Raw genomic sequence first — 56,169 nt, 5'->3', positions numbered from 1 at the left:
CCGTCCGTCGCCGAGCTGGCCGAACACGCCCAGGTCTCGCGCGCCACCGCCTATCGCTACTTCCCCAGCCAGAGCGCGCTGATCGCCGCCGTGGTGGACGAAAGCCTGGGCCCGATCCTGGCCTGGGATTCCAGCGCGCCGGACGCCGCCGCGCGCGTCGACGAGCTGCTGCGCTTTGCCTACCCGCGGCTGGAAGCGCACGAGGCGCCGCTGCGCGCCGCCATCCTGGTGTCCCTGCAGCAGCACGCCGAGGCCAGCGCCGGCAAGGCGGCGGCGGAACCCCGGCTGGTGCGCGGCCACCGCGTCGACACCCTGAAGCGCGCCATTGCGCCGCTGGCGGCCGACCTGACGCCCACCCAGCAGGACCGTGTGGCGCAGGCGCTGTCGCTGGTCTACGGCACCGAGGTGTTCCTGGTGCTGAAAGACATCTGGAAACTGGAGTTGCCCGAGCTCACCGACGTGGTGCGCTGGACGGCCAACGCCATCATCAAACAGGCGCTGTCCGAGGCGGCGCCCAGGAAGCGGTAACGGGTCCGGCCCGCCGCACGGTGTCAGACACCCGCGGAGGAAGCGGTAACGGGTCCGCACGGTGTCAGACACCCGCGAAAGATGGACCTCAGCTTTTGTGGGAATTTCAGTAATATCGGACGCCTGCCGCACCGCTGCGGCAAAAAAAAGCCCGGCTTGCGCCGGGCTTTTGCTTACTGCAGCGTTCGGGTGAAGATGAACTCGCCGTCCTGCCAGTCCACCGGCACCACGTCGCGCGGGCCGAACCTGCCTTCGAGGATCAGGCGCGCCACCGGGTTCTCGATCTGCTGCTGGATCGCGCGCTTCAAGGGGCGCGCGCCAAACACCGGATCGAAGCCGGAGCGGGCCAGTTCCGCCAGCGCCGGTTCGGTGACTTCCAGGCGCATCTCCTGCTTTTCCAGGCGCTCGCCCAGGCGGCGAAGCTGGATGCGGGCAATGGACTCGATGTGCTGCGCTTCCAGGCCATGGAACACAACCACTTCATCGATGCGGTTCAGGAACTCGGGCCGCAGCGTCTGCTTGAGCTCGTCCCACACCACTTCCTTGATCACGTCGTAAGGCTGGCCCGCCAGGGTCTGGATATGGTGCGAACCCAGGTTGGAGGTCATGACGATCACGGTATTGCGGAAGTCCACGGTGCGGCCCTGGCCGTCGGTCAGGCGCCCGTCGTCCAGCACCTGCAGGAGCACGTTGAACACGTCCGGATGGGCCTTTTCCACTTCGTCCAGCAGCACGACGCTGTAGGGCTTGCGCCGCACGGCCTCGGTCAGGTAGCCGCCCTCTTCGTAGCCCACGTATCCGGGCGGCGCGCCGATCAGCCGCGCCACCGAGTGCTTCTCCATGAACTCGCTCATGTCGATGCGGATCATGTGCTCTTCGGAGTCGAACAGGAACTCGGCCAGGGCGCGCGTCAGCTCGGTCTTGCCCACGCCCGTCGGGCCCAGGAACAGGAACGAGCCATACGGCCGCGCCGGGTCCGCCAGGCCTGCGCGGGAACGCCGGATGGCGTCGGACACCAGGCGCACGGCCTCGTCCTGGCCCACCACGCGCTTGTGCAGGAACTCTTCCATGTGCAGGAGCTTCTCGCGTTCGCCCTGCATCATCTTGGACACGGGAATGCCGGTGGCGCGCGACACGACCTCGGCGATTTCCTCCGCGCCGACCCGCGTGCGCAGCAGGCGCGGACGGGACTCGTCGCCTTCGGCGTTCTCGGCCGCCTCGGCGGCGCCCACTTCAGCGGCCTTCAGGCGCGATTCCAGATCGGGCAGCTTGCCGTACTGCAGCTCGGCCAGCTTGTCGAACTGGCCCTTGCGCTGCAGTTCCGCCATCTCGGCGCGCACGCTGTCGATCTCTTCCTTGATGGCCTGGGTGCCCTGCACCGCGGCCTTCTCGGCCTTCCAGATTTCTTCGTAGTCGTTGTACTCGCGCTGCAGCTTTTCCAGTTCGTCTTCGATGACGCCCAGGCGGCGCTTGGACGCGTCGTCCGTTTCCTTCTTGACGGCCTCGCGCTCGATCTTTAGCTGGATGATGCGGCGGTCCAGCTTGTCCATCACCTCCGGCTTGGAGTCGATTTCCATGCGGATGCGGGCGCCGGCCTCGTCGATGAGGTCGATGGCCTTGTCGGGCAGGAAGCGGTCGGTGATGTAGCGGTGCGACAGTTCCGCCGCCGCCACGATGGCCGGGTCGGTGATCTCAACGCCGTGGTGGATTTCATAGCGTTCCTGCAAGCCGCGCAGGATGGCGATGGTGGATTCCACATCGGGCTCGTCGACCAGCACCTTCTGGAAGCGGCGCTCCAGCGCGGCGTCCTTTTCGATGTACTTGCGGTATTCGTCCAGCGTGGTCGCGCCGATGCAATGCAGCTCGCCGCGCGCCAGCGCCGGCTTGAGCATGTTGCCGGCGTCCATCGCGCCTTCGGCCTTGCCCGCGCCGACCATGGTGTGCAGCTCGTCGATGAAGACGATGTTGCGGCCGTCGTCCTGGCCCAGCTCTTTGAGCACGGCCTTCAGGCGTTCTTCGAATTCGCCGCGGAACTTGGCGCCGGCGAGCAGGGCCGCCAGGTCCAGGGACAGCACGCGCTTGCCGCGCAGGCTCTCGGGCACTTCGTCGTTGACGATGCGCTGCGCCAGGCCCTCGACGATGGCGGTCTTGCCCACGCCGGGCTCGCCGATCAGCACGGGGTTGTTCTTGGTGCGGCGCTGCAGGATCTGGATCGTGCGGCGGATTTCGTCGTCGCGGCCGATCACCGGATCCAGCTTGCCCTGGCGGGCGCGCTCGGTCAGGTCCATCGTGTACTTGGACAGGGCTTCGCGGTTGGCCTCGCCTTCCGCGCCGGAGACGTTCTCGCCGCCGCGAACGGCGTCGATGGCGGCTTCCAGGGCCTTCTTCTGCAGGCCCGCGTCGCGCAGGATGCGGCCGGCATCGCCCTTGTCGTCGGCCAGCGCCAGCAGGAACAGTTCGCTGGCGATGTAGGTGTCGCCGCGGCGCGCGGCTTCCTTGTCGGTGCGCGTCAGCACGCCTTGCAGGTCGCGGCCCACCTGGACGTTGTCCTCGCCCTGCACCTGCGGCAGGGACTTCAGGGCGTTTTCCAGGGCCGGCGCCAGCCGGTTGACCGCCACGCCGGCGCGCGCCAGCAGGCTGCCGGCGCCGCTGTCGGAATCCGACAGCAGGGCGGACAGCACGTGGACGGGCTCGATGTAGGGGTGGTCGTTGCGGGCGGCCAGACTTTGAGCGTCGGCCAGGGCTTGCTGGAACTTGGTAGTAAGTTTGTCGAATCGCATAATGGTCGTTGTGGCTTGTTGGGGAGCCTGACCGATACGTGCCGGCGGGCTCGATAACCTGAATATGCGGCCGGATGAGAAAATTTCAACACCCGGCCAGCCTCATGGTCTCTTCGACGTGCAGCAGCAACTGAACAATGAGCATATACGTTTTTGTCTACGGCACCCTACGAGCAGGCGAAATCAACGATCTGGCGCAAGCCGCCGCCAGCCGGGGGCTGCCCGCTCCCTGCCACGTCGGCCCGGCCAGCGTGCCGGGCATGCTGGTGGACTTTGGCGACTGGCCCGGACTGATCCCGGCGGACAACGGCAGGCGCGTGCGGGGCGACGTTTTCCGGGTGGACCCGGCGCTGATCGCGCTGATGGACGAGATCGAGGAGTACGTGCCCGGCCAGCCCTGCCTTTTCGTGCGCAGGGAGATCGAGGCCCGCCTGGAAGCCCCGGACCGGGGCGGCCTGGTGACCTGCCAGTACTACCCCGTCGACCCGGCGCTGTGCGCCGCGGCCGTCGCCATCGCCGGCGAGGACTGGATTGCCTACCGGCTTGCCCGGCGCCCGGTAAGACACCCGTAGTAACAACGGACTACAATAGACGCCTGTCTCACGCTTTGCACCCGTTCCGGCCTTCCGCCGCGCAATGGGCACTCTAAAGGTCATCGTATGCAAAAACGGGTCCCCATTGCCCCTGATGCCGCTCACTGTTCCACATGTATGCTGGGGCACGTCTGCGTTCCCGTGGGCATGGCAGCCGCCGAAGTCGAAAAGCTGGACGAGCTGGTGAAGGAGCGTGTCCGCCTTGAAAAAGGCAAGACGCTGTATTCGCTGGACCACCCGCTGGACGCCGTGTACGGCGTGCGCTTCGGCAGCCTCAAGACGCAACTGGAAGACGCGACCGGCCAGATCCAGATCACCGGCTTTCACCTGCCGGGCGAGATCGTCGGCATGGACGGCATGCTGGATGGCAAGCACGTGTCGGCCGCCGTGGCGCTGGAAGATTCCGAGGTCTGCGTCATCCGGCTGAACGAAGTCGATCGCGTGGCCGCGCACCTGCCGTCGCTGCAGCAGCAGTTCCGCCGCCTGATGAGCCGCGAGATCACCCGTTCGCACCAGATGCTGGCCTCGCTGGGCTCGATGCGGTCCGAGCAGCGCCTGGCGGCCTTCCTGCTGAACCTGTCGCAGCGCTATGCCTCGCTGGGCTATTCGTCCACCGAGTTCGTGCTGCGCATGAGCCGCGAAGAGATCGGCAACTACCTGGGCCTGACGCTGGAAACGGTCAGCCGCCTGTTCTCGCGCTTTGCGCGCGACGGCCTGATCAAGATCAACCAGCGCGAGGTCCGCATCCTGGACCTGGCCGCGCTCAAGCAACTGCTCGGCCACGACGGCTGCTGAGCGTCTGCCGCGCCATGCGCCGCGCGCCCACAAGCTCTGTGTCCCAGGCATGGCAGGCTCGCGGGCCGCGCCTGGCGCGCTGCCTGGCCGCCTCGCTTGCCATGGCCGCCACGCTGGCGCCCCTGGCCGCGCGCGCCCAAACGCCGCTGCCCGACCCCTACGACTACGATGAAATCGTGCCTGCGCCCAAGCGCGCGGCGCCCCTGAGCTGGCAGACGGTGGAACTCGGCAAGCCGGGGCACCGGTACAAGATGCCGGTCTACGCCAACCGCAACCTGGCCAAGGACGACCTGCGCGGCATCAAGCAGGTGCTCGTCGTCATCCACGGCGTCAAGCGCGACGCCGACCACTACTACGAAACCGCCGCCGCCCTGCTGGCGGGCAACCCCGACCGGGAGCGCGAGACGCTGATCCTGGCGCCGCGCTTCTCCGGATCCATCGACTCGGGTTTCGGCGGCATGGCGGCCTGGCGCAAGGCCAGCTGGGAAGACGGCGAAGACAGCGTCCAGGCGGCGGGCCGGCCCGCGCCGGTCAGCTCGTTCCAGGTGCTTGACGACCTGCTGCGCAGCCTGGACGATCGCAAGCGCCTGGCATCCCTGGCGAACATCGTGCTGGCCGGACACTCCGGCGGCGCGCAGTTGGTGCATCGCTACGCGGTGCTGAACAACATCGACGGCCCGCTGCGCCGCGACGGACTGGCGCTGCGCTACGTCGTCGCCAACCCCTCTTCTTACCTGTACCTGACCAACGAACGGCCGCGCGCGGACGGCAAGGGCTATGCGCCCTACGAACGCGGCATCTGCCCCACCTATAACCAGTACAAGTACGGCACGGACAAGCTGCCCGCCTACGCGCGGGGAACCGAAGAATCCCGGCTCTTCGTGCGCTACGCGGCGCGCGACGTGATCTATCTGCTGGGCGGCGCGGACAACAACCCCGAGCACCGGCTGCTGGACAAGGCCTGCGGCGCGGAAGCCCAGGGCGCGACCCGGCTCGCGCGCGGCACGGGCTACGTGCAGTACGAGCACGTGCTGGCCGGCCGCGGCGCCAAACCCGTCGCGCTGCGCCACAGCAGCTTCGAGGTGGGCGGCGTGGGCCACGACAGCAAGCGCATGTTCGGATCGGTCTGCGGCGTGCGCGCGCTGCTGGGCGACGGCGCCCAGACCACCGGCAACGCCGCCGCCTGCGACATCATCAAGCCGCGCGGCAAATAGACGCTGCCCGCGGGTTTAGGGAAATTCCGGAGTTGCATGGCTTGACAGGCATGCCTTGCCGGCCCGACACTTAACCTTATGGTTAACTTTAACGACGACACCCTCGACGGCATTTTTTCGGCGCTGGCCGATGGCACGCGGCGCCGGGTGCTGGCGGACCTGGAACAGGGATCGGCATCGGTCAGCGCGCTGGCCCAGCCTCACGCCATGTCCCTGCCCGCCTTCATGAAGCACCTGCGGGTGCTGGAAGGCGCCGGCCTGATCGCCCGCGCCAAGGACGGCCGCGTGGTGAGCTGCACGCTGTCGCCAGAGCCCATGCAGGCCGCGTCCGCATGGCTGGCCCGCTATGAAAAGTTCTGGAACGGGCAACTGGATTCGCTGGCGCGGTATCTCTATCACGAAGAGGAAATACACCCATGGCAAACCGAACCTCCCCCCTCGAACTCCGGCTCCAGCGGCGTTTCGACGCCCCCGTCGAACGCGTCTGGCGCGCCTGGACGGACCCGCAAGCGCTGATGCGCTGGTTCGGCCCCGCCGAAACCCGGCAAGTCCTGATGGCCGAGACCGACGTGCGCGTAGGCGGCGCCTACCAGGTCGGGTTTGCCACCGAAGACGGACGCGAACACCACGCCAGCGGCCGCTACCAGGAAGTAGAGCCGCAGCGCCGGCTGGTCTTCACGTGGGCCTGGCGCGACACGCCGGAAGAAACATCGCTGATCACCCTTGAATTCACCCCTGCGGGCACGGGCACCGACCTTGCCTTCCTGCAGACCCCGTTTGTCGACCAGGCTACCCGCGACGGCCATGAACATGGCTGGTCGGGCGCGATGGACCGGCTTGCGGATCACCTGGCGAGCCTGGCCTGAGTTCCGCCGTTCGCCCCGTCCGGGCCTGCGGGCCCGCCTTTCCAGGAGCCGCACCATGCAAACCGATCACCCTGTCGTATCCCGCCACCAGTGGGACGCCGCGCGCGAGGCGCTGCTGCGCCGCGAAAAGGAATTGACCCATGCCCAGGACGCGCTGGCGCGCGACCGCATGGCCCTGCCGTGGGTCAAGGTGGACAAGGCCTACCAGTTCCAGGACGCCAGCGGATCGCACTCCTTGGCCGATCTGTTCCAGGGCAAGAGCCAGCTCATCGTCTATCACTTCATGTTCAGCCCCGATTGGGAGGAAGGCTGCGTGGGCTGCTCGTTCCTCGCCGACCACCTGGGCGGCGCCCTGATGCATCTGCGCCACCATGACATTTCGGTGGTGGCGGTCTCGCGCGCGCCCTATGCCAGGCTGGCCGCGTTCAAGCAGCGCATGGGCTGGAACTTCGATTGGTTCTCGTCCGAGGGCTGCGACTTCAACTTCGACTTTCGCGCCTCCGTGCCCAAGGCCGACGGCGACGTCGAGGAACGGCCGGGGGCCAGCGCTTTCTTCCGCGATCCGGACGGCGAGATCTTCCACACCTACTCCACCTTCGAGCGCGGGGTGGAGCGCCTGGCGGGCGCCTACAACTACCTGGATCTCGCGCCGCTGGGCCGCAACGAAAACGGGCCCCATTTCGACCTGGGAGACTGGGTGCGCCACCATGACCGCTACGACGACTCCCCGCAGAAAGCCTGCCACGCCCACGGCTAGGCGCTGGCTGCCGTCCGCGGCCGGCATGGCGGGCCTGTGGCTGGCCTGCACGGCGGCCATGGCCGCCGGCCTGCTGATCGATACCTGGCGCACGCCCGCCGCGCTGCTGGCCAGCGCATGCGGCGCGCCGGGCACCCTGGCCGAGCTGGCATGGCGGCACGCGACGCTGATGCCGGCCAGCAGCGCGGCAATGGCGCTGGCGGCGCTCTTGCCCTGGCCCCGGACGCAGGGCGTCGCGCCCCCGGTGGCGGCGCGCCTGCTCTGCGCCGCGCTCATGGCCCTCGGGATGATCCTGGGTGCGCGGCTGGGTATCGCAGCGGCGCTGTCGGCGGGCGCGGCGCCCTTCGCCGGCATGGCGCTGGGCATGGCGGCGGGCATGGCCGCCGCGCTCCTGCCTGCCCGCGCGCTTAGCGCCTGGCGCCGGTAAGGGGGCGCACGGCCGCTGGCGCGGCCTCGATCGGCGCGGCCTGCGGCGCCTGGATTTCCAGCGACGACGCGGCCTGCGCCACGCACGGCAGGATCCAGCCTTCTTCTTTTTCGTCGCGCGACAGCCCCGGCCATTCAATGCCGTAGACCACGGAGCCTTCCAGCATCAGGCACATGCAGGCGCGGCAGGTGCCGTTGCGGCAGGAACTGGGCAACTTGATGCCTGCCGCCTGCGCCGCCAGCAGCACCGGCGTGCCGGCGTCCGCGTCAAAGCGCAGGCCGGCGGGCTGGACGAGGACCGGGTAGGCGGGCATGGCCTGCAGGCGCTGCGCGATCCGCCTCAGGCGGCGTCGTCCCGCCAGTCCAGCTTCCACGCGCCGGACAGCACGTTCTGCATCCACAGCACGCAGGTCAGCGTCTTGGCGTCGGTGACTTCGCCCTTGCTGCAGGCCTCGATCAGGTCGGCCGGCTGCGCGCTGATCACGTCCAGGAACTCGTCCTGGTCGAGCTGGCGGGGCCCGGCGCGCAAGCCGCGCGCAAAGAAGATGTGGATGATTTCCGTGGAATAGGCAATGGCCAGGTGCAGGCCCCCGGCATGCGCCCACTGGTCCGCGGTATAGCCCGTTTCTTCCAGCAGCTCGCGCTTGGCGCAGGCCAGCGGGTCTTCGCCCGGATCCAGCTTGCCCGCGGGGAACTCCGTCATGACGCGGCCGATGGGGTAGCGGAACTGGCGTTCCAGCAAGACCCGGCCGTCGTCCAGCAGCGGAATGACCACCACCGCGCCCGGATGCACGACATATTCGCGGATGCCGGTATTGCCGTTGGGCAGGCTGACGGTGTCGCGGCGTATCTTCAGGAAGCTGCCGTCATACGACGCTTCGCTGGCGAGCAGTTTTTCAACGAGGTGGGAGTCGGGTGTGGGCTTCATGGCATGCAGCTTACCATCGCCCCCCGAGGCCTGGCCGGTTCAGCCGAACTTGCGCACGGCGTCCAGCGCCAGGCCCGCGCCGATGCTGCCGAACAAGTCCCCTTCGACGCTGCGCGCGGTCGGCACCAGCGCCGACACCGTTTCGCGCAGGCGCGGCACGCGGCTGGAGCCGCCCGTGAAAAACACCGTGTCCACGTCGGCCGTCGATACGCCGGCGTCGCGCAGCAGCTGGCCCACCGTGGCCTCGACCTTTTCGATCAGGCGGCCCACGCAGGCGTCGAACGAGGGGCGCGTCACGTCCACGCCCAGCTCGGGCGCGACGCGCGACAGGTCGATGCGCGCGGCGGGCGCATCCGACAGCGCGATCTTGGCCTCTTCCACCTGCACCGCCACCCAGTGGCCCGCGCGTTCCTTGACCAGGTTGAGCAGCAGGTCGATCTTTTCGCGGTCGCCGGCTTCGGCGCGGATGTAGGCGAAGTGTTCAGCGGCCTTGCGCGTGTAGGCCTGGTTGATGGTGTGCCAGCAGGCCAGGTTGCCGTACTGCGTGGACGGCACGTCCTTGCCGCTGCGCAGCTGGCTGCCCAGGCCCAGCAGGGGCATGACATGCGCCAGGCTCAGTTGCTTGTCGAAATCCACGCCGCCGATGTGCACACCGCCATAGGCCAGGATATCTTCGCGGCGGTCGGGCTTGGCGGCCCGGCCCGGCCCCAGGCGGATCAGCGAGAAGTCCGAGGTGCCGCCGCCGATGTCGATAACCAGCACCAGCTCCTCGCGGTCGATCTGCGATTCGTAGTCGAATGCGGCGGCCAGCGGCTCGAACTGGAATTCGATATCGGTGAACCCCACGCTGCGCGCGATCTCGCCCAGCGTGTCCTGGGCGGTCTGGTCGGCGGCGGCGTTGTCGTCCACGAAGAAGACCGGCCGGCCCAGCACCGCCCGCGTAAAGCCGCGGCCGGCGGCCGTCTCGGCGCGCGCCTTCAGTTCGGCGATGAACCGCGTCAGCAGCACGCGAAACGGAATCGAACGGCCCTGGACCTCCGTCGAGCCATCGATCAGCGAGCTGCCCAGCAGGCTCTTCATCGAGCGCATCAGGCGCCCGTCGTAGCCAGCCAGGTAGTCGGAGATGGCGGCGCGGCCATAGCTGACCTCGGCGTCCTCGTCATGAAAGAAAATGGCCGACGGCAAGGTGGTCTTGCCGTCTTCCAAGGCGAGGAGCGCGCGCTGGTCGGGACGGCTCCAGCCTACGGTGGAGTTGGAGGTGCCGAAGTCGACGCCGCATGCGGTGGAAATCATGGAGAGTTCTGGGGCTGAAAGCAAAACGGCGGACAAGTGTACTCGCTTCGGCGCCGCCCCCGCGTAATCCGGCCCCTTCCCCCGGCAGCCCCTGCGCCTGCGCGGCCAGGGCCATGCCGGACGTTCGCGCCTACTGCTGGCGGCGCTGCTCCAGCTCTTTCAGGCACTGCGCCACGCCGGCCTGCATCTGCGCATTGGACACGGCGGCGCGGTCCGACACCTGGCGGCAGCGGACAAACTGGGCCTGGCTTTCCGGCGTATCCCGGACCACCGGATCGGCGCCCGGCTGAGGCGAGACCGTCATGCGCAGCGTCGAGGGCGGCGAGAGGCTGCCGTCCTTGGAGCGGACGCTGGGAAACTGCATTTCCTGCGTGACGGGGGCAGCGTTCTGGGCTTGCGCGGCGCCCGCCGCGCACAGGGCGGCAAGCAGGAAGGCGGAGACGTGGTGTTTATTCATGGCAACCTCTCTTCTATGAGCATGCGCCCAGGCGTGGGGCCGGTGGCCGTCCCCGGGGCGCCGCACTATCGTAGCGCCGGCCGCCGCCAGGCGGCGTGCCAAGACGCTACACAATCCGCGCGAGTTGTTTCCTGCGGTTTCGCGGGGCGCGGCTAGGGAGCCCGCCTGGATTTGCGCAAAGGATCCAGCAGCGAAGACAGGCCGTTGTGATCGAGCTCATGCATCAAGGCCAGCAGCCGCCCCAGTTCGCCGGGGGGAAAGCCCTTGCGCGCAAACCACGCCAGATAGGGCCCGGGCAGGTCGGCGATCAGCCGCCCCTTGTACTTGCCGAAAGGCATGTCGCGGGTCACCAAGAGGGAAAGCAGTTCAGGATCCATCGCGTTCAAGCCGGCGCGCCGCCGGCAAAGATATCCGCGGCCGGCACCGCCGCGATCTTCACGCCGAAGCTGGAGATGGCCGGCAGCGTGGCATTGTGGTGCGCCCGGATCCGATCGCCGCTCGCATGGGGCTTGTCGTGGGTGGTGTGGGCATCGGCCAGCGCATTGATGCGGGCCAGGACGTCGGCGGCGTCGAAGGGCGGCGGCGAGGATTCAAACAGCGCGCGTTGGACGTCGATCACGATCAGGGCGGATTTCATGGATTTCCCGTTAGGCTGATGGCGGGGAGTCTACCGCCAAACCCGGACGGCCGGCAGGCCAGGCCGGCCGCGGGCCGCCCGCCCTTCAGCCGCATTCCGCGCCCACGGCGGGAGGCGGCCAGATGCGTGCATACATCCAGAAGTGGCGCGGCTCGCCGCGCACCACGCGGTAGGCATGCAACAGGCCTTCGCGCTGATAGCGGCACCGCTCCAGCACCCCCACGCAAGCCAGATTGGAATCCAGCGCCGTGGCCTGGATGCGCGCATAGCCCAGCGTCTGCAGGGCCCAGTCGGTGACGACAGCGCAAGCCTTCGTGGCCAGGCCCTGCCGCCAGTATTCCGGAGCGATGTCGTAGGCGATTTCGGCGCGCCGGTGCGCCAGCGAGATCTCGTTCAGCCCGATCGTGCCCGCGAGGCGGTCGTCCGGGCCGGCGATAGCCAGGCGCACGCTGTGCGAGCGCTCGGGCCGCGCATAGCCGCGGATCAGATCGGCGAGTTCGCCGGGGCCGTCCAGCCGCCAGCTCGTGTGGCGAGTGACGAGCTCCTCGCGCAGATACGCATACCAGCCGGCTGCGTCGTCCTCGCGCATGGCGCGCAAACGCATGCCGGGCACGCCGAGGTCGGGAAGGTCTTGCAGCCGGTCAGGCAGAAGCAACGGCATGGCGGCGCCGCTCATGCGGCGGTAATGATGCTGGGCTCGCACCGCACCGGAAAATTCACGGAATTGGCGATGAAGCAGAAGTGGTGCGCGCGCTCGTGCAGCGCCGTGGCCAGCGCGGCGTCGCCGCCGGCCCGGATGGTGACCTGGGGCCGCAGCGTGACCTGCGCAAACGCGCCGCCGCGCTCCCGGTCCTCGACCATGACGCCCTGCGCCTCGTCCCGGTACGCCTCGACCGTCACGCCCTCGGCCGCGCACAAATGCAGATACCAGAGCTTGTGGCAGGCGGACAGCGACGCCACCAGCATGTCCTCGGGATTCCAGCGCGCCGGGTCGCCGCGAAACGCCGGATCGGAGGAGCCCGGCACGTCCGGCTTGCCCGCGGCCTGGATCAGGTGGTCGCGGGAATAGGCCGCATAGCTGGACGTGCCGGCGCCGGTGTTGCCGGTCCAGTCCACGGTGACGGTGTAATGGTGTTCGCCTTTCATCTGATCGCCCCGGTCAGCGCGCGGCGGCAGCGGCCCAATGCCGCGCCCGCGCGGAGAGAACGCCGAGCTTAGCGCACGCGCGGCCGGGCAAGATAGCCCCGCCCGTTGCCGGCGACCCCGCGCTTTACATCCCGTTTCAGCACGCAGCCGTTACTGTACGTATCGTGGTACGGGTTGACCAGTCCGCCACCCAGGAGCTCGCCATGATGAAAACCACCCTGACCTGCGCCCTGACGCTCGCCCTGCTTGCCGGCTGCGCGCCCTCCAAGCCCATCACCGCCCGTTCCGTGCCCGTGGACGGCCACACCTCGCGCAACTCGCTGGACTGGCCGGGCAGCTACGAAGGCACCCTGCCCTGCGCGGACTGCCCTGGCATCCGCACCCGCCTGACGCTGATGAAGGACGGCCGCTACGAAAAGCAGACCCAGTACCTGGACCGCCAGCCCCAGCCCGAGATCGTGACGGGATCCTTCAGCTGGGAATCCGACGGCAGCACCATCCGGCTGGACGCCGCGGGCGACAGCCAGCGCTATTTCGTCGGCGAGAACCAGGTGACCATGCTGTATCGCGACGGCACGCGCCCCACCGGCCCGCTGGCCTCGCATTACATCCTGCGCCGCGCGCAATAAGGCGTCGCGCAAGCCCCGCGCTTGCGGCTATCCTTCTGGAATCGTCCGCGCCCGGCCGCGCGGGCCCTCTTCACGAAAGGAAGCCATGAAGACCGATCACGAGCTGCTCTCCGCCTTCGCCCCGACGGGCGCGCTGCGCGCGTCCATCAACCTGGGCAACCCCATCCTGGCCAACACCGACCCGGCCACCGGCCAGCCCGGCGGCGTGTCGGTGGACCTGGCCACGGAGCTTGCGCGCCGCCTGGACGTGAAGCTGGAGCTGGTGGTGTTCAAGTCCGCCGGCGAATCCGTCAACGCGGTCGCGGCCGAACAGGCCGACGTGGGCTTCTTCGCCATCGACCCGCTGCGCGGCGAACAGATCGCCTTCACCGCGCCCTATGTGGTGATCGAAGGCGCCTACCTGGTGCGCCAGGACTCGCCCATCGCCAGCATGGACGAGGTGGACAGCGAAGGCCAGCGCGTGGTGGTCGGCAAAGGCAGTGCGTATGACCTCTACCTGACCCGCGAACTCAAGCAGGCCGAAATCTTCCGCGCGCCCACCTCGCCCGCCGTCGTCGACATCTTCCTGCAGGAAAACATGGAAGTCGCCGCCGGCGTGAAGCAACAGCTGCAGGCCGACGCCGAACGCCTGGGCGGGCTGCGCCTGCTGGACGGCCATTTCATGCTGATCCGCCAGGCCATGGGCGTGCCCAAGAGCCGCGGCGACAAGGCCAGCGCCTACCTGTCCGCCTTTGTCGAAGCCATGAAGAAATCGGGCTTTGTCGCCGAGGCGCTGGCCCGCCACAAGATCCAGGGCGCCGCCGTGGCGCCGCTGGAAGCCTGACAGGCTCAGTGGCTGATCATCCAGGGCCGAGCGCCCGCGAACGACTTCGCCCCATCGGACGCGGTACGCGTCTTGCCTGAGGCGCGTCCGCCCGAACAACACCCGCAGTTCATGCCGTGGCCGGACCGCGAACTGCGCGGCTCGTTCGCGCTGCGCTCGTTGGCCGCGCGCGCCCGGTTCACGGCCGAAGACAGCGCCGATACCGCCGGCGCCCCGCCCACGATGCGGCCGGACATCGCGCCGCATTGCGGGCAGGACGCCGGATCGCGCCACTGCGCCAGGGGCCGCAGCGCGGCGAATTCGCCGCAATCCGCGCAGGCATAGTCATACATCGGCATCGTCGTCTCCTAGCGGTCGCGCGACAGCGGCATGTCCACGCCGCCCTTGATGTGCTTGACGGGCCCCGCCGCCGAAGGCTGGATGTCGAAATCGAAGATCTCGGTGGGCAGCCAGAGCGTGGCGCAAGAGTTGGGAATATCGACCACCCCGCTGATATGCCCCTGCACCGGCGCGCAGCCCAGCAGCGAATACGCCTGCGCGCCCGAATAGCCGAATTTCTTCAGGTATTCGATGGCGTTCAGGCAGGCCTGCCGGTACGCGACGTTCACGTCCAGATAGTGCTGCTTGCCCTCTTCGTCCACCGAAATGCCTTCGAAGATCAGGTAGTCCTTGTACGCAGGCGTGATCGGGCTGGGCTTGAAGATCGGGTTCTTGATGGCGTACTTCTCCATGCCGCCCTTGATCAGCGACACGCGCATGTGCACCCAGCCCGCCATTTCGATGGCGCCGCAGAACGTGATTTCCCCGTCGCCCTGCGAAAAGTGCAGGTCGCCCACCGACAGCCCGCCGCCCTTGACGTACACCGGGAAGAACACGCGCGCGCCGCGCGACAGGTCCTTGATATCGCAGTTGCCGCCGTGCTCGCGCGGCGGCACCGTGCGCGCGCCTTCGCCTGCCGCCTTGTCGCGCTCCGCGCCTTGCAGCGCGCCCATGTGGGCCGTCTTGGGCGCGGGCGGATTGGCCAGCGGCGGCACGCGGTTCGGATTGGTGTCGATCAGCGCCTGCTCGCGCCGGTTCCAGGTGTCCAGCAGCTTCTTGTCCGGCAGGCAGCCGATGAGGCCCGGGTGGATCAGGCCCGCGAAATTCACGCCGGGAATATGGCGCGAGGACGTGAACATGCCGTGGAAATCCCAGATGGATTTCTGCGCATGCGGAAAATGTTCGGTCAGGAAGCCGCCGCCGTTGTTGCGGCTGAAGAAGCCATTGAAGCCCCACAGGCTGTCGGGCTTGGCGCCGATATCCAGCAGGTCGACCACCAGCAGGTCGCCCGGCTCGGCGCCTTCCACGCCCACGGGGCCGGACAGGAAATGCACCGTGGACAGGTCCACGTCGCGCACATCGTCGGCGCTGTCGTCGTTCTTGATCGCGCCTCCGGTCCAGTCATAGGTTTCCAGGATGAAATCGTCGCCCGGCTTCACCCACGCGGCCATCGGAATATCCGGATGCCAGCGGTTGTGGATCTGCTTGTTCTCGTAGGGGGACTGTTCCAGATCGACACTGATAAGCGTATTGGTCATTCTCTTTCATCTCCGTCGTAACGAGTTGATAAAACAGAACTTCAGCCGGATACACGTCCATTTCCCGTTGCGGGTTGGATCTTCGGAACGATTGAACTGTCAACGATGGTAGACGCGTTCAGGCGATTTGCCATACTGGTTTTCCATGCAGTGGCAGACCGCGCGCGGCAGCGCGCCGCCGGGGCATTTCGCAGCAGTTATGATGCAAGCCATTCATAACGCGACACCAAGGTTTCCCCGCATGGCAGCCCCGCACCGCCGGCCCCTCGCCGCCCTCGCGATCATCGCCGCGTGCGCGAGCGCGCCGGTCCATGCCGGCGACGATTGCGTCGCCCTGGTCAACGCCGAACTGGTCCGCATCAAGCAGGCCCAGGACGTCCAGCGCACCCGCGAGGCCGCGAACGACCTCCAGTTGAACCGCGAGCTGTGCCAGGGCCGCCTGGACCTCCTGGATGCGCGCTTTGCCCTGAGCGACGACTTCGAGGCCTGCCGCCGCAAGGGCGTGACATTCCCGGAGCAGGTCGTGCGCACGCTGAGCGACGCGTCCGACGACCTGAGCGGCATGAAGGCCGCCTGGATCCGGACCTGCGGCCTGCAGATGAAGGACTGATCAGGCCTTCTTGATGCGCCTCAAGCGGCTTTCATGTCCGCGAGGTGCGGATAGAAGATGGCGCGGCTGGGATCGAACCCGTAGAGGTGTTCGAAGTCGGCGGCGTCCGCCGCCAGCGCCAGGACGGATTCCAGGATGAAGTCGGCCTTGGCGTCCGACAGCAGGACACTGAAATTCAATCGGACAAAGCCGGGCTTTTCGATTTCGCGGCCGTCAAGAATGGCCTGGCGCATTTGCAGCGACTGGGCCTCGTCGATGTCCAGCAAACGATGGACATAGGGCCCGGCGCAGGCGCAGCCGCCACGGGCCTGGATGCCGAACCGGTCGCTCAGCATGCGGGTCACCAATTGCTGATGCACGAAGCCGCCCTTGCCGTTGCGCACACGGAACGAGAAGATCGGCAAACGGGTTGCGGTGAGCGAACCCAGCAGCTCCAGTTGTTCAGCGCCTTTCCATGCGGCAAGCGCCCGCTGCACGAAGTGGGCGTTGCGCTGCTGCATGAAGCCGGCGCCCAAGGCTTCCTTCACCAGCAGGACCAGCGCGGCGCGAATATCCCCGACGACGTTGGGCGTGCCCGCTTCTTCCCGGGATTCCAGGCTGCCGCTGTAATCATGGCCGGTGGGCGAAACGAACTTGACCGTGCCGCCGCCAGGCCAGGTGGGCGTCGTATCGAGCACCGCATCGCGCCGCACGATCAGCACGCCCGATGCGCCGGGGCCTCCAATGAACTTGTGCGGCGAGAACACGATGGCGTCGATCTGCGCATCGGCCGCGGGCGACATCTGGATGGGCAGGTAAGGCGCGCCGCCGGCATAGTCCCACAGCATCTTTGCGCCGGAACGTTTGACCTGCCGGGTGATGCCGGCCACATCCGCAACAATGCCGGTCACGTTGGAGGCCGCCGACAGCGCGCAGATGACGAGCGTATCGTCCGGGGCTTTCAGCGCCGCGGCAAGCTGGACCAGGTCCGGCCCGCCTTCCGCGCTTTCTTCCAATTCAATGATGTCGGCGCCGCACTCGCGCCAGGGCAAGATGTTCGAATGGTGCTCGTAGGGGCCAATGACCACGCGGACCTTCTTGCCCGCGGCAATGGCTGCGTGCACGCCGAAGAGATGCACCAGTCTGTTGATGCCCGCCGTGGCGCCCGAACCGGCGAAAATCACCGCATGCTCGTCGCTTGCGCCGCAGCAGCGGGCAACCACGGCGCGCGCCTCGCGGCGCAAGCGCGTAATGAAGCCGCCGCAGTAGGACGCCTCGGTATGCGAGTTGGCGTAATAGGGAAGCACTTGCTCAAGAACGAAGCGCTCCACTTGCATGAGCGCGCGGCCGGACGCGACGTAGTCGGCATAGACCAGCGGCTTCGCGCCAAACGGGCCGTCGATGAAGGCGTCCTTGCCGATGAGCCCTTCGGCCAAGGCTGCCGCGACACCCGCGACTTTCAGGCTGTCTTGAAATTGCTGCAAGGGTCCGGTCGTGGCCGGAGCCCGGGCCGAGGCCGCGGCGGTAAGCGTATTCATGTGATCCGTGTTCCGAAGTATTCGGAAATATCATACGATGGAAGCCGGTATGAAACATCACCGTTTTTTTGCCATAAACATGTAAAAACGGATCATATGATCGAGAATATGGAAAAAATAGACAAACTTGATCTAAGCATAATCTCCTGCCTGCAAAAAGACGGCGCCCTGTCCCAGCGCGAGCTGGCGGACCGTGTCGGCCTGTCGCAGAACGCCTGCTGGCGCAGGCTTCAGCGGCTGAACGCCTGCGGGATCATCCGCGGCACGCGCGCGGAGGTCAGCCTGGCCGCGCTGGGGCTGGATCTGACGGTATTCGTGATGATCCGGACCAGCCACCACGCCAAGGCCTGGGCCGACGGGTTTCGCCAGCACGTCGAGCGACTGCCCGAGGTGACGGAGTTCTACCGCATCGGCGGAGACTGGGATTACCTGATCAAGGTGGTCTGCCGCGGCATGGCAGGCTATGACCGCTTCTACCAGAAACTGATCACGGATTTTGAGCTCTCGACCGTGACCGGCTTCTTCAGCATGGAAGCCATCATCGAAAACCGGCCGCCGGATCTCCGGATGCTGGAGGACTGAGCCCAACGAGAGACTTCAAGAAAGTCCGGCCTCGTCAAGAATCGATCGGGCCAGCATCGCAACGGGCTTGTCCACCAGCTTGCCGTCCACGGCAATCGCGCCCAGCGGCTTGGACGCCAATGCGTTGACGACTCGACGCGCCCAATCGATTTCCGCGGATGTCGGCGCGAAGGCGGCATGCACGGCCGGCACCTGGCTGGGGTGGATGCAGAGCTTAGCGCCAAAGCCCCAGCGCCGCGAACGCCGCGCATCCAGCTCCAGCTGAGCGGCATCTCCAATAGCCAGCGAAACCCCGTCGATGGGAGGCAGCAGGCCCGCATGGCGCGAATGCAGCACGAACTGCGTGCGCACCGCGTCAAGCTCCGCGCCGTCTCCCTGAATGCCGGAATCCGACATGAAATCAAACGAGCCGAAGGCCAGGCGCGCGACGCGCGGCACGCGCGCCAGCGCAGGCATCTGGAACACGCCCGCCACGGTTTCTATCAGCGGAATCACCTGCTGATCGCCCGACAGCCCGGCGCGCAATGCCTCCAGCTCCTCCACCCGCTCGGCCTTGGGCAACATGACGCCGCTGAGCGCGCCGCAGCCAAGCAGCGCGCAGTCATCGGCAAACCACGGGGTGGATGCCGGGTTGATGCGGACGAAGACGCGCTTGCCGGTCGCGGCCATCCATTGGCGGACGGCTTCGCGCGCCTGCGGTTTTCGCTCCGGCAAGACGGCGTCTTCCAGGTCAAGGATGACGGCGTGGGCGCCACTGGCCAGGGCCTTGTCAAAACGTTCCGGGCGATCGCCGGGCACGAAGAGATAGCTGCGGTCGGTCATAAGAGGAAAAGTATCAAGGCGCCCGCGACACCGGGTCGACATGGCGGGCGCGCATCAGCAGCGCGCCGCACAGCAAGGTGGGCACGGCCAGCAGGGCAAAACTTGCGCGGTAGGTCCCAAACAGTTCCACCATGGCGCCAAACGCCGGCGGGCCAAGCACCACGCCGAAGAAAGTGATGGCGAGCGTGCCGCCGGTTGCAACGCTGGCAAGCCCCGGCGGAGCACGGCGCGCCACCTCGGCCAGGTAGACGCCGTTCCAGCCGATGGCCGACGCGCCAAAAACCGCCAGGACGGCCATGACAGCCAACGCGGGCATGTCGGCGCTGAGCGTTGCAGTCGCCAGCGCCGCAAGCGCCATCAGCAGCGCCAGCGCGGCAAGCATGTTGCGCGCGCCTGTGTAGCGATCCGCCACCCAACCCCAGAGCACACGCCCCGCCATGCCCGCCACTTGCGACACGGCGAGGGCCGCGCCCGCCGCGATCAGGGTGTATGACAGCGCCACGTGCAGGTAAGTGACCAGATAGGTGGTCAACGACAGCTGCGCCATCGAAAACACAAACGAGCAGGCCGCCAGCATTCGCAGGGCGGGATGCGCCAGCACCAGGCGTATCGGCTGCGCGAGGCTGCCAAGCACCAGCGGCTGCGATGCGTCGCGGTCAGCATCCAGGCTGGCGCACAACGGCTGGGCAATAGCTGCGCATAGGACGTTTGCGGCAGCGGAAACCAGCAATGCGCCTTGCCAACCCAGCAGCAATGCCGCCCCGGGCACAACCGCGCCCGCCAGCACGCCGCCGAGAGGCACGCCAGTCTGCTTGACCGAGAACACCAGCGACATGCGCTCCGGCGACGTGGTCCGGGCCAGCAGGTGGGAGCTCGCGGGCGTGATGGGACCGTAGCCCAGGCCGATCAGCACGGCGCCCAAGGCCATGGCCGCAACCGACTCCACGGCGCATAGCGCCAGTCCGCAGGCGCATAGCAGAAGGCCCGCCTGGCTGACGCGGATCGCTCCAAAGCGCTTGACGGCCGCCCCGGCCGCCAGGCTGGCGAACATGGCCCCGGCGTAGACGATTGCAACGTAGACGCCGGCCAACGCAGGTGAAACGCCAAGCGACCTCGCGATCTCGGGAGCCATGACGGGCAATGTCAGCAGCGCCATCGCCACCATGGCCTGAATCGCCAGCGTCACGCCAAGAGGAATCCAGCCGCGACGGCTCATTTGACACCCGGCTTGGCCCCGACGCCCCACTCGCGCCGAAGTATCGTCGAGTAGCTGAAGCGGTCCGCGGGGTGAATGCTGATGGCAAGCTCCACCAGTTGATTGAGCTTGTTGCGGTACTTGCGGCACACCCACAGGCCAGCGCCCTGGCGCGCCGCGCCCAATGCGTCGGCCTGCGCATCGGTGAGCAGCACGGCGCGGATTTCCTGCTCCACGGACGTGATCACTTCTCCGAATTGCTTTTCGATTGCCGCATGCACCGCGCCGCTCAGCGGCCCTTTAAGGCCCTGCACCGATCTGAACGCGGGATGGATCCAGAGCTCGGTCACGCAGATCGGCTCATTGCCCGTGGGAGCATGGCGCCGGCCCCGCAGACGCAGCCAGGTCTCGCCAACGGCGGCCTCTTCCAAATGCGCCTGCTGTTGCTCGATCTGAACCATCTCGCTGGATTCGATGACCAGCGTTGTCTCGGTCGCGTATTGGTACAGGTCGCTCACTTCGGCAATGCTCTGGCGGTAGCCGGCGGTTGCCGTGCGTGCGCAGACAGTGCTGCCCACCCTGGGCTGCCGCACGACCAAACCCAGGCTCACCAGGCGCTTCACCGCTTCGCGCGCGGTGGAGCGGCTTACGCCGAATTGCTCGCATAGCTCAAACTCCGTGGGAAGGTGGGAGCCCACGGGGTAACGGCCATTTTCAATCTCGTTCAATAACGTCTGCGCCAGCTGGATATAGCGGGGCTGGCCGCCGAGGATTGCCGGATTGGGAGCGTAGTTGGTGTTGTCGGGTTTGGCTGCTTTTGTCATATCACGGCGCGTTCGCGCAATCGAACGATGGCATCCGCATCGTAGCCGACTTGCCCAAGGATCTCACTGGTGTCCGCGCCCATGGCGGGCGCCGGGTTCAAGGGATGCGGGCCCGCGCGCACCGGCGACGCGACCATGCGGATGCCGCCGCCCGGATGGGCGAAATTCAACAGCCGCTCCTGCTCGGCAACGAACTCGCTGTCCAGGGCCTGCTGCACGTCGTACACGGGGGACGCGGGCACCTTGCCCGCGAAGCGGCGCATCCACTCCTCGGTCGTGCAGGTCTGGAGCACCGCATCCAGCTCAGCCGTGAGTCTTTCGCGATTATCCAGCCTGTCCTTGAATGTCCGGTAGTGCGGCGCATCCGCCCATTCCGGCTTGCCAATGCATTCGGCCAGCACGCCAAAGAACTTCTCCTTGTTGCACATGAGAAAAACCCAGCCGTCACGGGTCCTGTACAGCTGGCTTGGCGTGAGCGAGGGATGGCTTGACCTCGACTCGCGGCCGATGGCCTTGCCCGCATTGAGGTACCAGGTTGCCACGTAAGCCAGGTTATGGAGCGCGACATCGAACAGGCTCACGTCGATATCGCGTCCAACACCCGTGGCGCGCGCACCGACGACGCCGGCCAGCACGCCCATGGCGGCCGTCGTTCCGGTCATCAGATCGATGATCGAAAGCCCCATGCGCGCGGGCGGACCGTCCGGCTCGCCCGTGAGTGACAGATAGCCGGCCTCCGCCTGCATCAGATAGTCGTAACCCGGCCACGCCGCTCGCGACCCCGAGCGGCCGTACGCCGACAAGTGGCCGCATACCAGCCTGGGATTCACGTCCTTCAGCTTGTCGTAGGTAAGCCCGAGCTTGGCGGGCAGGTCGCCGCGCAAGTTGTTGAACACTACGTCCGCCGTCGCGGCAAGCGCGCGCAATACCTCTTGCCCTTCGGGCTTTTTCAGGTCGAGCGTGATGCTTTTCTTGTTGCGGTTGAAAGACTGGTAGAAATGGCTATCGCCCGGCCCGAAGTAGTGCGGTCCCACCGCGCGGCCCACGTCGCCGCCGTCGTTCGGGTTCTCGATCTTGATGACCTCGGCCCCCAGGTCCGCCAGATGCTGCGTCCCGAAAGGCCCCGCGCCATATTGCTCGACCGCGACGATGCGCACGCCCGCCAGCGGCAGGCCACCTTGCGCGCCGTCGCCATGCGCCGCCGGGCAATGCGCGAGAGTATCTGCCGCGTTCATACCGGATTCCTTTCAATGAGCTGCTTTGCGATGATGATCCGCTGCAATTCGTTCGTGCCTTCGCCGATCAGCAGCAGGGGCGCATCGCGGTAGAGGCGCTCTACGTTGTACTCCTTGGAATAGCCATAGCCGCCAAAGATGCGCATCGCCTCCAGCGCATTTTCCTGCCCCGCTTCGGTGGCAAAATACTTGGCCATGCCCGCCTCCATGTCGCAGCGCTCGCCGCGGTCGAACGCGACGGCCGCCGCGTACACCAGCAGGCGCGCCGCCTGTGTGCGGGTCGCCATTTCGCCAAGCTTGAGCTGAATGGCCTGATGCTCCGCGATGGGCTTTCCAAACGTCTTGCGTACCTGCGCGTAGGCCACCGCCTCATCGAGCGCCGCCTGCGCCACGCCCAGCCCCCGGGCAGCCACGTTGATGCGCCCCAGTTCCAGGCCGCCAAGCACCTGCTGCAGGCCCCTGCCCTCGACGCCGCCCACCAGCCTGTCGACAGGCACCCGGTAGTCGTCGAACGTCAGCGCGCAAGTATCGATGCCCTTGTAGCCCAGCTTTTCCAGCTTCTTGCTGACGATGAAGCCTTCGCCCTTTTCGGCGATCAGCAGGCTCATGCCCTTGTGCGCGGGCTGCGCCTTCGGATCGGTCTTCACCAGCAGCGCCAGGCAGTTTCCATACATGCTGTTGGTGATCCACATCTTGCTGCCATTCACCACGTAATGGTCGCCTTCAAGCCTGGCCACGGTGCGGATCGCCTGCAGATCCGTTCCTGCGTCCGGTTCGGTCAAGCCCACGCCTCCGCGAAGCTCTCCCGTCGCGAAGCGAGGCAGGAACTTGCGCTTTTGCTCCTCCGTTCCCGCGCGCTGCACCGCCATCGCCATGATCAGATGCGAATTGATGATGCCGGATATGGACATCCATACCGTCGACATGCGCTCGACGATCTTGGCGTATGTGGCCGTGGACAGGCCCAGCCCCCCATATTCCGGATCGATGACGCAGCCAAAAAGCCCCATCTCCTTCATCTTCTCCACGATCTCCGCCGGATAGATATCGTCATGCTCCAGCTTGTGCACATGGGGCTTGACTTCCACGGCAAGAAACCGGTCCAGCATGTCGAGGATCAGTCCCTCCTGTTCGTCATCCTGCTTGGGGTCGGGTTGGCGAGCATTCATTGTTGGTTCTCCATTCGGGCCTGCGCGCCCAGCAATCGGGATAGTTCGGCGGCGCTGCCGCCCTCAATGCCAAGAACGGCATTGAGCACAAGATCGGCATGCGCGCGATCAACCGCGCGCGCCGCGTTTTCATAGAACTTGGCAACGATGCCTTCGTTGCTGATCGGTCGTCCTGGCGCGCCTCGGTTGACCGGCTCCGCGTGGCTCAGCTTGCGGCCATCCGCAAGTTCAACAATCACCTCGCCGCCGAAATAGCGAGGGAAATCGGCTTCCGGATCGGGCACGCATTGCACCTTCGCGGCCAGCGTCAAGGTTTGCGGGTCCATCCATGCCGAGGGATCCAGCGCATCCAAGGTGAAGCGCCCGAATCGCAGGCCCGTGGCAATGGAGTATGGAACGCTGAATTGCGCTTCGTAGGCACTGGCCGGACGCAGCTTGTTTTCCACCGGCTCGCAAACGGCCTTCATGGCGCCAGGTGGGACTTTCGCAACGATGCGCTTGATTTCGGCGCCATCCCACTGCCGGGAGAGAATGCCCGCCGCATCCGCGAACGCATGTGTGAAGTGGCATGCGGGCACCGGCTTGATGGCGACGTTGAGCGTCTCCCATGTGCTCCCCAGGTCCGCAGTGATCATGGCCAGATCGCACTTCTCCCGCAGCAGGCCAAGGTGGCTTGCGTACAGTCCGAACCGGCCTTCGTAAGCAGCGCGCGGGCCGACGAATCCGTGCTTTGCCATCGTCGCTGCGGTGATCCCCGCAGCCGCGGCCCAGCCGGGATGCAGGCGCTTGGTCCATGCACCATCTTCCAGGCACTCCAGGCTTCCCGAGGCCACGGATAGCGCAATGCCTTGCGCATTCACCGTGGCATCCGCATTCAGCTGCAGCAGCCTGGACGCCGCCAGCGCGCAGCCAAACGCGCCAATCAGGCCTGTCGGGTGAAAACCCACCTGGTGAAAGCCGCCTCGGGCGGCCGAGCCCAGCCGCGTGGCGGTTTCCATGCCCAGGACATAGGCCGCGAGCAGATCGCGGCCCGACGCGTTCAGGCGCGTCCCCAGGCCCAGCGTCGCGGGAAGCACGGACGTGGTGGCGTGAATCACGCCGTTGGGATGGGTGTCGTCGTAATCCAGGCCATGCACCAGCAAGGCATTCATGATCACGGCGTCACGCATCGGCAGGTTCTGTCCATACCCGATGACGGGCACGTCGCCGCCCGGGCCCGCAAGTTCGCGCAGGCCCGAAAGCGTCGCGCGGGAAAAATCCCACTGCGTGGACGCCAGCGCAATGCCCAGCGCATCCAGCATCAGATGGGTGGCGCGCGTGCGGACCTCCCGTGGAACGGCGTCGAGGTGGAAGTGGACCGCATGGTCGGCAAGCTGTGCGGAGATGCTGCCCGGCTTGGCCATTCGAGAGTCGGGATGGGCCATGTCTCAGTCCACCCTTGCGCCCGAGAGTTTCACCGCGATGGCCCACTTGTCGATTTCGGACTGGATGTACTTGCTGAACTCGTCCGGCGTCATCACCGCGGCTTCCGCACCCAGCGCGTTGAGCTGATCCTTTACATCCGGCGCATCGCGCCAGCTGCCGGCCAGCGTCTTGTACAAGATGTCGATGGTTTCTTTGGGCGTGCCCTTGGGCGCGGCCAGGCCCACCCATGCCGGCGCCACGAAATGCCCAAGGCCTGCCTCCTCCATCGTGGGCACATCCGGTGCGGCAGCGTTGCGCTTTTCGCTGGCGATGGCCAGGATGCGCAGCTTGCCGCTGCGCATGTACGGAAGCAGCGCCGGTCCGGTATCGAACATGGTGCTGGTCTGCCCGCCGATAAGATCCGTCACCGCGGCGGGGCTGCCCTTGTAGGGCACGTGGGTCATGTCAACTTTCTGTTCGTTCTTCAGCAGCTCCATGGTCAGATGGCTGGTGACGCCGCTGCCGCCCGAGCCATAGTTGATTTTCCCCGGCGAGGCCTGCGCCAGCTTCATCAGGTCGGCCGCCGTTTTCGCGGGCACCGACGGGTTCACCGCCAGAAACAGCGGAACCACGGAGAGGATACTGACGGGCTCAAAATCCTTGAGCGGGTGATAGGACAACTTGGAATAGAGGCTTGGATTGATGGCCATGGTGCCGCTGGAACCCACCAGCAGCGTGTAGCCGTCGGGCGCGGCCTTCGCAACCAGCTCCGAGCCGATGATTCCCGCCGCGCCCGGCTTGTTTTCGACAATCACCGGCTGTCCCAGCGTTTCCTGCAACTTCTTTGCGGCGATGCGCGCGATGATGTCCGTTGCCTGCCCGGGCGGGAAGCCGACGACGATCCGGATAGGCTTGTCGGGATATGCAGCGTGCGCCGCGGCGCCCATTGCACATAGCCCGAATGCGGCAAGCGCCGCGCGCAGGACTTTTGACGGCAATATCATGGCAGTTGTCTCCTGTGTTTTTCTATCTGCTGCTGAAAGGCGGACGAGAAGCGCGGGGTTCAGAAATCATCCACGCCATGTCCGCGCCTGGCGATCAGCGACATGCGGATGAACTCCATCACCATGACGCCGTCCTGGTTGAAGCCCTTTGTTCTGGTGGTGACGATGCCCTGCGCCGGGCGGCTCTTGGACGGGCGCACCTCCAGGACTTCCGATTCGGCGTACAGCGTGTCTCCACCGAACACCGGCGCCGTAAGCTTGATTTCCTTCCAACCCAGATTGGCGACGGCCTTCGCGCTTACGTCGTTCACCGTCATGCCCAGCACCACCGCCAGCGACAGCCCGCTGTTGACAAGCAGCCGGCCGAATTCGCTCTTGCTGGCGAAATTGGCGTCGCAATGCATGGGATGCGCATTCATCGTGAGCAGCGAAAACTGGATGTTGTCGTTGTCCGTGATGGTCCGGCCAGGCCGATGTTCGTACACATCGCCCACCTTGAAATCTTCCAGATAACGGCCGTAGGACGCGCGATAGCGCTGGGGGCCGACTTCAACCGCTGACTGCATGGGATCTCCTTGGAGGTTATTTGTTCTAATTATTCATTTGTAATGACAATTAAATATAGATCAAATGCGCATGTCCGATTCCTAGGGATAACCCGCGACGGGCCTTTGGCACTTGGCGGGCCCGGCGCATCCAATGCCAAGGGTGCGCGGGAACTTTCCCGCGCCGCCTCGTTCAAACTGCCCATTCATCCCATCGCGGAGCCCATCCGGCCATGATTCTCTAAGCCCTCCCCCCTGATCCTCCTTGCCGCATTGCGCGCAAGGCGTCTCATCGACCCGGAGAGCTTTCCATGGCCCAGTCTTCCCGCGCGTCCGCACAGGCGCACCCTCAGCCCTTCCTCAGCCTGCATCACGTCAGCCATGTCCTGCCCGACGGCCGCGTCCTGCTGGACGGCGTCAGCCACGACTTCGCCAACGCGCGCCATGGCCTGATCGGCCGCAACGGCGCGGGCAAATCCCTGCTGCTGCGTCTTGCGCACGGCGAACTGCCCGCGCAATCGGGCCGCATCGCGCGGCACGGACGCATCGCCTACGTCCCCCAGACCCTGCCTCGCTCACCCGAGGCAACGCTGGCCGACGTCGCCCGCATCGCGCCTATCCTGCAGGCCCTGTCCCGCATCGAGGCCGGAAGCACCCGCCAGGCCGACTTCGACCTGGCCGACGGCCATTGGCGTCTCCTGGACGAATGGGGCCGCATGCTGGCCGACGCGGGCTTGCCAGCGTGGACGCCAGACCATCCCGCCAGCGCCGCCAGCGGCGGCGAATTGACCCGCGTCGCCCTCGCCGGCGCCCTGATGCAAGATGCCGACGGCCTGCTGCTGGACGAACCCAGCAACCACCTGGATGCCCGCGCCCGTGGCTGGCTCATGGAGAAAATCCGCGCCTGGCGCGGCGGCCTTATCGTCGTCAGCCACGACAGGACGCTGCTGGACGCCATGTCCCACATCGTCGAACTTGAACGCGGCGCGCTCACCGGCCACGCCGGCAACTACAGCGCCTACCGCGCCCAGCGCGATGCGCAGATCGCGGCGGCCGAAACCGCATTGGCGCATGCGCGCAACGAACGCGCCGCCGGACTGCGCGCCCTGCGCCAGCAGCACGACGCCCAGCAGCGGCGCAGCGCCCGCAACGCGCGGCAGGCACGCGACACAAACCAGGCTGCAATCCTGCTGGGCATGAAAAAAGCAAACGCCGAAGGCCACGCCGGCCGCGAACGCCTGCGCCGCGAACAGGCCAGCGCCGCACTGGAAGATGCCGTGAAACAGGCCGCCGAGCGCGTAGCTCCGGCGCGCGACATCGCGCTGGCTTTGCCGGAAACGGCCGTGCCGCAAGGACGCCGCGTCCTGCATCTGGAAGATGCGCTGCCGCCCTACCCGACGACTGCCCACGCCTTGACGCTGACGCTATCCGGCCCGTTCCGGCTGGCCGTCCGCGGGCCGAACGGCTGCGGCAAAAGCACCCTGCTGTCGATGCTGGCGGGAGAACTGAGCCCCATGCGAGGAACATGCGACGTGCGCGTGCCCACCGCGATGCTGGATCAGCGGGGGGCTGGCTTGGCGGAGGATAAGTCGTTGTTGCAGATGCTGGATGCGTTGGGAGCCACGTTGCCCCAAGGCGAATTGCGCAGCCGCCTGGCTCTGCTGGGTTTGGGCCCCGCCCTGGTCGACGCCCCCGCGGCAACGATGAGCGGCGGCGAGCGAATCAAGGCCGCCCTGGCGTGCGCGCTATGGCGCAAGGAACCGGCGCAATTGCTGCTGCTGGATGAGCCGACGAATCATCTGGATATCGCGTCGGCGCAGGCATTGGAGGATGCGCTGAAAGGTTATCCGGGCGCGATGGTGGTGGTGTCGCATGATGGGGCGTTTTTGGGGGCGATTGCGGTCACGCATGAGGTGACTTGGAGTGCGCAGGGGTGGGGGTTGATGGCTGCTGCTGCGGATCCCCCCCAGTTGTAGTCAGGCATATTAAAACGTCCCCAGGTCAGCGTCAGGTTGTCGTCGGCGCTGAAGTATCCGCGCAGCTATAAGACAGTCCGCTGCAGGCTCGTCGAAAAAACAGCCCAGCCAGAAATACTGATTAAAAATTCAATTATTTACATATCATATTTTTAGCCTGTTGAATGAAGACAACACCCTATCCTTATCGTCAGGACAACACCTTGAGTAAATATCAGCAGCCATTCCCATCAACAATACGTAGTCCCGCACAGAAATAGCGGAGGCCTCCACCTCCCCCAGAAAAAAAACAACCCCATTAAATTTTGGCGAACCGTCCCAATCCTGATCAAGGCAGTAGAAATAGCCCTCGCCCACGGAGAGACCATGACCGCCAGATGCCTCATACAAGAACGCAGGAAAATCAGTTTGTTTTCTAACTATGGCTGCTTTCAGAAGCTCATAAAGGTCCGCGCAGTCGCAACCTGTAGCACTAAAGGCTTCTTTTGTTCGCTCCAGCCAAGATATGGCGCTCATTGATTAGCCCTTGAAGGCGTGGCGATGAAGGAGTTCACCCGGGAATTGAAACTGTTGTTCCTTAACGACTTGCTCGGGAAACTCAGGCCAGCCCAGACGGCCGTCTTATTTCAAATATTAAAGCCCGCTGAATTCTCGGGAAAGTTGGGCTCAAAATAACAGCAAAACGCTGGCCGGAGGGGGTCAGGAATCTTGCGCCGGCGGGGATCAGGGATCCCCAGCCGCCCGGGCCGCCGTTGCCCAGCGGCGCGCCGGGCGGGCGCAGCAGGTCGAACAGGTAGTCGCTGGATACGGTGGGGCGCTGGCCGACGAAGCGCGGGTCTGTGGCCACGATGTAGGGCGCATCGGGCCTGCCGTTGACCGAGAAGGGCTGGCTGTCCGGGATGGCGGCGGGGTTGGACACGCTGCGGACCACGGTGCCGCCGGGCAGGCCGACGCTGGCGATCTGCACGGGTCCGGGCGCGCTGCATGCGGCGGTTCTCACCTACATCGGGGTTTTCTGAGGTCCTACGGATACGCCAAGGCTACGGGTATAGAACCCGCCACGGTTAAAGAGTTTGTTTCTTAAACAAACCGTACGGAAAACCCAGGTTGGATCACTATGACGTCCTAATTGGGTTCAAATTTCGCCCATCTACGCTAACCCTTCATTTTCCGTACGCATCTTTCGGCTCCGCAAGGCGAAATGCCCCAATCTTGACACATTGATAGGGATACGCTTCTGTGCAGCGTTTCAGCATCGTGCGCGCCAGCGTATTCGCGATATCGGCCCCTATTCGTTGTCCCGCGGCCGCCGGTCCGCGATTGGAGAAATCGCGCAGCGAAATCGGATACTCCGCTTCCGCCCATCCACGGTATTCGCCCGACTCTGCGTCATAGAGACGGATATGGAGGCCCACGGAAGGCCCGTACTGCTGATAGCCCCCAAATCCACCGGGCTCACCCAATGCAATCACGTACTGGGCGCCGATGGCCTGCGCGTCCTCTTTCAGGGTCAGCGGTCTGGCGGTCTTGGGATCTACTTTGCGCAGCTTGAATGTTGCCTTGACGCCCACCGCGTCCATGGCTCCCGGAAGTTCGGCATTCAGCGCTTTACATACCGCCTCTGCGGCATAAGCGGCCGGATAGGCAGTTCGGGCGCCGATCAGGCCAATGCCGTCGATCTCCTTTTTGAAATCGCAATCGGATGTGTAGACCAGGACTGGGTTGATCACTTCCTGTGATTCGGGATTTGTTGCCAACGCCTTGGACGGAGAGCCCATGATGAATGAGCAGCCTGAAGAGAGCAGCAGAGCTGCAAAGGCGGCCGCGAGTTTGTGCTGAAACATAGCCGTCCAAATGATTGAATAGAACCAAGGATCATCGATGATTCCGAAAAATCCCGAGTTAACTGCAAAATTTTTTCACCAGAAAAAACACCACCTAATGCCTTAAGTTCAGCACTATCGATCTAACAGCCAGAATAAATTTTTATCTTATTTACTATTCTTTATCTGAATTTTCTTGCTTGTCTTTTACAACTAAATCTCTATCATCCAACCATCCTTGAGGGTATGGAGGCTCTTCAAATGGACGAATATTTAATATAAAAGCTTGCGCAGCATACCCCCCAAAGGCAGCGATTACCAAGCCTATGATATGTACCCATCCCGTATACCATCGATGCAGATCCATCAACACCAACGCCCCCCCAACGACGACAAAAAGAAGCACATATCTATAACGCAAATGCCCATCGCGAACAGTGCGCCTCCTAACGCGGCGCAGCATCTTGGAAAATAATATTCTAATTCGCATACTTGAACTTTAAATATTCGCCAATTTCATTAAACAGCATCATTCCACCCGGGGCAGTTCGCCCCGTTGTCGAACTCCGATATCAATCAAGCTCGTTATGCTGTATGAAAAAAGGTGTCAGACTACATTTTCATCTTCCTCAATAAGAAATGTAGCCTGACACTTTAATTTTGGGGGAACCTCAGAGTCTGATTACATTTTCGGCAACGGCCGTAGCGAAAATGTAGTCGGCAACTTAAACTCTACCCACCGCCCAACCCTAACGCGTCGGCGAGATTTTCAACAAAAATCATCTGCTCACCCGCGTACCCTTTCGAAATACTTAGAAAATCTTCGCGCAAGCATAATTTCGTTTTTAGATCCGATTTTTGTAGTGTCGAAGCGAGTTGCTCGAACGCGTTCATAGCGGAATCCTGATTGATAACATCATCACCAGAGAACTCAAGAAAAACCGCAATTTCGACTATCGCTTGAGCAACATACTTATCTATCCCCTGGTTCATTATGATTGTTTTCCTCAAGAAAATATGTCAGACTAAATTTTTGGCAACCGCTGCAGTAAAAAAACAATCTAACGTCTTAGGTTATTTATCCACACTACTTTTTATTTCCATTATTTTCGCGGAACGGTTTTATTCCAACAGCGTTAGCCCTGGAAGCGTATCCACCAATGCCGCAAATAATCACCCCAACAAATCCTATCCAGTATGATGCAAGCCATGATCCCAGGTAGGCAATCCCAATTCCACCCACAACAAGAACGAACCGAACAAAAGGATGAAAATTTCCATTTTTAATTATCATATTTAAAAAGGTGTCAGATTAATTTTTTCCCGGCCTGCCACGTGACTTTGGTACGATCTGGCGATCCAACAACGTTTCCAATTCAGCACAGAATTGTCCGCTAGCAGTGGTGCGCCATCCATGGCCGATCGTCGTATAAGTGCCACCTCATGCGCGTCGTCTCCGCAATCAATATATTCTTGATATGCCATGCGTCGCTGAACCTCCGAGGCCCCCAGCGCTAGGTAGATTGGGGCGTAAGCACCCCTGTCAAGTAGACATCGGTTGATAGACGATCGGAGCAAGGGTTAACCGAGGCATGAATTGCACCGGCGGGAGGCCGCCCAGCGACTCATGCGGGCGGTATTCGTTGTAATCGTCGAGCCATCGATCAGTGATTGCTTGGACCTGCTCAAGGTTGGCGAACAGATGTGCATCGAGCACTTCGGTGCGATAAGTGCGATTGAAGCGCTCGATAAAGGCGTTTTGATTCGGCTTGCCAGGATAGCCAAAGCGCAGGCGCCGCACGCCTTCAGATCTTGTTGTTGATCCACGCGTTGGCAACGTTTCTGCTGTGGCTGGTCGGCACACTGGCCGAAAGCCGCAAACTGAGGCCTGCTTACGAATCCAACAATCGAAAGGACAGACCGACCATCTCACTGCTTACGCTAGGAGCGATGATCTATATCGAGAGGGCCTTGGATTTGACTGCGACTTCAGTGTTTGGAATTCTGCAATGCCCATTGAACTCAGCCGACTTCCTAAGGAGATGGCGGTGAATTCGTGGGGAAACCTCAGAGTCTGAAACCTTAATTTCGTAGCCTTACCACCCTAATTTAAATTTTTTCGCTCGCTACGGCCTAATCACTCAGAACGGTGAGAATCCAAATCTCTTATCGCTCGGTTCAAAACAGAAATAAATTCTTCAAGCTCAATCGTCCACGACTCACCTGCAACGGGAGGATATATTTCTATCCCGACCGATTTACCCGGTTCGTGAGATATTTCGGCCAGCTGATTGCTGCCCATCCAGATCTCCACAACCAAATTCTCTCGATCCAGAGGGCTAGATATCAAAGAATATAGATTACTCATTATTTTCCTGGCTCCAGCAAACCAATGAATTTTCCATTGATATCATAACGAAGACCTCGACCATCAGGAGCTATCACGTCCATTACTTTTCCAAATCTACCGGCCTCCCTATAGACCACAGTTGTCCCGGGATTGTTCAGAATATCATCTGTTATTTTCTGCCCTTGAGCATTGATCTCGGAGGGACTTCCTTTTACAGTTGGAAATATGCTTCCTTCCCGACCAGCATGTTTTTGGAGTGCCCGACCAGCTAGCGAAAGCTGTCCTGATTTGTCGGCGGGATCTAACAACTTTCCCGCATTGGATAGTTCATCAATGCTCTTCCCGGTAAGCGCGCCACCTTTTGTACCCCTTATTGAGCCAGCCAACGCACTCGCCACAGCCACAAGGCTTGCGGCTGTCTCGGAACTCATGCCATATCTCTTTTGCAGATCGGCGGCGATTTCCGTGTGGAGAACCATACTCACGGCGTCACTATTGTGCAAGAAGTACCCAGCCAAATCGCTTTTGAGAGGGCCGGGCAAATCCATGCCACTCAGCTTATCTAGTTCCTGCCGATACTCGGTAACCTGCTCAACAAAACTCCCATAGCGTGTCCTGCATACTTCGCTGTCGGCCGCACACACAGCAATCATGACTTCTTGAGTCTCGATGCTCAGCTTCCGAAATTTCTCTCCTACTTGATCGCAATTACCAAACGCTTCGCAAGTAGAGGCTTCCGCTGCGAACCTCTTCAAGTCAGACAAAGTGAGCGCGTTATTCGTTAACTCGGTGACTGCCGCCAGGGTGCTGGTTGTGGTATCCGCGGAAGTTGCTTCGGATATGCTGGCTACCATACTGGCGATCAAATTGCCTCGCGCCTCACGCTCCTCTGCGGATAGATCATCCCCGGCAGCCACAGCTAACAGCTTCGCTAACACGGAGCTCGCTGCAGCTCCCAACGCACCCGCGGAGCAATTGCCGCTGGTAGCCGCCGCACCCGCACACCCTACGATTCCATGCAGCAGGGCGCGCGTCGTCTCTGAATCTGCTCCTTCTCCCATATAGTCTGCGATCTTCTTAACTTGCGACGCGCCCAGGCCCTGGAGATAGTTCACTGCGGCTGCTTGCACGAAGCTGCCAGTACTGCCCGTCACGTTGCCAGCAGCCCCCGCTGAAATCGCAGCCACAACGCGGCGGTAGGAACCGGAAGGCCCCCATTCGCTCTCCAGTTTCTCCGCCGCGACGGCTGCTTGGTCGCGCTCAGCTTGAGACAGAGTCTGGTCTTTTGCCCGCTTTTTCAGGGCGTCAATTTCCTCCGCCTGATTCGTCAGAAACTGCCCCACCTGCCGGCTGGCTTCCCCCACGATCTCGAACCCTGCCCTGATCTCCTTTTCATCAAAGATCGGATCCAGGCTATTGAGCGTATCCTTGGTGTCGCGGTTCAGGGCCGCAATCACCTCCGCCGCCGTCTTCCCCGTCAGCGCTTGCTGGCCGGCCTCGTCGCGTATGACGATCTGGCCGCCACTGATGCCGCTGAGCGTGGTCGAACTGGATTCCCCGCTGGCGCCCATCACGACGGGAGGGGCCGCGCTTATGCCGTTGAAGCTGGGCAGGTTCGAGTTCGGCGTCGCCTTGGTGCCGCCCGCTACCTCGCCTTTGCCATCCGTGCCGATGTTGCTCTTGTCCTTGCCATCGTCTTTCCCGCCGCCAAAGCTCACGCCTCCGCCCAATTGAATGGACTGGCCTTCATAGCTGGCGCGGTTCTCGATGTCGCGACTCGTAAGCGTGCCGGTGATCAGGACGTTCTTGCCGTCGGCAATAGCCTTGTCGCTGCTGGCAATTACCCCGCCAATCAACCCGGTGTTCTTGGCGACATCCAACTGGAAGCCGCCGTCGCCTGCCCACAAACCCGTCTGCTCGGTAACGCTGGCGTACTGGCTGTTGATCTTGGTATGGCCATAGTTGCCGCTGACCGAGCTGGCGCCGTAGCAGATGGGCGGAATGCACAGGCTGACCTGCACTCCCACGCTGCGGTCACGCGCGGCGTAGCTGCTGATGTCTTGCAGGCTCTCCACGACAAGGTTCCCGCCAACGGTCGCCACGATGCGACCGGCGCTAGCTTGCGCGCCGCGCAGCACCGTGTCGCCGCCGGAATACATGGTCAGCACGTTGCCGGCCTGGACATGCGTGTTGTTCCACGTCAAGTCCTGGCCATCGCTCTTGCTCTTGCTGCCGCCCGCCCCAAGGTTGATGCTGAACCCGTTCTGCGTCCCGCCTATCGAGAAACCCACGCCGATGCTGGCGTTGCTGCTCTTGCCGTCGGTCTTCTGGCTGGCGGTGTTCTGCTGCGCGGTGAGCAGCAAGTCGCCTTCCGCGTGGAGCAGCATGTTGCGGCCCGCGGCCAGGTCGGAGCCGGACACGACGATGTCGGATTGATCGCCCTTGCCCGCGGCGACGATAGTCAGGTCGCGCCCCGCGGCAATGGCCGCGCCGCTTGCGGTGCTGCTTTGGCCGCTGCTGGTCTGGCTGGAACTGCTGGCGCCCAGGTCGACGTTGATGTTGATGCCGCCGACTTTGGTAGGGTCCTTGGCGACCGCGTCGTAGGCGTTCTTGGCGGCCAGGCCCGCGGCCACAGCGGCAATAGCCTGGAGGCGGCCGTTGTTGGTGTCCTGGGCGGCCTCGCGCATGCGATTGGCGCTCTGCACGGCGCTGACGACGGGGTTGCTGGCGCTAAGCGTTACGCCGATCTGGCTGGTCTCCTGGAATTGGCGATAGACGCTGCTGTCGTAGCTGCCTTCGATGGTGACCGTCTGCCCCCCCAGCAGGATGTCGCGACCGGCCCGGATGTCGCTCCCGCGAACAAGCACATCTTCCCCGGCGACGATCGAGACATCGCCCTGGCGGCTGGTGATGGTACTGCCGGCGGCGCTGGGAGTGTTGCTGCGCTCATCCAGGCTGCCGCTGCTGCTGCGTACGCCCACGGTGAACCCGCCGCCTCCCCCGCCTAGGTCGCCCACCGACTTATTGCTGTAGCTGCTGCTGTGGTCGCGCGTCGCGCTGCCCGTGTCGATGAAGATCGACCCCCGGTTTGCAGCAAGGCCCACGTTATTGATCGCGTCGATGGCGGATCCGGCGATACGGATGTCGCCTTCGCGACTGTTCAGGTGGACGCTGTTGCCCGTGATGAGCGAAGACGTCTGCCACGTACCGGACGCCTGGTCCTTGGACTGCGCGACTTCGCTGCCGTAGGGGAACATCTTGACCCCGCTGGAGTTCGGCCCGCCATCGACGGCCCGCCCAATATCTCCCAGACTCATGCTTCCAAATGAGAAACCGGTGCTTTTGCTGGACTCGTCGCTGTTCTGGACCTGACGGTTATCTGACCCGACGATGTCAATGTTGCGCCGGGCATCGAGCACCACGCCGCCTTGAGCGCGCAGGCTTGATCCGGAAATCAGGACGTCGCCATCCAGCGTACGGCCAGAAGAATCCCGCGCGCCGCTGCCGGTTGCTCGGATCAGGATGTCGCCTGCCGCGCTGAGCGAAGAGCCGCTGCTGACTTGGCTGTATGAGTCAAACGAACCGGTGCTCTTGCTGCTGCCGTAAGAGAACGTCATGCCTGGCGTGGTGGCGCCGCTATGCGCAAGCTCCTGGACCTTGCCTTTGGTCGAGCCGGCGGCAGACAGGTTCTTGAAGGTGTCCACCGGCGTGCCCGATATGGCCACGCCAAAGCTGCTTTGCTTGAGCGAATATTCGCTGTGGGTGTTTTCTACATCGCGGCCCGCCACGATGGCTACGTTCTGCCCCTGGATGTCGATGTTGCCTGTGTTGCCGGCCATATCGCGCGGGGCCTTGCCAGCAACGATATCGCTGCCCGCGATGAGGACATCCCGGCCGGCGGTGATGATGACGTTGCCGCCCGCAGTGCCCAGCAAGCTTCGCGCATCGCTTTGCGTAACGCCGCTGGCTGTCTGCTTTGATTGGGCATCGCTGCTCTTATACGAAACGCCCAGCCCTCCGACGGAGAAACCGCTTTTCTTTACCCGTTCGTAATTGGTCTCGGCATAGGTATTGGTTCCAGCCTCCACCCTCAGGTCACGGCCGGCGTCAAGCACGATATCTTTGCTGGCAAGCACCTGCGAAGCGTTGAGGGAAAGATCCCGCCCGGCTTGAAGCAGCACCTCTTCACCACCGAACGTCGAGCCCTTCGACTGTTCCCAATCGCTAGACTTGATCGTGTGCGTGCTCTTGGACGACATGAAGCCGCTGGTCTTGTTGTAGGCCTCGTCGTAGGCTGAGCCGGTCTCCATGCCGGCGACCACATTGATGTCGCGCCCCGCGCCCACGGCGAGCTGCTGGCCGGCGGTGACGTCCGCCGCGCGGGCGTTCACGTCCTGGCCCGCGATCAGCGTGAGGTTGCCCTCGGCGGCGATAGTCGAGCCGATTTCGCTGCTGGTGCTCAGGTCGTGGCGGTTCTTGCTGTTCTTGACCAGGGATTCGCCGTGGCTTTCCGTGAGCGTGCCCAGGTTGATGTCGCGGCCCGCCTGCAGGCGGGCGTCGTCCTTGGCGGCGACTTGCGCGGCGGTCAGGGTCAGGTCGCGTCCGGCTTGCATGCTGAGGCTGCCGGCGTCCACGCGCGATACGCCGGAGATGTACGAGCCCCAGGTGCTGCCGTTGTTCTCCGTGGCCGCGGTGGAGGTCAGCGCGATGTCGCGTCCGGCGGACAGAGAGACGTAGTCGCCCTTGATCAGCGCGGCCAGGTTGGTGAGGTCCACGTTCGCCGCCAGGTCGACGATGGCGCCCTGGATCAGGCCGCCCGCCTGGTTGACGATGTTGGAGGCCGTCATGACCGTGGCGTCGCGCGAGCCGATGGTGCCGCTGTTGACGATGTCGCCGGCGGCCGCGAGCTTGACGTCGCGGCCGGCCATGAGGGTGCCGTCGCCCTTCAGGTCGCCGTCGCGAACCAGCAGGTACACCTGTGGCACCAGCACGGTCTCGGTGCTGCCGTCGGGCAGCGTGACGGTCTGCTCGACCAGCCAGACCAGGTCGGTGGTGAGCTGGCGCTGCTGCGCCTCGGTCAGCGCGACGCCGAGCTTGATGCCGTTGTCCTGCGCAAACTGCGCGCCGGCGGCCAGCAGGGCTTTGTATTGGCTGTCGTTGTCGCCGAAGCTTTCCAGGAAGCGCTGGCCCGTGGTGGCCAGGATCTGGTCGGACACGAGCTTTTGCTCGTAGAAGCCGTCGCCCAGGCGCCTGGGCTGGCCGGAGGGGGTCAGGAATCTTGCGCCGGCGGGGATCAGGGATCCCCAGCCGCCCGGGCCGCCGTAGCCCAGCGGCGCGCCGGGCGGGCGCAGCAGGTCGAACAGGTAGTCGCTGGATACGGTGCGGCGCTGGCCGACGAAGCGCGGGTCCGTGGCCACGATGTAGGGCGCGTCGGGCCTGCCGTTGACCGAGAAGAGCTGGCTGTCCGGGATGGCGGCGGGGTTGGACACGCTGCGGACCACGGTGCCGCCGGGCAGGCCGACGCTGGCGATCTGCACGGGTCCGGGCGCGCTGGCGCCGCTGGCGCCGGGCGCTGCGCCCGTGAGCGAGACCGGGACATAGCCGCCGGAGGTGCCTACCGGCAGTTCGATGGGTTCCGCGGCCAGGGTGCGGCTGTAGGCTTCGGTGTAGTACTCGCGGTGGTATTCCCTGCGCCGCTGGGTGACGGTGGCCGTGCCCTCGCGCGTGATGCTGCGCACGCCGCCGGCGCCGATGTTGTTGATGTCGGGGCCCGACACCGCCAGTGCGCCGCCCGCGGCGATCTGGCTCTTGTCGTTCGTGGTGCTGCCGGTCAGCGTCATGGAGCCGCCGGACAGGATCTTGCCCGGATCGGAAGAAACGGTGCGAGTCTCCCAGACGGTCTCGTTCACCTGGTAGTAGGTGAACTTGAGGACCAGGCGGCTGGCGAAATCGGCGTTGAATTCGCGGATGCGCGCGTCCAGCTCCAGGTAGCGCGCCTTGTAGGCGGCGTAGTCGTCCTCGTAGGCTTGGAGGCGCGCGGCTTCGGCCGCGACGCACACCGGGTCGAACCTGTTGCAGCTTGTATCCGGCTTCCACTCTGGCATGGGGCCCGCAGGCGGCGTCACCCCAAATACGGCCCACACCTGGGAGTCAAAGCTATGGACAAACTTCTCCGGCGTGGTCCAGCAATCGTCCGCGGCATCGCCGCCGCTGCACCCCTGGGTCTCAGCAATGTATGCAAGCGGAATGGGTGAGCTCACGCCCTCTTTTCCGCTCTTCAGGAACGAGTAGTTGAACGGCGGGCCGTAGCGGCTTGCGGGATAGCGCGTGGACGGAAGCAGGAAGCGCCGCGCCGGGTCGTCGCCCAGCCATGCGGGATCCTTGCTGCACTGCGCCGTGGTGGTATCGCACAGCCAGTTGGTCTCCGCGTCATACATATCGGTGGAGCCTTCGGGCGTGAAATACACCTTGGGCCGGGACTCCACCTGCACCACTTCGCTGGCATAGCTGTTGTTCTGGTTCAGGATCGTCGCCGCCGCGATGGCGGCGTTGCCGGCCGCCTCGATGGTGGCCGACGCGTTCAGCAGCGACCCGGCCTGCCCGACGGCTTTGCCGTTGGCGTCCAGCGCGCCGCCGATGCGCAGGTCCGCGCCCGCGTAGATCAGCGCGTGGTCGCGGTTCACCAGCGAGCCCACGCCCAGGTCCATGTCGCCGCGGGACGCGATGACCGCCCCGCCGCCCGCGCCCATGCCGTTGACCAGTTCGCCGGTGCGGATCGAGATCGCGTCGCCGTAGATGCGGCCAAAGTTATCGACCCGGCCTGCCGTGATGCGCGTCGAGGCGCCGTCGATCAGGCCGGCGTTGGTAAGGCCGCGGGTGACGTTGATGGTGTTGTTGCGTCCGGCCAGCAGTTCGCCGCTGGCCTGGTTGTTCAGCGAGGCCGCGGTGACGCTCAGGTCGCGCCCGGCGCTGATCCTGGCGCTGTTGTCCATGTCGCCGCCCACGGACATGCTCAGGTCGCGGCCGGCGGCGATGTCGCCGGTCTGGTTGAGCGAACCGGCGTAGGTGAACGACAGGTCTTCGCCGGATTGCAGCGTGCCCAGGCCTTGCAAGGCCTGGATCATCACAGCCAGGCGCTTGCCCGCCAGCAGCTTGCCCTGGTTGTTCTGCAGGGTATCGGCCTGGATGGTGGCGACGTTCTGGGCGGCGACCTCGCCGCCCGTGTTGTCCAGTTGCCCGGTGGTGAGCGTGAGGTCCTGGCTGGCGCTGATCGATCCGGCCTGGTTGTTGACCCCGTCGGCCACGATGGCGACCAGCTTGCCCAGCACACCCTTGGCGGGCGCGGCCAGCGTGGCGCTGTTGTCCAGGCTGGCCGCGTTCAGCGTCAGGGTGTCGTCGGCCTGGATCAGGCCGCCCCGGTTGTCGACGGCGCCCGTGGCCGCGATGGCCAGGCCGCCGCCTGCGAGCGTGCCTGCGCGGTTGCCGACTTGGGCCGCTTCTATCCGCAGGCTGCCCGCGGCGGCGACCAGCCCCGAGGCGTTGTCGAGCTCGCCGTCCAGCTTGAGCGCTGCGTCGCCGGCCGAGGTCAGCTTGCCGCCCTGATTGCGCAGGTTGGCGGCGGCTATGTCCAGGCTGCCGCCGTGCACGACGGCGTTGCCGGTGCCTATGTCTCCCGTCGACGCCAGCGCCACTTGGCCGATGGCGGACAGGTTGCCGCCGGCCAGGTCCATCGCGCCCGCGGTAAAGCTCAGGTCCTTGCCGGCTGCGCTGATGCCCGGATGCGTAATGAAGCCCGCGGTCAGCGTCAGGCTGCCCGGCAGGCTGAGCTTGCCGTCCTCCCCCACGCCGGCGATGAGACGCCCGGCGTTGCTGAGCAGCCCGCTCGCGGTGGCGTTCACATCGCCGCCGGCCAGCACCGAACCTGTGTTGTCCAGCGTGGTTCCGGCCAGCAGGCTGGCCGCGCCCGCGGCGGAGAGTATGCCCGCGTTGCGCAGCGCGCCGCCGGCCTGGAAGTCCAGCGCCGCGGCGGACTGGATCTGGCTGTCCGCCGTGGCGGTCAGCGCGCCGGCGGCATTGACGGCCAGGTCGCCCGCCTGCGTGGCGGCGACGCCGCCCAGGGTTGCGTCGGTGCCCGCGCGCAGCGTCATGCCCTGCCCGGCCGCCGCCGAACCCAGGGCCTGCAATGCGCCGCCCGCCGTGGCGGCCAGGCTAGCGCCCGCCTGCTGGATGGACGCGGCGCCCAGGGTCAGGTCGCCGCGCTGCGCGTCCAGCGTCAGATCGCTCTGCAACGCCGCGACCGTGCCGTCCACCGTGATGCCGGCGCCGGCTGTCAGCGTCTGCGAGACGCCGGCCAGCATGCGGCCCGCGGCCGTCAGCGCGCCCTGCGCCGTCGCGGCCAGGGTGCCGCCCGCCTGCGCCAGGCCTGCCGCGCCCACCGTGATGTCGCGGCCCGCCAGCGTCAGGTTGGCGTCGCTTGCCGCCGTGCCGTCCACGCGCGCGTCGCGCGCCGCGGCCAGCATCAAGTCCTGCACCGAGGCGAGCGCACCCGCGACGTTCAGGTCGCGCAGGGATTGCGCCGTCAGCGTGCCGGCGGCTTGCGCCTGCCCGCCTTGCTTGAAGATCAGATCGCGTCCGGTGGACGCCAGCAGATTGCCGGCCGCGGTCTCTCCCAGCGCGGCGGCCATGCCGCCCAGGCGCGCGTCGCCCTGCGCACTGAGCGCAAGGCCGCCGCCCGCGACGATGACGCCGTCGGATTCGAGATCGGTGCCCGCCTTGGCGGACAGGTTTTCCGAGGCCTGCATGCGGCCGCTGGCGCCCACGCGCAACTGCTCGCCCGCGTCGGCTTTGAGGCCGCCCGCCAAGGCGGCCGCCGTGCCGTCGATGCTCAGGTTGCGCGCGGCGGCCAGGCTGGCCGGCGAGCCGGCGGTGACGATGCCGGTCACGAACAGGTCCCGCGCCGCCTGGGCCTGCAGCAAGCCGCCCGCGGCCTGCGCCGTGTCGGCGGTGCCGGCCGTGCCGGCAATGCGCAGGTCCCGCCCCGCATCCAGGAGCAACGCGCCGCTGCCCTGAGCCAGGCCGTCCTGGCCGATGCTCAGGTCCGCGCCGGCTTGCGCTTTCAGGCGGCCGTTGGCGACGGTCTTGCCGTTCAGCTCGGCGTCCGTTCCCGCGGACAGGAGGATGTCTTTTTCGCTCGAGATGGTGCCGTCCGCAAGCAACCTGCCGCCGGCTTGCGCATCCAGCTGCCGGCCCGCCTGCAGCACGCTTGCGCTGCCCAGGGTGAGGTTGCCGCCGCTGCCCGCCTTGAGGGTTCCGGCGTCTGCCAGCACCGTGCCGTCCACGCGCAGGTCGCCCCGCGTGTCGACTTGCGCGGATTGGCCTGCGGTGAGCAGGCCGCCCAGCGAGGCGGTGGCCGCAAGCGCCGTGACCGAGCCGTCGGCCCGCAGGCGCGAAGCGGAGGATGCCATCAGCCCTTCGCCCGCCAGCATGCTGAGGTTGCCGGTGGCGAGCGTCTGGCCCTCCAGGGTCATGTTGCGCGCTGCCCGCAGCGACAGATCCTGCACTGCGGTGACCTTGCCGAAGCTCTGCAATCGGCCGCCGGCCTGCACGGCGACGCTCTGCGCGCCCGCCACCTGCGCCTGCGCGCCGATCGACACGTCGCCGCCGGCCTGCGCATGCAGCGCCCCGCCGGCGGTCACCTGGCCGGGCAGCGCCATGTCCCGCCCCGCCTTCAGGGCGACCGCGCCCCTTGCGGTCACGAGTCCGCTGGAATCAGGGCCGGCCTGGGCCGCGCCAGCCGGCGCATCCGGCGCCTCGCCGGGCGCGCCTGCGCCGCCGCCGCCCGCGTTCCCGCCGCCTTCCGCCGCGCCACCGCCTTCGCCTCCCCCGCCGCCCGCGCCGCCCGTCGCCGGAGGCGTCACGCCGGGCACAGGCGCCTTGCCGCCTATCCGCATGTTGCGGCTTGACTCCGCGCGCAGGTCCTGGCCGCCCATCAGCAAGGAGCCGCCCAGCGACAGGTCCTGGCCCGCCGCAATGCGCAGCGCGCCCTGGGTCTGCAATCCGCCCTGCGCGGCGACGGTCACGTCGCCCGCCGCGTCTACGTCCAGCGGCCCGCCCGCGCCGACCACGCCCTTGATGTCCGCATTGCGGCCCGCGGAGAGCGCGACGGCGCCCGCCGCCTGCGCGGCCCCGTCCACGGCGAGGTCGCCGCCGGCCGCCACCCGCAGATCGCGGCCGGCCTGCATGGTGGCGCTGGGCGCGATGCGCACGTCGCCCGCCGCGCTGACCTGCAGGTCGCCGGTCAGCGCGACCAGGTTGCCGCCCACGTTCACGCCCACGCCGGCCTCGGTGCCGATCAGGCGGATGCTGTTGGCGTACATGCCGCCCAAGGCTGCGGTATCCAGCGCGACGGCCGGCGCGGCGCCCTCTCCCGCCTTCGCCGAGACGGCGCCCGTGGCGTAATCCACGCGCGCCGCGCCCGCCGTCACGTTGAGCCGGTCCGCCCAGACGCCGGCATTGATCTCCAGCGACCGGGCGATCAGGTCGACCTGGCTGAGATTGGCCCCGTACAGGCCCTCGCCCTCGACGCGGATCTTGCCCGCGGCCACGTCCAGCGCGATGCTCCCGTCGGGCCCGACCTGCGGCCGGCCCGTCGTCAGGGTGGCGCGGTCCGCGTTCAGGAAGCCGCAGCCATTGCAAGTGATGCCCGCCGGGTTGGCGACGATGACGTTGGCCCGGTTGCCCGCGACCTCAAGCGTGCCCATCAGCTGCGAGGGGTTGGGCGCGGTGACCTGGTTCAGGATGGTGGTGGCGCGCTGGTTGCCCAGCATGACGTTGCCGCCCACCTGTCCGGCCAGCTGCGTCTGGCTCGCGCCGCCGCTGTTGTTCAGCACCACGCCCGACGGGCCGACGTTGAACTGGGTGTAGCGGTTGTTGGATACGCCGCCCGCGGAAGGCGGGGCGATGTTGATGACCGGCACGCCATTGCTGACGCCCACGGAGGGCTTCTGGCCGGGCACGCTCTTGTCCACCGAAATCGGCAGGGTCTGCGCCAGCACGGGCGTCCACAGCTGGGTGAAGACGACGGACCAGACAATCAACGAACGGAGCTTGGACATCATGCGTACCTGATGAGCAACAACGGATTCAGAACTCGAACATCACGGCCATCGCGAAGACGGTGGATGCGGTTTTCAAGGATTCGGGCTTTTTCAGCGGCCAGCCGGCAGACAGGTCGTAGCTGGCATTCACGTAGGGCACGGAGAACCGGCCGCGCAGCCCCGCGACGGCGCCGACCAGCGTCCGCCCGGAGAGGAATGCGGCGGAAGGGCCGCCGACGCGGCCGACGTCCAAGCCGGTGTAGAGCTGCTGCCCCGGCAGGCGGGTCAGGCCTTCCAGGTTGAGCGAGAGATCGTTGCGCAGCGTCCAGCCGTCTTCGGCGGCCAGCGTCATCTGGCCGTCAAAGCCGCGCACGGCGTAGCGGTTGCCGATGGTGAAGTAGTCCGCCGGCACGATGGCCGTCTTGGCGTGCTGGATCTGCCAGCTGGCCTGATACGCGAAGGGCTGTTCCGCCACCTTGAAGGGCACGTAGAGGCCCGCGTTGGCGGTGAAGATGGTGCTGCGGCCGTTCCAGTCCGGATCGCCATAGACATAGCCGGGCTGGTCGGAAAACTGCGGCAAGGTTCCCCGCACGCCGCCGCCCACGTCCAGCACCGCCTGGCCCAGGTACTGGCGATGCCCGTAGCTGATCTCGTAGCCGGTGACGTCGCGGCGCTGGACGTCGATGGGCACGTCGTTCAACGTGCTTTCGGTGCGCTTGCGCAGCAAGGTGAACGACAAGTTTCCCTTGTAGGCCGTGCCGCGGTAGGGCACGACCGACAGGCCGGCCTGGATCTGCTTGGTGGTGCCGCCGTAGATGATGGGTTCGTCGAAGCCAGCCACGGTCTGGCGGTACGTGGACCTGCTGGCGCCGGTGAAGAAGGTCCAGTAGCCGAAAGGAATGCTGTAGTTGACCGAAGCCGCCCGCGTATTCGACTGCGAGTCGCGCCAGTGCGCATTGCTGTTCCACGACACCGAGAGCTGGTCGTACAGGAACAGCGGGGAATCCAGCGTCAGCCCGGCGTTCACCTGGTACTTGCCGATGGTGTTCATGCCGCCGTTGTCGCCGCCCAGATAGCCGTGCCAGCGCTTGCCCGTGCCCGGACGGATCAGGATGTCGGAATCGCCCAGCTCCGGGCCGGGCGCGATATCGATGGCCGCGTCGGCCTGACTGCCAAGCCGGCGCACGTTTTCAAGCGCCTGGTCGAGGTCGCGCTGGTTCAGTTCTCCGCCCGGTCCCGTGGGCAGGGCTGTGCGCCACCAGCCGATGGCGCCCTCGCCCTTGACGGCCGATATGCGGCCCGGGAGATAGCGCAGCGTGAGGGTTCCAGCCGCCAGGGATTGCTCGGGCACGACGACGCGCGCGGTGACCTGGCCGCCATCGACCAGCATGCCGATCAGGTATTCCTGCAAGGCGCGCAAGCCCTGGCCGCCTACGCACTGGCCCACGACGGCGCCGGCGGCGCGCGCCAGCGCCTCGGACGGCTGCGCCCCGTCCCAGACCAGTTCGCGAATCAGGAAGCAGGGGGTTTCCGCGGGAAAGCGCAAGCCGTCGCCTTGCTGCGCCGCAGCGGGCGACAGCACATCCGGGCGTTCGGCCGCGCGGGCGCGCTGCGCGTCGATATCCTGTTCCTGGCGGCGCTGGATCTCGGTGGCGCGCTGGACCGCTTCCGGGACTGGCTGCGCCTGCGATAGCGCCGGGGTCCACCCCGCCGCCGCGCAAATCAATATTGTTCCGCCCCGCCAGAATCCACTCATACCGACCTGACGCGCACGACCCTGCCGCCGGCGCGCCCCTCTCCCGTTGAATCGAAGCTTCGAATTCTGCGGAAAGAAATTGTTGATTACAATATATATCTTTTGTATACAAACGACTTTAGGCTGCGTTTTTGATATTTACCAGAGGTAAGCCGCCAGTTATTCAAAGATATTCTTATTTTGAATAGCGGAATTTGGACGACGCAATAAAACGACATTCAAACGGATCCCCTGCATCCCAAGCGTTGCCGGGTTATCCCGAATGCCTCCATATCCACAAATCGTCAATAATTCGCCAACGTTTTGTTGCCGATCCGTCCCCTTGCCTGCCACGCCCATGCCTGTTTCCGTCCGGGACGCCATCGTTTCGTCTTCCCACCTCGCCTCGTCCGCTCCGGAGCTGTCGGAAGTGGAGTTCGGCCTGATCATTGCGTCGCACGCCTTCAACCGCTGGATGGTGCGCTGCATGGCCTGCGCGGGATTGCCCGAGCTGACCTCGCTGGACATCCTGGTGCTCAACCACGTGTTCCACCGCGGCCGGGGCAAGAAGCTGGCGGACATCTGCTTCACGCTGAATGTCGAAGACACCCACTTGGTGAACTATTCGCTGAAGAAGCTGGAGCGCCTGGGCGTGGTGCAAGGCGCCAAGACGGGCAAGGAAGTGATCTACACCACGACCGACGCCGGCGCGGCCGCGATCCAGCGCTATGCCGAAGTCCGCGAGCAATGCCTCGTCAAGCCGTTCATCGACTCCCCCGCCGCGGACGACGCCAGCCATCAGTTGGCCAATACCCTGCGCGCCCTCTCGGGCCTGTACGACCAGGCTGCCCGCGCCGCCACTTCGCTGTGAGAATCCACGTTGTCTAGCACCACTGCCTCTACTTCCGCCCCGCTGCTATCCGTGCGCGGCGTATCGGTCGACTTCAATACGGAAAGCGGCGTGTTCCGCGCCGTCGACAGCCTGGATTTCGAGGTGCGCCCGGGCAGGACGCTGGCCATCGTCGGCGAGTCCGGCTCCGGCAAGTCGGTCACGTCGATGGCCATCATGCGCCTGACCGACTACACCAGCGGACGCATCGCGACGGGCCAGATCCTGTTTCGCGACGGCGCCGACCGCGAGGTCGACCTGACCGCCGCGACCGACGAGCAGATGCGCGCCATCCGCGGCAACGACATCGCAATGATCTTCCAGGAACCGATGACCTCGCTGAACCCGGTGTTCACGATCGGCGACCAGATCGTCGAGGCCATCATGCTGCATCAGCAGCTGTCGCGCTCGGCGGCCCGCCAGTCGGCGCGCAAGCTGCTTGAAAAAGTGCGCCTGCCGGATGCGGAGCAATTGCTGGACCGCTATCCGCACCAGCTGTCGGGCGGCATGCGCCAGCGCGTGATGATCGCGATGGCGCTGTCGTGCCAGCCGCGCCTGTTGATCGCCGACGAGCCGACCACCGCGCTGGACGTGACCATCCAGGCGCAGATCCTGAACACCATCCGCGAACTGCAGCGCGACCTGGGCACCGCCGTCATCTTCATCACGCACGACATGGGCGTGGTGGCCGAGATGGCCGACGACGTGGTCGTGATGCTGCGCGGCAAGAAGGTCGAGCAAGGCGCCGTCGACGAGATCTTCAACGCGCCCAAGCATCCCTATACCCGCGCGCTGCTGGCCGCGGTGCCGCGCCTGGGCAGCCTGACCGGCCGCGACCTGCCGCTGCGCACGCCCCAGACCGTGCTGGAAGGCGACACGCTGCGCGAAGTGGGCGAAACCCGCGAGCAGGACACGGCCAGTTATGACGAGCCCGTGCTGCGCGTGGACAAGCTGACGACCCGTTTCGATGTGGGTCACAACCTGTTCGGCCGCGTCACGCACCGCGTGCATGCGGTGGAAGAAGTGAGCTTTGACGTCTACCCCGGCGAAACGCTGGCGCTGGTGGGCGAATCGGGCAGCGGCAAGTCCACCATCGGCAAGACCTTGCAGCAGCTCGTGGCGCCGACCTCCGGCGCGGTGCGCTACAACGGCCAGGACATTTTCTCGATGGACAGCGCGGGCCGCCAGCGCCTGCGCCAGGAGATCCAGTACATCTTCCAGGATCCCTACGCGTCGCTGGATCCGCGCAAGACCGTGGCTTTCAGCGTCGCGGAACCGATCCGCACGCACGGCCTGCTGTCCGGCGAGGACGCGATTGCCCGCCGCGTGGGCGAGCTGCTGGAGCAGGTGGGCCTTAAGCCCGAACATGCCAAGCGCTATCCGCACGAGTTCTCGGGCGGCCAGCGCCAGCGCGTGTGCATCGCGCGCGCCCTGGCCAGCAACCCCAAGCTGATCATCGCGGACGAATCCGTGTCGGCGCTGGACGTGTCGATCCAGGCGCAGATCCTGAACCTGCTGATGGACCTGCAAAAGGACCGCGGCCTGTCCTATCTGTTCATCACCCACGACATGGCGGTGGTGGAAAAGGTGAGCCATCGCGTCGCGGTGCTGTACCTGGGCCAGATCGTCGAGCTGGGCACGCGCCGCCAGATCTTCGAATCGCCGCAGCATGCCTATACCCGCAAGCTGCTGGCCGCGGTTCCCGTGGCCGAACCCGGCCGCCATATCGACACGTCCCTGATCGAAGGCGAAATCCCCAGCCCGGTGCGCCGCGTGGGCGACGAGCCCGCCATCATTCCCCTGATCGAATTCGCGCCCGGCCACCAAGTGGCCCGGGCTGCCTGAACCCCTTTTCCGTCGGCCCGACCCGATTACCCGTCCCTGGAGGCGAACATGCAATTCTTACGCACCACCTTCACCGCCACCGCCCTGACCCTGGCGCTGGGCGGCGCGCTGCCCGCCCTTGTCTCGACCGCGCACGCCGCCGGCACGCTCAACGTGGCCATCAACCAGGACCCGGGCAGCTGGGATCCGATCGACACCTTCGTGACCTTCTGGGGTTCGGTGGGCGGCAACCTGTACGACGGCCTGACCATGCGCGGCGCCGACCTGAAGCTGCAGCCGGGCCTGGCGACCAGCTGGGAATACCTGGACGACAACAAGCGCCTGCGCTTCAAGCTGCGCGAAGGCGTCAAGTTCCATAACGGCGAGCCCTTCAACGCCGAGGCCGTCAAGTTCACCTTCGACCGCCTCCTGGGCGCCGAAGGCGCCAAGGGCCCGCAAAAGTCCAACTACGACTCGATCGGCGAGATCAAGGTGGTGGACGAGCACACGGTGGACTTCATCCTGAAGCAGCCGGACCCGGTGCTGCTGACCAAGCTGGCCGGCTACGGCGCGATGATCGTGCCGCCCAAGTACATCAAGGAAAAAGGCGAAGACCACTTCAACACGAACCCGGTCGGCACCGGCCCGTTCAAGTTTGAAAGCTACCAGCCCAAGGTCAACGTGACGCTCGCGCGCAACGATGAATACTGGGGCGGCAAGCCCAAGCTGGACAAGGTCGTCTACCGCTTCATCGGCGAGCCCGGCACGCAGGTCGCCGAGCTGCAGGCCGGCCGCATCGACATCGCCACGCTGATCCCGCTGGGCCTGATCGATACGGTGAAGAAGTCCGGCAACGCCGACGTGATCTCCACCGGCGGCCCCGTGGCTTTTGCGCTGCGCTACAACACCAAGAACGGCATCACGCAGAGCCGCGACGTGCGCCGCGCGCTGATCATGGCGGTCGATCGCGACGCCATCGTCAAGCAGCTGCTGCTGGGCCAGGCCAAGACCATCGCCAGCTTCCAGGGCCCGCAATCGTTCGGCTACAACCCCGAGCAAAAGCCCCTGCCCTTCAACCCGGCCGAAGCCAAGAAGCTCCTGGCCGCCGCTGGCGTGAAGCCGGGCTCCGCCGTGCAGATCGACGTGCGCGGCAGCGATTCGAACTTCCGCGAAGTGGCCCAGGCCGTGTCGGGCTACCTGCAGGCCGTGGGCGTGCGCGCCACGATCAAGCCCTACGAAACCGGCGTGCTGCTCAACGACATCATCCCGGGCGGCAAGACCGGCGAGATGTGGCAGAACCAGTGGGGCGGCTGGACGTACGACTACGACAACACGGCCTACCTGATGTATCACACGGGCCAGAAGTGGAATCCGTACGACAACGACGCCAAGCTCAACGCCATGCTGGAAGCGCAGCGCACCGTCTATGACGTGAAGAAGCGCGAAGCCATGCTGCAGGAGATTGCCGCGTACGTCGCCGACCAGGCGCTGGAACTGCCGCTGTACAGCCTGAACACGATCGTGGGCGTGAACAAGCGCGTGAAGAACCTGGAGGTTCCGGGCGATATCCGCTTCCGTTTCGTTGAAACGGCCGTAGAGTAAGCCCCCCCCGAGGCGCTTTGCGCCTCCCCCAGGGGGCATGCCTGCGGACCGGCAAAGCCGGCTCCGCGGCATCCCGCTGGGACGATGCTCGTTGCAGCATTAACACTACCTACCCGCCCGGGTGAAAGCCGGGGTGGCGCCTTATGACCGGATTTCTCATCAAACGCGTGTTGCAGGCCGTCTTCGTGATCGTGGCCGTGACGCTGCTTGTCTCTTACGCCGTGCGCCTGACCGGCGACCCCGCGCTGATGCTCAGCCAGGGCTCGGGCAGCGTCACCGAACAGGACCTGGCCAACATCCGCCAGGCGCTCGGACTGAACCGCCCGTTCCACGAACAGTACCTGTCCTATATGCAGGGCCTCTTGCACGGCGATTTCGGCCGCAGCTTCATGGGCGGCACGTCGGTCGCCAAGCTGATCGGCGACGCCCTGCCCGCCACCCTGATGCTGGCCTTCACGTCGCTGATCGTGTCCATCCTGATCTCCCTGCCGCTGGGCATCCAGGCCGCGATCAAGCGCGGCAAGGCCACGGACCAGGCCATCCGCATCCTGTCGCTGGTGGGGCTCTCGTTCCCCAACTTCTGGCTGGCGCTGATGCTGGTGCTGCTGCTGTCGATCACCTTCCCGCTGCTGCCGCCGTCGGGCTGGAGCGGCCCGGCCAGCCTCATCCTGCCGTCGCTCACGATGGCCATCATCCTCAGCGCCACCAACATCCGGCTGGTGCGCACGACGATGCTGGAGACGCTGTCGGCCCAGTACATCATGGTGGCGCGCAGCAAGGGCCTGAAGGAACGCGTGGTGCTGTACAAGCATGCGCTGCGCAACTGCGCCATTCCGCTCATCACCTACCTGGGCCTGCAGTTCGGCGGCCTGATCGGCGGCATCGTCGTGATTGAAATGGTCTTCAACTGGCCCGGCCTGGGCACCCTGGCGTTCGACGCCATCTCCGGCCGCGACTATCCGGTGCTGCAAGGCACGGTCACCGTGCTGGCCACCGTCATCGTCCTGGTCAACCTGATCGTCGACATTGCCTACGGCATCGTCGATCCCCGTATCCGCACGCGCTAAGCCTTATGCAGACAACCACTCCCACCGCTGCCGCCCCCAAGGCGTTCAAGCCGCGCAGCCGCTACCGCTCGCTGGAATTCGTACTGGGCGCGCTGCTGACCGGCGTCATGGTCGTGCTGGTGCTGGCCTCCGGCTGGATCTTTCCGGACGGCGGCGAATCCATGGACCTGGCCGCCCGCCTGATGGCGCCGTTCTCGTCCGCCGCCCATCCCTTCGGCACCGACCCGCTGGGCCGCGACGTGCTGGCCCGCGTGATCGTCGGCGGCAAGATCTCGCTGATGGTGGGCTTTGCGTCCGTCATCGGCGGCGCGCTGCTGGGCATCGTCATGGGGCTCATCGCCGGCTACTACCGCGGCTTCTGGGACATGATCGTCATGCGCTTTGCCGACGTGCAACTGGCGCTGCCCTTCATCCTGGTGGCCATCACGTTCATCGCCATCCTGGGCGGCGGGCTGTTCAACGTCATCTTCTTCATGATCGTGTCGCAATGGGTGCAGTACGCGCGCCTGGTGCGGGCGCAGGTCCTGGCGCTGCGCGAGCGCGAATTCGTGCTGGCCGCGCGCGCCTTCGGCGTGCGCGACCTGGCCATGATCCGCCACCACATCGTGCCCAACCTGCTGGGCCCGCTGGTGATCCTGATGACCCTGAACGTCGCCAACAATATCCTGCTGGAAAGCAGCCTGACGTTCCTGGGCCTGGGCGTGGATCCCATGATCCCGAGCTGGGGCGGTATGCTTGCCGACGGCCGCACTTATATGCAGACGGCCTGGTGGGTCAGCGTCTTCCCGGGGCTGGCCATCATGCTGACGGTGCTGGGCCTGAACCTGCTGGGCGACTGGCTGCGCGACCGCCTGGACCCGACCGGCAAGGTCTGAACATCGGGCCGGTCCGCCTGGCCTGTAAGGAATATTGAGACATGTCGTTGCTGGAAAAAACGTTTGACCGCACGCTGGACGCCTGGACGCACGCCTACATGGCGCCGGCCTGGCGCGGCGCGGTCGTGGAAGGCTGGCTGTTTGAAGGCGTGGAGGCCCGCCGCGCGGCGCAGGCCCGGCTGGCGCAAGCCGGCGTCACGGCGCGCTTTCGCAGCGCCTACAAGCCGCTCCTGCACTACTTCCTGGAAGAAGTCGAGCGCGAAGGGCTGGTCTCGGCCGCCGTGCGCTACCCGCTGCACGAGCACGCCCAGGCCAAGCGCTTCACGCTGGAGGCGTATCCGCTCGTGGCCCTGCTGGAGGGCGTGCGCGTGACGATGCAGCCCGGCGCGGCCGACCTGCATTACGACGTCAGCCTGACCTACGCCGACGGCCGCAAGCTCGATACCCGCGTCTACGCGCCCAACCAGCTCGGGCATGCGCCGGACGGCACGCCCGAGCTGTCTCCCACCGGCTGGCTGCGCGTGCTGGACGCCGATGGCGCGGTGCAGACCGATGCCGCGCAGGCCACCGAGTATCAGCTGCTGTTCCGCAGCATCCTGGACACGGTGCGCAACCACGCCTGGGGCGCGCACGAACCCTATTTCGACCGCCTGGAAATCCGCGTGGACCTGCCGGGCATCGACTTCGCTCTGCCCGTGGACGAGGAGATCGTCAGCACCTTCGAGGCGCTGCACGAAGACATTTACTTCTCGCTGCTGGAACACTTCCAGCAGCATTCCGGCCGCCCTTCCGGCGACCGCGGGCTGCAACCCGGCCAGATCATTCCCGACATCCGCCGCCACGACGGCGCGGCGCGCGTGCTGATCTCGCTGGAGCCGTTCGCCGCGCCGGCCCCCGTCGCGCCGGCGGCGCTGGAAGCCCCGCTGGCGCAGGCGCGCGAACCGCTGTCTGCCGGGCAGATCGCCGGCTGCATGGCGGCATTCGGCGGCGACGCCTTCCAGGCCGTGTCCCGCCAGGGCCGTCCGGTGCTGGGCACCTATGTGCGCGGCCCCGGTCCCGCCGTCTTCATCTCCGGCGCGCAGCACGCCAATGAAACCTCGGGCGTCGTCGGCGCGCTGCGCGCGGCCCAGACGCTGGCCGCCCGCGGCGATGCGCACTTCGCCCTGATCGCCGCCGAGAATCCCGACGGCTACGCGCTCTTTAACCGCCTGCGCGAACATCACCCGCGCCACATGCTGCACGCGTCGCGCTACAGCGCGCTGGGCGACGACATCGCCTACCGCGAACGCGCGCCTTTCTTCGAACGCGAAGGCCGGCACCAGGCGCACGCCATCAGCGGCGCGCAACTGCACATCAACCTGCACGGCTACCCGGCGCACGAATGGACGCGTCCGCTGTCGGGCTACCTGCCGCGCCACTTCGAACTCTGGACGATCCCCAAGGGCTTCTTCCTGGTGCTGCGCCATCACCCCGGCTGGGCCGAGCGCGCGCGCCGCCTGATCGAGGGCGTCACCGCCCGGCTGGCCCGCAACGTGCCCGGCCTGGTGGAATTCAATGCCCGCCAACTGGAACTATTTCACGCGCACGCGCTCGAATCCGGCTTTGACGTCCTCAATGGCATTCCGGTGCAGGTCGCCGAAAGCGACCGGGAAGCGCTGCCTCTGGCCCTGATCTCCGAGTTTCCGGATGAAACCGTCTACGGCGACCGCTTCCTTTTCGCGCATACTGTGCAGATGGAAACGGTCCTGGCGGCGACGGACCTCTATCGCTCAGGACTCTAGCGGCCAAGGACCGCGCCGGCATCCGACATACAGAATCAATAAGAACATGAACATCCGAGAACGCAACCACGGCGACGATCTGGCCCTGGTGGATATCTGGCTCCGTTCGGTGCGCGCCACCCATACGTTCCTTACCGAAAAGGAAATCCAGGCGATGTACCCGCAGGTGCTCAACACCTACCTGCCCTCGGTGCGGGTCTGGGTCTGCGAGGACGATGCCGGCGAGGTCGCCGGCTTCATGGGCCTGACCGGCAACAAGGTCGAAATGCTGTTCGTCGACGCCAACAAGCGCGGCAAGGGCGCCGGCCGGCGTCTCTTGAACTTCGCGCGTTCCCTGCACGGCACGCTGCTGGTGGACGTGAACGAGCAGAACCCGCAGGCCCACGGCTTCTACAAGCACTACGGATTCGAGGACGTGGGCCGCTCGGCGTACGACGACTCGGGCCGGCCGTTTCCCATCATCCACATGAAGCTGGCAGGCTGACCGCGGCGCGCAGCCCCTCAGGCCTTCGGCGCCTCGTGGCGGGCGCGCCAGGCCTTCAGCGCCTCGCGATAGCGGTCCATGGCCTCGTCGTACAGGTCGTAGACACAAGGTATGCAGCCGCTGTTGCAGCATTCCTCGGGCGCGGGGCGCTCGGGCGGAACGGGCTGCGGATCGTCGTCGGGAATAATCTTGGTGCTCATGCCGCAATGTTAGCGCCATGCCGGCGCGCCTTGCGCCGCGCGGACGGGCGTCACACGCCCTCCAGCTTGCGCCATTCCGCGCGCCTTATCTCGTAGCGCACCTTTGGTTCGGGGGTGTCGTTGGTGGTTCCGACATAGCGCAGGCCGACCTTTTCCAGGACGCGCCGCGAGGCCGCGTTGGATCGCAGCGCCACCGCCGCCAGCACCTCCACCGGCAGCAGCCGGAAGCCCAGCGCGATCAGCGCGCGGGAGATCTCCGGCGCAAAGCCCTTGCCCCAGCAGCCGGGGTGCAGGGCATAGGCCAGCTCGATGCCGTTGCGCCCGCCTGAAGTCGAGACCTTCAGGCCCGCGCGCCCGGCCGGAAGGCCGGTCTCGCGGTCTTCAAGCACATACATGCCGTAGCCGTACTCGGTCCAGTGGGTGATGTTCTGGGCCACGTAGCGCCGGCTTGCCGCCGCATCGCGCGTACCGCCCATGCTTTCCATCAGGTCGGCGTTGGCATGCATCTCAGTGATGAAGGGCAGATGCGCTTGCGACATGCGCCGGGCGCGCAGGCGCGGCGTCAGAAAATCTTCAGGAAACACGGCTGACGGCATGGTTGTCGTGAAGGGTGGCGGGACAGGCCAATCATACCGGCAGGCCGCCGCCGGGACACTCCTGCCTAACCCTCAAATGCGCCGGCCAGTGGGGCGCCGGCCAGTGCCGCAGCGGCATCGGGATCCGCCCATGCGGCGCCGGGCGCGCGGCCATGCTTGCCGCGCGCCCGGCCTCCTGCTTACTTCGCCGGGCCCGCCCGCACCGCGAGCGGCTGATCGGCCGTCAGCGCATCCAGGATGCGCTTGCCGACGCGGCCGTCCTGCGGCAGGTTGCGCCGCTCTTGCTCGGCGCGCACGGCGTCGCGGGTCTTGGCGCCGGGGATGCCGTCCGCCACGCCCACGTCATAGCCGCGGGCGTACAGTTGTTCCTGCAGTTCCTTGATCTGCGCGCGCGACAGGCCGGGATCGTCGGTGGGCCATGCGGCCACGAGGCCCGGGCGGTCTTGCAGGCGGTTCAGCAGCAGCGACACGGCCAGGCCATAGCGGCGCGACTGGTTGTAGTGCAGGATGGCGTCGAAATTGACCGTGGCCAGGAAGACCGGGCCGCGCGCGCCAGTGGGCGCGAACAGATAGGCCTGCTCGTCATTGCCCGACGGCAGCTTCAGCACGGAGCCGTCGCCCTGCTTCAGGCCGGCCTGGGCCCATTGGGCGATCGTGCGGCGATCCTGCGAGCCCACGTATTCCGCGTCGGGTTCGGGCGGAATCGCGGCCGCCAGCTCGGCCGGCACGCGCACTTCCACCACCGCCGGCAAACCGTGCGTCCACTTGGCGCGGCGCTTGCGCAGGTGATTGGCCGTGGAGGCCAGCGCGTCGGGCAGCGAGGTGTAGAGATCGATGCGGCCGTCGCCGTCGCCGTCGGCGGCCAGTTCATAGAACGAGGTCGGGATGAACTGCGTCATGCCGAAGGCGCCGCTCCAGGAGCCGACGAAACTATCGGCGGGCACGGTGCCGTCGCGCAGCAGGCGCACGGACGCGTAGGCGTTCTTTTCCCAGAGCTGCTTGTTCTCGGTGCAGGCGCGGGTCAGCCACGCGTCCAGCACGTTGGTCTTGCCGACCTGGCGGCCGTAGTTGGTCTCGATTCCGAAGATGGCGACCAGCGTGGCGGGGTCCACCTGGTATTGCTGGCTGATGTTGGCAAGCTGCGCGCCGTACTTGGCCAGCACGGCCTTGCCATCGTCGACGCGTTCGTCGTCCACGGTCTTGGCGATGTAGTCCCACCAGCTTTCCCGCCCTTCGGGCTGGCCTTTGGCGGATGCGACGGTCGTGGGCAGCAGGGTGGCGTTGGCCGTGTACTTGTCCCAATCCGCCACGGTCAGGCCGTTGGCGGCGGCGCCCTTGCGCAGCTTGTCGATGCAGGCCTTCGTGTCCAGTTCGGTCGGAATGATGACCGTGGGCGCTGCGGCGGCGGACGCTGCGGCAGGCGCGGACGCGGGCGCCGCAGCGGGCGTGGGCGTGGCGGCAGCCGCGGGCGCGGCAGCCGCCGCAGGGGCCGCGGCCGGCGGGGCGGCGTGGGCG

The 56,169-nt window shown here is 65.6% G+C and carries 51 protein-coding genes and 2 pseudogenes (1 of these 53 only partly in view); 20 read left to right on the top strand and 33 right to left on the bottom strand.

Translation table 11 applies throughout. The features are described 5' to 3' along the window. Positions 1-528, top strand: the 3' portion of a protein-coding gene (locus ACFWP0_RS23775; RefSeq protein WP_377846456.1) for a TetR/AcrR family transcriptional regulator. The gene continues 120 nt to the left of window position 1, outside the view; the window shows 528 of its 648 coding nt (coding positions 121-648); its start codon lies beyond the left edge, outside the window; it ends in the stop codon at positions 526-528. Positions 529-701: 173 nt separating this feature from the next. On the opposite strand, the gene clpB is transcribed toward ACFWP0_RS23775, so the two are convergent. Beyond that, positions 702-3,308, bottom strand: coding sequence for an ATP-dependent chaperone ClpB (clpB, locus tag ACFWP0_RS23770; RefSeq protein ID WP_377846262.1), 2,607 nt, complete (start codon positions 3,306-3,308; stop codon positions 702-704). A gap of 137 nt (positions 3,309-3,445) precedes the next feature. Here clpB and ACFWP0_RS23765 point away from each other — a divergent pair, with 137 nt between their 5' ends. The 7 genes from ACFWP0_RS23765 (at position 3,446) to ACFWP0_RS23735 (ending at position 7,960) form a co-directional block, all read left to right on the top strand. Further along, the gene (locus ACFWP0_RS23765) at positions 3,446-3,880 is read left to right on the top strand and encodes a gamma-glutamylcyclotransferase (protein WP_377846260.1); all 435 of its coding nucleotides are present in this window, start codon (positions 3,446-3,448) and stop codon (positions 3,878-3,880) included. A gap of 87 nt (positions 3,881-3,967) precedes the next feature. Beyond that, the gene (gene fnr, locus ACFWP0_RS23760) at positions 3,968-4,696 is read left to right on the top strand and encodes a fumarate/nitrate reduction transcriptional regulator Fnr (protein ID WP_377846259.1); all 729 of its coding nucleotides are present in this window, start codon (positions 3,968-3,970) and stop codon (positions 4,694-4,696) included. A gap of 14 nt (positions 4,697-4,710) precedes the next feature. Further along, complete coding sequence (locus ACFWP0_RS23755; RefSeq protein ID WP_377846257.1) at positions 4,711-5,910, top strand: hypothetical protein; 1,200 nt, start codon at positions 4,711-4,713, stop codon at positions 5,908-5,910. Between the two features lie 78 nt (positions 5,911-5,988). After that, positions 5,989-6,426, top strand: a complete 438-nt coding sequence (locus ACFWP0_RS23750; RefSeq protein ID WP_377846255.1) for an ArsR/SmtB family transcription factor — start codon at positions 5,989-5,991, stop codon at positions 6,424-6,426. Further along, positions 6,327-6,776: an SRPBCC domain-containing protein gene (locus ACFWP0_RS23745; protein WP_377846254.1), complete on the top strand. Its 450-nt coding sequence runs from the start codon at positions 6,327-6,329 to the stop codon at positions 6,774-6,776. The genes ACFWP0_RS23750 and ACFWP0_RS23745 overlap by 100 nt, the downstream gene beginning before the upstream one ends. A gap of 55 nt (positions 6,777-6,831) precedes the next feature. Then, positions 6,832-7,533, top strand: a complete 702-nt coding sequence (locus tag ACFWP0_RS23740; RefSeq protein ID WP_377846252.1) for a DUF899 domain-containing protein — start codon at positions 6,832-6,834, stop codon at positions 7,531-7,533. Then, positions 7,484-7,960 carry a hypothetical protein gene (locus tag ACFWP0_RS23735; protein WP_377846250.1) on the top strand — a complete coding sequence of 159 codons (477 nt, stop codon included), beginning with the start codon at positions 7,484-7,486 and terminating at the stop codon, positions 7,958-7,960. Before ACFWP0_RS23740 ends, ACFWP0_RS23735 begins: the two co-directional genes overlap by 50 nt. On the opposite strand, the gene ACFWP0_RS23730 is transcribed toward ACFWP0_RS23735, so the two are convergent. The 8 genes and pseudogenes from ACFWP0_RS23730 to ACFWP0_RS23695 all read right to left on the bottom strand — a co-directional run bounded on the left by ACFWP0_RS23730 (position 7,941) and on the right by ACFWP0_RS23695 (position 12,420). Then, positions 7,941-8,273: a 2Fe-2S iron-sulfur cluster-binding protein gene (locus tag ACFWP0_RS23730; RefSeq protein WP_377846248.1), complete on the bottom strand. Its 333-nt coding sequence runs from the start codon at positions 8,271-8,273 to the stop codon at positions 7,941-7,943. The two genes, ACFWP0_RS23735 and ACFWP0_RS23730, sit on opposite strands and share 20 nt — an antisense overlap. Before the next feature lie 26 nt (positions 8,274-8,299). Next, entirely contained in the window at positions 8,300-8,887 is a 588-nt protein-coding gene (locus ACFWP0_RS23725) for an NUDIX domain-containing protein (protein WP_377846247.1), read from the bottom strand. Positions 8,888-8,926: 39 nt separating this feature from the next. Then, entirely contained in the window at positions 8,927-10,180 is a 1,254-nt protein-coding gene (locus ACFWP0_RS23720) for an Hsp70 family protein (protein ID WP_377846246.1), read from the bottom strand. Positions 10,181-10,310: 130 nt separating this feature from the next. Further along, positions 10,311-10,637, bottom strand: a complete 327-nt coding sequence (locus ACFWP0_RS23715) for a hypothetical protein (RefSeq protein WP_377846244.1) — start codon at positions 10,635-10,637, stop codon at positions 10,311-10,313. Positions 10,638-10,789: 152 nt separating this feature from the next. Continuing rightward, positions 10,790-11,014, bottom strand: a complete 225-nt coding sequence (locus ACFWP0_RS23710) for a DUF3820 family protein (RefSeq protein WP_377846242.1) — start codon at positions 11,012-11,014, stop codon at positions 10,790-10,792. A gap of 5 nt (positions 11,015-11,019) precedes the next feature. Further along, a pseudogene (locus ACFWP0_RS23705) lies at positions 11,020-11,172 on the bottom strand (cysteine hydrolase); the annotation flags it as partial. Positions 11,173-11,359: 187 nt separating this feature from the next. Further along, positions 11,360-11,935, bottom strand: a complete 576-nt coding sequence (locus tag ACFWP0_RS23700; RefSeq protein WP_377846240.1) for a GNAT family N-acetyltransferase — start codon at positions 11,933-11,935, stop codon at positions 11,360-11,362. 11 nt (positions 11,936-11,946) lie between these two features. Next, positions 11,947-12,420, bottom strand: coding sequence for an OsmC family protein (locus ACFWP0_RS23695; RefSeq protein ID WP_377846238.1), 474 nt, complete (start codon positions 12,418-12,420; stop codon positions 11,947-11,949). Positions 12,421-12,623: 203 nt separating this feature from the next. Between ACFWP0_RS23695 and ACFWP0_RS23690 the strand changes: the two genes are divergently transcribed. Both ACFWP0_RS23690 and ACFWP0_RS23685 read left to right on the top strand, forming a co-directional pair. Beyond that, complete coding sequence (locus tag ACFWP0_RS23690; protein WP_377846237.1) at positions 12,624-13,049, top strand: copper resistance protein NlpE; 426 nt, start codon at positions 12,624-12,626, stop codon at positions 13,047-13,049. A gap of 85 nt (positions 13,050-13,134) precedes the next feature. Beyond that, positions 13,135-13,872, top strand: coding sequence for an ABC transporter substrate-binding protein (locus tag ACFWP0_RS23685; protein ID WP_377846235.1), 738 nt, complete (start codon positions 13,135-13,137; stop codon positions 13,870-13,872). 5 nt (positions 13,873-13,877) lie between these two features. Here the strand turns inward: ACFWP0_RS23685 and ACFWP0_RS23680 are convergent, their stop codons facing one another. Both ACFWP0_RS23680 and fmdA read right to left on the bottom strand, forming a co-directional pair. Then, positions 13,878-14,210, bottom strand: coding sequence for a zinc ribbon domain-containing protein (locus ACFWP0_RS23680; protein WP_377846233.1), 333 nt, complete (start codon positions 14,208-14,210; stop codon positions 13,878-13,880). Between the two features lie 9 nt (positions 14,211-14,219). Next, the gene (fmdA, locus tag ACFWP0_RS23675; protein ID WP_377846231.1) at positions 14,220-15,449 is read right to left on the bottom strand and encodes a formamidase; all 1,230 of its coding nucleotides are present in this window, start codon (positions 15,447-15,449) and stop codon (positions 14,220-14,222) included. A gap of 241 nt (positions 15,450-15,690) precedes the next feature. Between fmdA and ACFWP0_RS23670 the strand changes: the two genes are divergently transcribed. After that, positions 15,691-16,059, top strand: coding sequence for a hypothetical protein (locus ACFWP0_RS23670; RefSeq protein ID WP_377846229.1), 369 nt, complete (start codon positions 15,691-15,693; stop codon positions 16,057-16,059). A gap of 20 nt (positions 16,060-16,079) precedes the next feature. Here ACFWP0_RS23670 and ACFWP0_RS23665 read toward each other — a convergent pair whose 3' ends face one another. Next, positions 16,080-17,576 carry an aminotransferase class V-fold PLP-dependent enzyme gene (locus ACFWP0_RS23665; protein ID WP_377846228.1) on the bottom strand — a complete coding sequence of 499 codons (1,497 nt, stop codon included), beginning with the start codon at positions 17,574-17,576 and terminating at the stop codon, positions 16,080-16,082. A gap of 108 nt (positions 17,577-17,684) precedes the next feature. Here ACFWP0_RS23665 and ACFWP0_RS23660 point away from each other — a divergent pair, with 108 nt between their 5' ends. Beyond that, complete coding sequence (locus ACFWP0_RS23660; RefSeq protein WP_377846226.1) at positions 17,685-18,158, top strand: Lrp/AsnC family transcriptional regulator; 474 nt, start codon at positions 17,685-17,687, stop codon at positions 18,156-18,158. A gap of 15 nt (positions 18,159-18,173) precedes the next feature. Here the strand turns inward: ACFWP0_RS23660 and ACFWP0_RS23655 are convergent, their stop codons facing one another. The 8 genes from ACFWP0_RS23655 to ACFWP0_RS23620 are packed head-to-tail and all read right to left on the bottom strand — an operon-like array spanning position 18,174 to position 26,377. Continuing rightward, positions 18,174-18,980, bottom strand: a complete 807-nt coding sequence (locus ACFWP0_RS23655) for an HpcH/HpaI aldolase/citrate lyase family protein (RefSeq protein WP_377846224.1) — start codon at positions 18,978-18,980, stop codon at positions 18,174-18,176. A gap of 13 nt (positions 18,981-18,993) precedes the next feature. Beyond that, a complete protein-coding gene (locus ACFWP0_RS23650) occupies positions 18,994-20,166 on the bottom strand; it encodes an MFS transporter (protein ID WP_377846223.1) in 1,173 nt (390 codons plus the stop codon). A 26-nt stretch (positions 20,167-20,192) separates the two neighbouring features. Then, positions 20,193-20,999, bottom strand: a complete 807-nt coding sequence (locus tag ACFWP0_RS23645) for a GntR family transcriptional regulator (protein WP_377846221.1) — start codon at positions 20,997-20,999, stop codon at positions 20,193-20,195. Then, positions 20,996-22,234, bottom strand: a complete 1,239-nt coding sequence (locus ACFWP0_RS23640) for a CaiB/BaiF CoA transferase family protein (RefSeq protein ID WP_377846219.1) — start codon at positions 22,232-22,234, stop codon at positions 20,996-20,998. Before ACFWP0_RS23640 ends, ACFWP0_RS23645 begins: the two co-directional genes overlap by 4 nt. Continuing rightward, on the bottom strand, positions 22,231-23,403 hold the full coding sequence (locus ACFWP0_RS23635) for an acyl-CoA dehydrogenase family protein (protein WP_377846217.1): 1,173 nt from the start codon (positions 23,401-23,403) through the stop codon (positions 22,231-22,233). Before ACFWP0_RS23635 ends, ACFWP0_RS23640 begins: the two co-directional genes overlap by 4 nt. Next, entirely contained in the window at positions 23,400-24,827 is a 1,428-nt protein-coding gene (locus ACFWP0_RS23630; protein ID WP_377846215.1) for an MmgE/PrpD family protein, read from the bottom strand. Before ACFWP0_RS23630 ends, ACFWP0_RS23635 begins: the two co-directional genes overlap by 4 nt. A 3-nt stretch (positions 24,828-24,830) precedes the next feature. Beyond that, a complete protein-coding gene (locus tag ACFWP0_RS23625) occupies positions 24,831-25,811 on the bottom strand; it encodes a Bug family tripartite tricarboxylate transporter substrate binding protein (protein WP_377846214.1) in 981 nt (326 codons plus the stop codon). A gap of 59 nt (positions 25,812-25,870) precedes the next feature. After that, the gene (locus ACFWP0_RS23620) at positions 25,871-26,377 is read right to left on the bottom strand and encodes a MaoC family dehydratase (RefSeq protein ID WP_377846212.1); all 507 of its coding nucleotides are present in this window, start codon (positions 26,375-26,377) and stop codon (positions 25,871-25,873) included. A 290-nt stretch (positions 26,378-26,667) separates the two neighbouring features. On the opposite strand from ACFWP0_RS23620, the gene ACFWP0_RS23615 reads away from it, so the two are divergent. Next, positions 26,668-28,332 (top strand): ABC-F family ATP-binding cassette domain-containing protein, encoded by a 1,665-nt coding sequence (locus tag ACFWP0_RS23615; RefSeq protein WP_377846211.1) that lies wholly within the window; start codon positions 26,668-26,670, stop codon positions 28,330-28,332. A 144-nt stretch (positions 28,333-28,476) separates the two neighbouring features. Here the strand turns inward: ACFWP0_RS23615 and ACFWP0_RS23610 are convergent, their stop codons facing one another. The 10 genes and pseudogenes from ACFWP0_RS23610 to ACFWP0_RS23565 form a co-directional block, all read right to left on the bottom strand. Beyond that, positions 28,477-28,848, bottom strand: a complete 372-nt coding sequence (locus ACFWP0_RS23610) for a hypothetical protein (protein WP_377846209.1) — start codon at positions 28,846-28,848, stop codon at positions 28,477-28,479. A gap of 82 nt (positions 28,849-28,930) precedes the next feature. Continuing rightward, complete coding sequence (locus ACFWP0_RS23605) at positions 28,931-29,332, bottom strand: hypothetical protein (protein WP_377846207.1); 402 nt, start codon at positions 29,330-29,332, stop codon at positions 28,931-28,933. 163 nt (positions 29,333-29,495) lie between these two features. Further along, entirely contained in the window at positions 29,496-30,176 is a 681-nt protein-coding gene (locus ACFWP0_RS23600; RefSeq protein ID WP_377846205.1) for a hypothetical protein, read from the bottom strand. 154 nt (positions 30,177-30,330) lie between these two features. Then, positions 30,331-30,522, bottom strand: a complete 192-nt coding sequence (locus ACFWP0_RS23595) for a hypothetical protein (RefSeq protein ID WP_377846204.1) — start codon at positions 30,520-30,522, stop codon at positions 30,331-30,333. Between the two features lie 365 nt (positions 30,523-30,887). After that, a complete protein-coding gene (locus ACFWP0_RS23590; protein ID WP_377846202.1) occupies positions 30,888-31,148 on the bottom strand; it encodes a hypothetical protein in 261 nt (86 codons plus the stop codon). Between the two features lie 550 nt (positions 31,149-31,698). After that, positions 31,699-31,947, bottom strand: a pseudogene (locus tag ACFWP0_RS23585) (transposase); the annotation flags it as partial. A 345-nt stretch (positions 31,948-32,292) separates the two neighbouring features. After that, positions 32,293-32,457: a hypothetical protein gene (locus tag ACFWP0_RS23580; protein WP_377846200.1), complete on the bottom strand. Its 165-nt coding sequence runs from the start codon at positions 32,455-32,457 to the stop codon at positions 32,293-32,295. A gap of 65 nt (positions 32,458-32,522) precedes the next feature. Then, positions 32,523-43,622 (bottom strand): hemagglutinin repeat-containing protein, encoded by an 11,100-nt coding sequence (locus ACFWP0_RS23575; RefSeq protein WP_377846198.1) that lies wholly within the window; start codon positions 43,620-43,622, stop codon positions 32,523-32,525. Between the two features lie 25 nt (positions 43,623-43,647). Continuing rightward, the gene (locus tag ACFWP0_RS23570; protein ID WP_377846196.1) at positions 43,648-45,357 is read right to left on the bottom strand and encodes a ShlB/FhaC/HecB family hemolysin secretion/activation protein; all 1,710 of its coding nucleotides are present in this window, start codon (positions 45,355-45,357) and stop codon (positions 43,648-43,650) included. Between the two features lie 159 nt (positions 45,358-45,516). After that, complete coding sequence (locus ACFWP0_RS23565; protein ID WP_377846194.1) at positions 45,517-45,696, bottom strand: hypothetical protein; 180 nt, start codon at positions 45,694-45,696, stop codon at positions 45,517-45,519. On the opposite strand from ACFWP0_RS23565, the gene ACFWP0_RS23560 reads away from it, so the two are divergent. The 7 genes from ACFWP0_RS23560 to ACFWP0_RS23530 all read left to right on the top strand — a co-directional run bounded on the left by ACFWP0_RS23560 (position 45,695) and on the right by ACFWP0_RS23530 (position 53,858). Then, positions 45,695-46,207 carry a winged helix DNA-binding protein gene (locus ACFWP0_RS23560; RefSeq protein WP_377846192.1) on the top strand — a complete coding sequence of 171 codons (513 nt, stop codon included), beginning with the start codon at positions 45,695-45,697 and terminating at the stop codon, positions 46,205-46,207. The two genes, ACFWP0_RS23565 and ACFWP0_RS23560, sit on opposite strands and share 2 nt — an antisense overlap. A gap of 9 nt (positions 46,208-46,216) precedes the next feature. Continuing rightward, a complete protein-coding gene (locus ACFWP0_RS23555) occupies positions 46,217-48,070 on the top strand; it encodes a dipeptide ABC transporter ATP-binding protein (RefSeq protein WP_377846191.1) in 1,854 nt (617 codons plus the stop codon). Positions 48,071-48,118: 48 nt separating this feature from the next. Then, a complete protein-coding gene (locus ACFWP0_RS23550; RefSeq protein ID WP_377846189.1) occupies positions 48,119-49,651 on the top strand; it encodes an ABC transporter substrate-binding protein in 1,533 nt (510 codons plus the stop codon). 143 nt (positions 49,652-49,794) lie between these two features. After that, a complete protein-coding gene (locus ACFWP0_RS23545; RefSeq protein WP_377846187.1) occupies positions 49,795-50,718 on the top strand; it encodes an ABC transporter permease in 924 nt (307 codons plus the stop codon). A gap of 5 nt (positions 50,719-50,723) precedes the next feature. Next, a complete protein-coding gene (locus ACFWP0_RS23540) occupies positions 50,724-51,593 on the top strand; it encodes an ABC transporter permease (RefSeq protein WP_377846185.1) in 870 nt (289 codons plus the stop codon). Positions 51,594-51,634: 41 nt separating this feature from the next. Next, entirely contained in the window at positions 51,635-53,374 is a 1,740-nt protein-coding gene (locus tag ACFWP0_RS23535; RefSeq protein WP_377846183.1) for a peptidase M14, read from the top strand. A gap of 46 nt (positions 53,375-53,420) precedes the next feature. Beyond that, positions 53,421-53,858 carry an acetyltransferase gene (locus ACFWP0_RS23530; protein WP_306944865.1) on the top strand — a complete coding sequence of 146 codons (438 nt, stop codon included), beginning with the start codon at positions 53,421-53,423 and terminating at the stop codon, positions 53,856-53,858. A 17-nt stretch (positions 53,859-53,875) separates the two neighbouring features. On the opposite strand, the gene ACFWP0_RS23525 is transcribed toward ACFWP0_RS23530, so the two are convergent. From ACFWP0_RS23525 to ACFWP0_RS23515, 3 genes are all read right to left on the bottom strand, one after another. Further along, positions 53,876-54,058, bottom strand: coding sequence for an oxidoreductase-like domain-containing protein (locus tag ACFWP0_RS23525; protein ID WP_377846181.1), 183 nt, complete (start codon positions 54,056-54,058; stop codon positions 53,876-53,878). 50 nt (positions 54,059-54,108) lie between these two features. After that, a complete protein-coding gene (locus ACFWP0_RS23520; protein ID WP_377846179.1) occupies positions 54,109-54,642 on the bottom strand; it encodes a GNAT family N-acetyltransferase in 534 nt (177 codons plus the stop codon). Positions 54,643-54,833: 191 nt separating this feature from the next. Further along, on the bottom strand, positions 54,834-56,169 hold a 1,336-nt coding region (locus tag ACFWP0_RS23515; protein ID WP_377846177.1), incomplete at its 5' end, for a lytic murein transglycosylase.

The organism is Achromobacter sp. NPDC058515, from assembly GCF_042721735.1.
Classification (GTDB): Bacteria; Pseudomonadota; Gammaproteobacteria; order Burkholderiales; family Burkholderiaceae_B; genus Achromobacter.
This window is presented reverse-complemented; position numbering and strand designations above follow the sequence as displayed.

Excerpts from the sequence above, each read along its gene's own strand:
- ACFWP0_RS23620 (WP_377846212.1), bottom strand. The coding sequence starts at position 26,377 with ATGCAGTCAGCGGTTGAAGTCGGCCCCCAGCGCTATCGCGCGTCCTAC.
- ACFWP0_RS23665 (WP_377846228.1), bottom strand. The coding sequence starts at position 17,576 with ATGAATACGCTTACCGCCGCGGCCTCGGCCCGGGCTCCGGCCACGACC.
- ACFWP0_RS23635 (WP_377846217.1), bottom strand. The coding sequence starts at position 23,403 with ATGAATGCTCGCCAACCCGACCCCAAGCAGGATGACGAACAGGAGGGA.
- ACFWP0_RS23745 (WP_377846254.1), top strand. The coding sequence starts at position 6,327 with ATGGCAAACCGAACCTCCCCCCTCGAACTCCGGCTCCAGCGGCGTTTC.
- clpB (WP_377846262.1), bottom strand. The coding sequence starts at position 3,308 with ATGCGATTCGACAAACTTACTACCAAGTTCCAGCAAGCCCTGGCCGAC.
- ACFWP0_RS23700 (WP_377846240.1), bottom strand. The coding sequence starts at position 11,935 with ATGCCGTTGCTTCTGCCTGACCGGCTGCAAGACCTTCCCGACCTCGGC.
- ACFWP0_RS23735 (WP_377846250.1), top strand. The coding sequence starts at position 7,484 with ATGACCGCTACGACGACTCCCCGCAGAAAGCCTGCCACGCCCACGGCT.
- ACFWP0_RS23625 (WP_377846214.1), bottom strand. The coding sequence starts at position 25,811 with ATGATATTGCCGTCAAAAGTCCTGCGCGCGGCGCTTGCCGCATTCGGG.
- ACFWP0_RS23750 (WP_377846255.1), top strand. The coding sequence starts at position 5,989 with ATGGTTAACTTTAACGACGACACCCTCGACGGCATTTTTTCGGCGCTG.
- ACFWP0_RS23595 (WP_377846204.1), bottom strand. The coding sequence starts at position 30,522 with ATGGATCTGCATCGATGGTATACGGGATGGGTACATATCATAGGCTTG.
- ACFWP0_RS23525 (WP_377846181.1), bottom strand. The coding sequence starts at position 54,058 with ATGAGCACCAAGATTATTCCCGACGACGATCCGCAGCCCGTTCCGCCC.
- ACFWP0_RS23690 (WP_377846237.1), top strand. The coding sequence starts at position 12,624 with ATGATGAAAACCACCCTGACCTGCGCCCTGACGCTCGCCCTGCTTGCC.
- ACFWP0_RS23720 (WP_377846246.1), bottom strand. The coding sequence starts at position 10,180 with ATGATTTCCACCGCATGCGGCGTCGACTTCGGCACCTCCAACTCCACC.
- ACFWP0_RS23740 (WP_377846252.1), top strand. The coding sequence starts at position 6,832 with ATGCAAACCGATCACCCTGTCGTATCCCGCCACCAGTGGGACGCCGCG.
- ACFWP0_RS23645 (WP_377846221.1), bottom strand. The coding sequence starts at position 20,999 with ATGACAAAAGCAGCCAAACCCGACAACACCAACTACGCTCCCAATCCG.
- fmdA (WP_377846231.1), bottom strand. The coding sequence starts at position 15,449 with ATGACCAATACGCTTATCAGTGTCGATCTGGAACAGTCCCCCTACGAG.
- ACFWP0_RS23710 (WP_377846242.1), bottom strand. The coding sequence starts at position 11,014 with ATGGATCCTGAACTGCTTTCCCTCTTGGTGACCCGCGACATGCCTTTC.
- ACFWP0_RS23680 (WP_377846233.1), bottom strand. The coding sequence starts at position 14,210 with ATGCCGATGTATGACTATGCCTGCGCGGATTGCGGCGAATTCGCCGCG.
- ACFWP0_RS23575 (WP_377846198.1), bottom strand. The coding sequence starts at position 43,622 with ATGATGTCCAAGCTCCGTTCGTTGATTGTCTGGTCCGTCGTCTTCACC.
- ACFWP0_RS23615 (WP_377846211.1), top strand. The coding sequence starts at position 26,668 with ATGGCCCAGTCTTCCCGCGCGTCCGCACAGGCGCACCCTCAGCCCTTC.
- ACFWP0_RS23670 (WP_377846229.1), top strand. The coding sequence starts at position 15,691 with ATGGCAGCCCCGCACCGCCGGCCCCTCGCCGCCCTCGCGATCATCGCC.
- ACFWP0_RS23560 (WP_377846192.1), top strand. The coding sequence starts at position 45,695 with ATGCCTGTTTCCGTCCGGGACGCCATCGTTTCGTCTTCCCACCTCGCC.
- ACFWP0_RS23545 (WP_377846187.1), top strand. The coding sequence starts at position 49,795 with ATGACCGGATTTCTCATCAAACGCGTGTTGCAGGCCGTCTTCGTGATC.
- ACFWP0_RS23640 (WP_377846219.1), bottom strand. The coding sequence starts at position 22,234 with ATGAACGCGGCAGATACTCTCGCGCATTGCCCGGCGGCGCATGGCGAC.
- ACFWP0_RS23725 (WP_377846247.1), bottom strand. The coding sequence starts at position 8,887 with ATGAAGCCCACACCCGACTCCCACCTCGTTGAAAAACTGCTCGCCAGC.
- ACFWP0_RS23765 (WP_377846260.1), top strand. The coding sequence starts at position 3,446 with ATGAGCATATACGTTTTTGTCTACGGCACCCTACGAGCAGGCGAAATC.
- ACFWP0_RS23655 (WP_377846224.1), bottom strand. The coding sequence starts at position 18,980 with ATGACCGACCGCAGCTATCTCTTCGTGCCCGGCGATCGCCCGGAACGT.
- ACFWP0_RS23550 (WP_377846189.1), top strand. The coding sequence starts at position 48,119 with ATGCAATTCTTACGCACCACCTTCACCGCCACCGCCCTGACCCTGGCG.
- ACFWP0_RS23540 (WP_377846185.1), top strand. The coding sequence starts at position 50,724 with ATGCAGACAACCACTCCCACCGCTGCCGCCCCCAAGGCGTTCAAGCCG.
- ACFWP0_RS23730 (WP_377846248.1), bottom strand. The coding sequence starts at position 8,273 with ATGCCCGCCTACCCGGTCCTCGTCCAGCCCGCCGGCCTGCGCTTTGAC.
- ACFWP0_RS23530 (WP_306944865.1), top strand. The coding sequence starts at position 53,421 with ATGAACATCCGAGAACGCAACCACGGCGACGATCTGGCCCTGGTGGAT.
- fnr (WP_377846259.1), top strand. The coding sequence starts at position 3,968 with ATGCAAAAACGGGTCCCCATTGCCCCTGATGCCGCTCACTGTTCCACA.
- ACFWP0_RS23535 (WP_377846183.1), top strand. The coding sequence starts at position 51,635 with ATGTCGTTGCTGGAAAAAACGTTTGACCGCACGCTGGACGCCTGGACG.
- ACFWP0_RS23685 (WP_377846235.1), top strand. The coding sequence starts at position 13,135 with ATGAAGACCGATCACGAGCTGCTCTCCGCCTTCGCCCCGACGGGCGCG.
- ACFWP0_RS23600 (WP_377846205.1), bottom strand. The coding sequence starts at position 30,176 with ATGTTTCAGCACAAACTCGCGGCCGCCTTTGCAGCTCTGCTGCTCTCT.
- ACFWP0_RS23565 (WP_377846194.1), bottom strand. The coding sequence starts at position 45,696 with ATGGGCGTGGCAGGCAAGGGGACGGATCGGCAACAAAACGTTGGCGAA.
- ACFWP0_RS23755 (WP_377846257.1), top strand. The coding sequence starts at position 4,711 with ATGCGCCGCGCGCCCACAAGCTCTGTGTCCCAGGCATGGCAGGCTCGC.
- ACFWP0_RS23715 (WP_377846244.1), bottom strand. The coding sequence starts at position 10,637 with ATGAATAAACACCACGTCTCCGCCTTCCTGCTTGCCGCCCTGTGCGCG.
- ACFWP0_RS23660 (WP_377846226.1), top strand. The coding sequence starts at position 17,685 with ATGGAAAAAATAGACAAACTTGATCTAAGCATAATCTCCTGCCTGCAA.
- ACFWP0_RS23695 (WP_377846238.1), bottom strand. The coding sequence starts at position 12,420 with ATGAAAGGCGAACACCATTACACCGTCACCGTGGACTGGACCGGCAAC.
- ACFWP0_RS23570 (WP_377846196.1), bottom strand. The coding sequence starts at position 45,357 with ATGAGTGGATTCTGGCGGGGCGGAACAATATTGATTTGCGCGGCGGCG.
- ACFWP0_RS23590 (WP_377846202.1), bottom strand. The coding sequence starts at position 31,148 with ATGAACCAGGGGATAGATAAGTATGTTGCTCAAGCGATAGTCGAAATT.
- ACFWP0_RS23610 (WP_377846209.1), bottom strand. The coding sequence starts at position 28,848 with ATGAGCGCCATATCTTGGCTGGAGCGAACAAAAGAAGCCTTTAGTGCT.
- ACFWP0_RS23630 (WP_377846215.1), bottom strand. The coding sequence starts at position 24,827 with ATGGCCCATCCCGACTCTCGAATGGCCAAGCCGGGCAGCATCTCCGCA.
- ACFWP0_RS23580 (WP_377846200.1), bottom strand. The coding sequence starts at position 32,457 with ATGGGCAGCAATCAGCTGGCCGAAATATCTCACGAACCGGGTAAATCG.